This is a genomic window from Clostridium sp. 19966, from assembly GCF_032335695.1.
GTDB lineage: Bacteria > Bacillota > Clostridia > Clostridiales > Clostridiaceae > JACTOJ01.
Window position 1 is genome coordinate 1 of record NZ_JACTOJ010000031.1, and the last position, 50,703, is coordinate 50,703.

A 50,703-nucleotide genomic window follows, 5' to 3' on the forward strand; every position below is an offset into this window, starting at 1 on the left:
AGGCTGTAATATTTCCTTAGGTGATAGGTTATTTTTCTGTAGCCATAATCAGCAGCATCCCCATCAATTGACTCCATAATAAATTCTTTGATTTGCTCATCGCATATCTTCATTTTGCGGATTAGCTAAATGGAGTAATACGAATACTATTAAATAGCTTGACATTAAATGAATGTTCGTTTATTATATAATCACGTTACAATTTTATATGATTTAGGCGATGGTTATGAGAAAAAAGGATGACCTAAAACAAAAATGTATTAAAGAAGCAGTGGTGCAATTGATTTTGGAAGAGGGGCTTCAAGGTACTTCTATTTCAAAAATTGCAAAAGCAGCGGGAATATCTCCGGCAACAGTATATATTTATTATGAAAATAAAGATACGATGCTCAGAGAGATTTATACAGAATATGCTGAAGACATGTTCCAGTACGTACTTAGATGTATATCTCCTAGTATGGGGGGAAAAGAAATTATTGCAGAGATAATTCGACGATATTATAATTTTATTGTCGAAAACAAAGAAGTTTTTTATTTTATTGTGCAATATAGTTCCTGCCCTATATTAAACAGTAGATGCGGTGCGATGAAAGGACCAGAGGAGTTGAGCCAACTCCTTACAGATTTGAAGGATCGGCATATTTTTAATAATTATAACAATGATAATTTGTATGCAGTTTTGTTTTCCACGGTAGAAATGATTGCTATCAAATCTTGTGAATTAGAAACGAATGCGGCAGATAATTTAGAGGAACTGATTGCTATGATTCAAAAACTATGTTTGAAGGACCTGTAAATACTGCTTTATACCAAAGTTAATATAAGCGAGCCTGTTGCTCGTTTATATATTTCATTTATTTAGAATGAACAGTCATTTATTTTAGAAAGGAGAATATAGTATGATATTGTATATTGATGACCTTATTTTATTACCAGGGATGAATTATCAACTTATCATGAATCAGCTTAGCGACGAGGAGCTGACTGTAATCCGGTATAAAACGCAAGAAATAGCAGCTTTACCGTTAAAAAGGTATCGTGACAGAAATGCACTTAATGAAGAGGATTTTTACAAGACAGGGGTATTGCTGGACATACTGGAGGTAAATCATGAGGAAAATACATTTCGTCTTAATGTGAAAGTGTTAAGCCGTGCAGAAGTATCTGATATAAAAATTAGTGACGCTGTTATCACCGGTGAAATAATTACGGCTGCTGATACCATTGATCTGAATGAAAACGGACAGAATGAAATATCGGACTATATTCATGACATAGCACGCCAAATTGGTACAAATTTTAAAGATGCAGATGGAATTGTGAAGACCATTGAAAGTATTAAGGAACTGAATGTACTGATTGGATATGTCAGCCAGTTCGTGCCACTTACCCGTGAAGAAAAATATACTCTGATGGATATGGCATCTTTAAAAGAACGCTGTTTAACATTTATTGATTATTTATTGCGATATAAAGAGGGAATTCAGCTTCAGATTGAAATGAGAGAACGTTTTTCAGAAAAAGCAAATAAGAATTACAGGGAAGCTATTTTACGAGAACAGCTGAAAGCCATTCAGGAAGAGCTGAATAAGGAGAATTCAGGTTCCGCTAAAAATAAAAAGGATTATCGCGAACTCATTGACGATGCAAATATGCCAGAAGACATAAGAGCAGTTGCCCTTGAGGAGCTAAACAAGCTTGAAATGCAAGGTTCTGCTAGTGCGGATAAGCATGTGATTCAAAATTATTTGGATCTTCTGGTAAAACTTCCGTGGAAAATAAATGTAGAATCTTCAATTGACATTAGCAATGCACGAAAAATTTTAAATGAACAGCATTACGGATTGGAAAAAGTAAAAGATAGAATTTTACAACATCTTGCAGTCATGCAGCTAAAAAAAGACAAACAAGGTTCTATTCTTTTGCTTGTAGGTCCTCCGGGGACTGGAAAAACAAGTCTTGGTAAAAGTATTGCTGAGGCGATGAACCGACAATACATTCGAGTAAGCTTGGGTGGAATACGGGATGAAGCGGAAATCAGAGGGCATCGAAAAACATACATAGGTGCCATGCCAGGACGAATTATTGACAGTATCAAAAAGGCGGGAACAATGAATCCGGTTATGATATTGGATGAGGTGGATAAATTGATGACAGGTTACAATGGTGACCCGGCTAGCGCTTTACTTGAAGTACTTGACCCAGAACAAAACAATACCTTTACCGATCATTATCTGGATTTACCGTATGATTTATCCAATGTATTTTTTATCGCAACTGCAAATTCACTGGAAAGTATTCCGAGACCACTATTAGACCGAATGGAAGTCATTCGGCTTTCCAGTTATACTGCAAATGAAAAATTCTATATTGGTAAGAATCATTTGATTCATGAAGTGCTAAAGGAACATGGTTTGTCAGAGCAGGATGTTAAAATTAGTGAAGAAGTCTTAAAGAAAGTAATTACAGACTATACCATGGAGGCAGGAGTAAGAGGATTAAAAAATCAACTGTCCGCCATAGCAAGAAGTGCGGCAGAAAAAATAGTTACAAAAGCGGTAAAGAAGCCATATGTTGTCGAAGTAAGAAATTTAGAAGAAATTCTTGGAAGACAATTATCCAGGCACGATATTGCTCAGAAAATAAATGCACCCGGTGTTGTAACCGGTTTGGCTTGGACTCCGGTAGGAGGAGAAATCCTGTTTGTGGAAGCTACGGCAATGCCAGGCAATGAACAAGTGATATTGACAGGTCAGTTGGGCGATGTAATGAAGGAATCAGCAAGGATATCCTTAAGTCTTTTGAAATCACGACTTCCAGTGAATACTCTGGCATTTAAGGATAAGGACATCCATATCCACGTACCATCAGGAGCGGTGCAAAAAGACGGACCGTCTGCAGGAATTACACTTTTTACGGCATTAGCCTCATTAATAACCGGAATCAAAGTAAATCCAAAACTTGCAATGACGGGAGAAATTACACTTCGGGGTGCCGTTCTTCCAATCGGTGGATTAAAAGAGAAATTGCTTGCCGCCGAACGAGCTGGTATCACAAAAGCTTTAATTCCCAAAGAGAATGAATCAGATTTGAAGGAAGTATCCGAAGAAGTTAAAAACAAGATAGAGATTATAACAGTCGAAACGATAGAAGATGTGTTAAAAGAAACGCTTGAGGTTAGCTTACCGAAAGTAGAACAGATATTTGTAGAACCTGAGTTCTTTGTAAGGTTGAATCAGAAATAAGTGGGTAAATACCTATCACTGCAACCAATAAAATATAACAGCAGTGATAGGGTTTATTAATAGAATAAAAATGAAAAGGAGAAATTGATTATGAGTCTGATAACTGTAGATCAAGAAAAATGTGTAGCGTGTGGATTGTGTGTAGAGGAATGTCCCACAGGAGTATTAAAAATGGAAAGTACTGGCCCACAGGAAGTTTTACCGCAAGCCTGTCTTGCATGTGGACATTGTGTAGCCGTATGTCCACAGGAAGCAATTGATAATACGAAATCCCCTCTCGCCTCACAAAGCAAGAAAGAAGGAGTTCCTAATCTGAGTGCAGAAGAGGCAAAGAATTTTATGCGTTCAAGACGTTCTATTCGCTCTTATAAAGACAAACCAGTCGAAAGAGAAAAATTAATACAACTTGTTGATGTTGCTCATTTGGCTCCAACAGCCAGCAATGCACAAGGGATATCGTATCTAATCGTAGACGATAAAAAGATAATTGAGTCAGCGGTAGAGGAATGTGTAAACTGGTTTGAGAATGATCCAACTTGGAGTCAGAGACTGGGAGGTATGGTGAATGGATACAGAGAAAATAAAGTGGATCCTATTTTAAGAAATGCACCTAGTATTATTGTAACATTAGCGGATAAAGATTTTTATAATGGAAGGGAAAATTCAGTGCTCTCCTTGTCTTATCTGGAACTATATGCACCATGGCTTGAGCTTGGATCATGCTGGGCAGGAATATTTGAGATTTGCGCATGTAGTGAAAATTCACCTATGAATCAGATTTTTAATGTTCCTGATGATAAAAAAATAACAGGAGTTGTAATGGTGGGATATCCTAAGTATAGTTATAAAAGATTTACAGAAAGACAACCTTTATCTTTTTCGTTTTATAAAGAATAATAATATAATCAACCTGCTATATAGAATTGTATTTATGTAGCAGGTTAATCAGAATAGAGAAAAATCCAGTAAATTTAAATGGGCTTACAGTATTTAGAAATAAAATAGTGAATAATAAGGCATTTTCTTAGTAAATACCTTTGTTAAATAAAATCAGCACAAGTATTATGCTAAAAATTAAAAGAAAGAGGTGTGATTAATATTTAATGAAAGTAAAATACCAGAAGGTATTACAGATAAAAAAGGAGGGGTGTTTTGGTGAGAGGTTTGAAAGATCTTTTTCATAATAAAAAGGACTATGAAAATTTGAATTTTTTGGTAAGTGGATATGAACTATTAGTTTTTCTTATCAGTCATATATTAATGGAAGGTATTTTGTTATACTATCAATTACATTTTATGGCAGTATATAATATTTTTTCTATAATATTAATGATTATGTGCATTTATTTAAATCATATCGGATATCCTAAAATGGCAGTACTTTTAAATGTTATGGAAATATGTATATTTTCAACAATGGGATCTCTTTTTGCTGGATGGAACGTAGGATTTTATATTTTCTTTTTTCCGGCGGTTGCATTAGTTTTTTTTACAGAAACAATAAACCTTCGGACAAAGATGCTGATGACGATTGGAATTACTGTATTAGCAGGAATAGTTAAAATTAATTCACCTAATTTAGCTGTTGCAGCTGAAGATTCTGTTGTTACATTTTTCTATTGTCTTATATTTGTGGGTGTAATTTTAAATATTGGAGTTATATATTATTATTTTGACAATCAACGAATTAAGCTGGCTGAAGAAACTGCCAAATCGAAGCAGTCTATAAACAATATCGAGGAAATTCTGGAAAAGAATATGATGGTTTCAAGTGAAGTGAAACACATTGGAGAACAGTTTTCAAATAATTTTAATGGGAATCTTCGTTCACAAAATTCAATTAGCAGTTCAGCAGAAGTGGTCGCAAAAAACAGTAAAAGTAGCCTTGATAACAATAACATCATATCTGCAAGGGTTAGTGACCTTTCTGATATGTTAGAAAAATTAAAAGATTCTGTAATTCAAATACACAAGAATTCGAAGGAGGCACTTAACCTTAATAACAATGGAAATAAAAATATTTTAGATATAGAAGTTAAATTAGACAGTAATGTTGAGAGTACAAACAAGCTGGGAAATGCTATAGCTGAACTGGAAGTGAGAGCTGTTGAAATCGGTACGATTATTGATGTAATTAAGGCAATAACAAAACAAATTAATCTTTTATCATTAAATGCTTCAATAGAAGCAGCCAGAGCAGGTGAATACGGAAAAGGCTTTGTTGTTGTAGCGGATGAAATAAGAAAGCTTGCAGAGCAATCAAGTAGCGCTACTAATGAAATTGAAAATGTTATTAGTAGTGTTAAAATCAGCGTGGAGGGCTCTCGTAATAATATGAATGAAGTTTGGGACGCAGTAAATACACAGAAAAAATTAACGGATGAAACGAAAATTAAATTTAATCATATTAAGTATAAAATTGATTTAATGACTAATGAAATCGATTCTGTAAACGCTGATATACATAAAATAACAAATTTTAAAGAAGAAATCTTATCGCTTGTTCAGAAATCAGCAATAGAATCGGAAAGTGTTTATAATGAAACTGAGAAAATTGTTGTTTCGATTAAGGATCAAAGTAATTCCATGCAAAATTCAAATTCAATCATAGAAAAGTTATTATCTTTGTCGGGAAATTTAAATACTAATGAATTCAATGTGTAGTAAAATCGATTTGTAAAAGGGAAAGATTGCGTCATATTTTGGATATTGAGATGTTAAACTCAATGTTTGAAAATTTGATTCTTGACCGTTCGTTCTAGAAATGTTATTATATCCTATAAAGGAGGTGATCCAATGGGACGAAGTAAAGAATTTGAAGAAAATACAGTTTTGCAAAGAGCCATGGAAGTATTTTGGCAACAGGGATATGAAAAAACTTCTATGAGTGATCTTGTAGAGCAAATGGGAATTCATCGAAAAAGCTTATATGATACCTTTGGCGATAAGCATTCGTTATATCTAAAAGCTATGGATCGCTATGAAGAATACAATACAGCCAAACTAAAGTCTGAGACATTGAGGGCAAAAACGGCGTATCAGGCTATACAATATATTTTTGATTACATTATTGAAGGAAACGAGGATAAGCATTGTGGATGCCTTTTTGTGAATGCGGCAACTGAGATGGGGCCATGGGATCAAGAGGTATTGAAAAAGACAGAAGAAGCGTTCAGCCAAGCAGAAAAATTTATTGCCGATATTATAAAGAAAGGTCAGGAAAATGGTGAGTTTTCCTGTAAATATGATGATGAAGTATTAGGAGAAGTTTTGCACAATTCACTTTTAGGGCTGCGTGTACTTGTAAAAACATCGGCGAGTAAAGAAAAAATGCATAACATAGCTAATTTTTTCCTTAATTTAATAAGCGTATAATTTTTTGCAAAAAGTAGAACGATCATTCTAAATAAGGAACGATGTTTATAATTATTTGATGTTTGGAGGATAGTAATAAGTGAGCGACATACATATTAACTAATATGTACAAAGGGATTAGTTAGTATATAAAATGGGTAAAGTCCATACTTATCAATATGTCGGCTAAATCAAAAAATAGGAGGTTTATATTATGAAAGCAGCACAGATTGCAAAATATTCAAAAAGTATTACAGCAGAAGTAAACGACATTCCGATACCAGAAATCAATGATAATGAAGTTTTAGTTAAGGTTAAAGTGGCCGCAGTTAATCCGTTGGAAATGCTTATTATAACCGGTAGCGTAAAACTGATTCAGCATTATGAGTTCCCATTGACTCTGGGCAATGAGCTAACCGGTGTGATTGAAAAAATTGGAAGAAAGGTGCAGGGATTTAAAGTAGGAGATGCCATCTATTCACGTCTGCCTTTAACAAAAATCGGAGCTTTTGCCGAATATGCGGCAATTGATGCAGGTGCTATCGGTCATTTACCGGTCAATCTTGATTTTGTGACCGGAGCCGCTGCGCCATTAACGGGACTGACTGCTTATCAGGGGTTACACGAAGAATTGGAGGCGAAAGCCGGTGATACCGTATTTATTCCCGGTGGCTCAGGATCGTTTGGACAAATGGCCATTCCGATAGCCAAGGCAATGGGGCTTAAAGTGATTGTCAGCGGAAATCCCCAGGCACGTGATCGGACAATGGAGATAGGGGCAGACCAATACCTAGATTATACAACTGAGAATTATTGGGAACGGCTTAGTAACATTGATTATGTGATTGATGCCTTGGGATCTAATGAATTTGATCATGAACTTTCGATAATAAAACCGGGTGGAAGACTTCTTTCCTTAAAGACCGGACCTAACAAACGTTTTGCAGAAGAACATGGGTTTCCGGGTTGGAAGAAAAAACTCTTTGCTGTTGCCGGAGCGAAATATGATAATAAAGCAAAGAAAAAGAATATTCAGTATCGGTTTATTTTTGTTCGTAGTGACGGCGCACAATTAAAAGAGATTACGAAAATTATTGAAGATAATCGGATTGTACCTGCGGTGGATCCAACAGAATTTCGTATTGAAGACATTGATAAAGCACTGAATCTTGTAGCGACAGGTCATACAAAAGGAAAGGTTGTTATCAGATTTTAAGAAATGATGTGTTCAGCTTTAGATTACTATTGTGCTATAGTTCAATAAAATCATATGAGATAAGGAGGAACTGCCGTGAGCACAAAATTTTCATATATAAACCAGCCAAATTTAAGTATTAGGGCAGCTGATGGAACAGTATACGCTTATCGAGAATTAGGTGAGAAAAAAGGTATTCCAGTGATCTTTTTCACCCATCTATCGGCAAATCTTGACAATTGGGATCCACGTGTCGTGGATGGCATTGCCGAAAAGCATTGGGTGATTGCATTTGATAATAAGGGCATCGGACTTTCCAGCGGATCAGTACCGGATACCATTAAGCAAATGGCAAAAGACGCTTTGTCCTTTGTCCATACTTTAGGCTTTGACCAAATCGATATATTAGCTCTTTCTATGGGAGGCATGATTGCACAAGAACTATTAGCGATTGAACCGGAACTTGTACGAAAACTGATATTGTCTGGAACAGGTCCCCGTGGCGGTGAAGGCATTAAGAACGTTACGAAAATCACAAATTATGATATGGTACGCGCCATATTTACGCTGAAAGACATAAAAACTTATTTGTTTTTCACACGTACAGATAATGGCAAACAAAAAGCAAAGGAGTTTTTGTCTCGTATCAGGGAACGTAAAGTGGCGAGGGATAAGATGATTAGTATCAAGGGATTTCGTACACAGCTTAAGGCAATTCACAAATGGGGATTGGCAAAACCCGCTGACTTGTCAAAAATTAAGCAACCAACGCTTGTGGTGAATGGTGACAATGACAGAATGGTACCTACGCTGAATTCCTATGATTTGGCAAAACGTATTCCGGATAGCAAGTTGATTATTTATAAGGATTCTGGCCATGGTGGAGTTTTTCAAAATCATGATGAATTTGTGAAATCAGTATTAGAATTTTTAACATAATAATACTATGAAGTGAAGAAACTCCAAAGTAGGCAGTGGTATTTAAAATAGAAAATCCGTAGTTGATTTTATTATTAGCCATTGGCTTAATGTCTCAGGAAAGAATCAGATAATAAAACCTTCTGTGTGGAATGTGTCAAATAAACAGCAGGTGAATCATCTTTAATGTTTTTCTAAAGTTAGTGAGATATATGTAATATGTAATGAGAAGTTTAATGTGGTGCAGGTGTTAATAGTCTGCTATTTTTATGAATATAACAAAGTGAGGTAGAAAGAATGAAACTTAATATTCCAGTAGAAGAAACGATTAAAAAGAGAGTAAGTGTAAGAACCTACGAGCCGAAAAGCCTTTCAGAAAAGGACAAGGAAGAGTTAAAGAATGAAATAGGTAAGTTAACGAATCCATTTGGAGTTAAGGTTAACATTCATTTAATTGAAAAAAATACAGCATCAAATGGAGAAAAGCTAGGAACATATGGAGTCATTAAAGGTGCAAAGACATTCTTAGGTCTCTCCGTTGATAAAAGCGAATACGGACTCATTGCAGCCGGATATCAATTTGAGAATCTGATTTTATATGCTACCAATATGGGGCTTGGGACGGTCTGGCTGGCAGCTACATTTAGTAGAGAGCAATTTGAAACTGCCATGGATATTAAAAAAGATGAACTGTTTCCGGCAATTTCTCCAATTGGATATGCAGCGGGCAAAAAGAGCGTTACGGAAAGTTTGATGAGAAAAACATTGAAGTCAGATAAACGGAAACCGTGGGAGGAGATTTTCTTCAAGGATTCTTTTAAAAATCCACTTTCAAAAGAAGAAGCAAATGAGTATGTAATTCCTTTGGAAATGCTTCGATTGGCACCCTCTGCTACAAATGCACAACCATGGAGAGTAGTGAAAAAGCAAGGATCTTATCATTTCTTTGAGTCACACAAGAGAAATACAAAAGAAGAGGAAATTATGATTAAAAAGGTTGATCTTGGAATTGCTTTAAGTCATTTCCATCAGACAGCACTAGAGAATGGATTAACTGGAAATTTTGAAAGGCAATCAGAGTTGAAAATAGATATTCCAGACAATACGGATTACATTATTTCCTGGATTATGGATAAGAAATAAAAACGATGAAAAAATATCTAAGGGGTGATAAATACATGAAATGAGGGTGACAATCTCCCTATTGGCATTATTCTCTGTGCAGACAAAAGCGACTCGGTTGTAAAATATACATTACCAGAAGATAACAATCAAATATTTGCATCGAAGTATAAGTTATATATGCCTACAGAGGAAGAGCTTAAAAGAGAACTTGAGCAAGAGCAAGAATTATTGGAAACGGAAAAACATCTGCAAGAGGAGGAGTAAATTATATATTGCTGTTTTACAAATTGTCACTTCTGTAGAAGCTAATTGATTTAGCAGATTTGTAGATTTTAATAGATAAGCTTCCGCTTACAGAATTGCTATTTGGAGTTGTAGTTCCAATTCTAGCTGTAAATTAACCTCCCATTTGATATACTTTTGTAAAGTAATCAGATGGGAGGTTTTATTATGAGATCCACAATTGAAAATCTGTAACCGTCAAAAACTCTCCGAATATAAACATATGATAATTTTTGATAAAATAAATCCAGTAAAAATCAATTCCTTATCACCTAATCAATATGAGGCTAAGTATGAAAATCAATTGGTGAATTTATGTAAAAATGTTAGTTGATTGATTCTAAATATTTTATTGTTCCTCATATAGAACCGTAATAATAAAATTTCTTTCTTGATATTGCCTATGTGATGAATTATTAGTCAATACAATTGACTCTGACTGAGATATACTAATTACTTTTTTATCTTTTATAAAATCATTAACATTACTTTCTAATGACTCCAATGAAACATTTTTAAATATTTTTATTTTACTCATAAAAAACCCATCTCCTAAATACATTATATTAAAATACTTCTACAGGAGATATAAATTTCCTTTTAATATTCAAAATATTTAATAAATCTATATACATTAAGTTCAAATAAAAAGGAAAGCTTAGTCACAATAAGCTCATCCATTGTCATATGAACACTTCCAACTTTTATTACAATATTACTGTCAAATAAACACAATATTACGATTATGAATTAATCTAATCATAATTATAACATATTTAACACATATAGTAATCAAATAATAAAAATAGCCATGGCATTAAAACCATGGCTTCTGCCTAATATCTGCTATCAAAAGGGACCTACATTTTGCTGAATAAAAAGATTTAGCACTATTAATATACCCTTATGTATTTATAGTATACATATGCAATGATATAATTTTTATAACCTTGAAGTTTATAGAATAAAAATAAAGCTCCTTATCTAAGAAATTAGATGTAGGAGCTTTATTCTTTGATTGAAGGAAAGGAAATAATCATTAAAAATATTAATTTAAAGTGTGCTAACAATAATTCATTGAATCCATTAATAATATATGAATACAAAACCTACGTTGTGACATAGCGGGGAGCATGATATCAACATAGGTTTTAAAAAAGTTATTAAAGTACTATCTACTACATTAAATATTATATTTCAATAAATAAATTTTATACAAAAGGTAGTTATAATATTTTTATTTATGTATATAATAAAGAATGGTGATAGGTTAACATAAAGAAAGTTACTGATCTAAGCATGCAAGACTCAGGAGCTTTCTTTTTCGTTATGCTGCCATGTAAGCAATAAACTTACATAGTATTATGAAGAATTGAATCTATTGGAGTTGAGAAGCATACTATAACTAAAATCGAATACTCAAAAAAGTGTAGTACCACTAGTATTTTATGCACAAAATACGTATATTGTGATTAAGTTTTATAACTCTTTTTCACAATATAGGTATTTCGCTATACAGCTGTAAAAGGTTGAAGTGTAACATGAAAATTCAAGACATATAATTGTTAATATGGAGTTGATAATAGCATAAATGACTATGCGAAATTAGTATAGTAATATCCTATAATAATTTTATTTCTATTCAATTTATTATTGTTGTTCTGTTAAATAAGTATATTCAAATAATCTGTTTTAATTTATTTTTAGTTTTTTTTTCTCTAATCTAACACTAACTTCTTTACGTAGCAAAACATAAGCTATTGAAAATAAAGGAATAAATATTATCATCCCAGGAACCCCAAAGGTTTTACCTCCTAAAGTTATTGCAAATAGAACCCATATAGATGGCAAACCTATAGAATTTCCAACTATTCTCGGATAAATTAAATTATCTTCTAATTGTTTAATTGCTAGGAAAATAAATACGAAAATTCCTGCTTTTATAGGAAAAACCATTAAAATTAAGAATGCCCCTAAGCAAAATCCAATAACCGAGCCCAGTACAGGAATAATTGAAAAAAATCCAATTAGCATGCTAATTACAAGAGCATACGGCATCTTAAAAAGCATCAAAGTTACGAAAAACATAACTCCTAAAATTGAAGATACAGTGCATTGACCAGCTATAAAACTTGAGAAAGTGTCACTGGTAAGATTTAATACTTCTAGCATTGAATCTACTTTTTCCTTTTTTACAAATGCATATAGTAGCTTTTTAAATTGCGTACCTAATTTCTCTTTTTGTGCTAATATGTATATAGAAAAAATAAAGGCTAAAATGAATTCTACAGTAGCACTTGCAAAGGTGGTTGCCGCCTGTAATGTTGAAAGCATAGCTTCGCTGGCACTATTAAAAAAAGTGGATTTTATAATGTTAAAAATATTATTCCAATCTATACCAATGTTATTAACTAAGTTCATAGCATTATTAGATAACCATGTATTACTATCAAGCCATTTTTTGAATGCTGTTGCAGAACTATCAAATACAGCTGGAAGTAGCTTAATCGTGTCTATAATATTTGGTACAATGATTGACGATAGTAATGCTAGAACCCCTATTATAAGAAAACATGAAACCACTATACTGATGCCTCTGCTATGTTTACTAATTACTTTACCTAGACCCTTTCTTTTAAGTTTTAGCAATTTTTTAGATATATATGTAACTGGTATATTAATGGTAAATGCAATACATCCCCCTAAAATAAAAGGGAAAAATAATTCATATACATCATTTACAATTCCGGTTACATTATTCCAATGGTTAAATACTATGTATAGCACAATTTTATATTTTTGGGTATGTAAATTAAATTCACTTAGATATTTCTATACAGAAAGATTTCTTGTCATTTAAAATCTATATAGAAAGTAACAAAATAACAAATTCAAATCCAAAAAATTCCGAGATAAAAATCACTAAATAGCGGAATTATAAAAACATAATAATTCTAATTATAGAATGGTGAACGGAATGGAAAAAACATACGATAGAATAAACTAATATGCTGAGAAATCAGATTTTGAAGAGATTAATCAAGCACTAAAAAATAATTCAGATAAAAGAATGCATATAAGGTACACAGTTATTCTCAATTATCTTCAAGGATACAGGCTTAATGAAATTGCTTATATGAATAATATATCTTCTCAAACTGTAGGTGTTTATGTTAAAAAGTATAAATTGTTTGGGTTGAGTGGTCTTACTGTACGTAAAAGTCCAGGGGCTCCCCGTCATCCCACAAAGGAACAAGAAGCTGAACTGATTAAAATAGTGACAACTAAAACTCCTGATGAAAAAGGTTTTACCTCAAGGAAGAACTGGGATACCGCAATAATTAGACAACTGGTGATGAAACTTTATGGTATTTCATACTGCCAAAGAGGAATGCTTGAAGTACTGTATCGAAATAATTTAAGCTTTACACGTCCAACATATTTCTTAGAAAAAGCTGATGAATCAAAACAAAAGGAGTTCAAAGAGCAATTTGAGCTTTTAAAAAAATTTGATAGAGGGTTCTGTTAATCATATTTTTTTTGAGGACGAATCAATGATTAGAGATTATCAGGCTATTGCAAAAACATGGTTTATCAAAGGAAAACAACGAATTATCCCTACTACCGGAAAACATAGAGGAGTTAAACTACTAGGTGCACTAAACTACGAAACTGGACAAGTATATTGCAAGGAAGACGAAAAGTATGATGCTGAAGTATTTCTCAAATTTCTAAAAGAAATTGAACAGGAATATCCTGTTGGAAAGATTATAATGATTCTGGATAATTATCGTATTCATGATGCAAAGCTTATTCAACCATTCTTATTTCAATATAAAAATAAGAAAAATATACATTGACAATGTTTTCATTTCATGTTAATATTAATTTGTAGTCAAGAATACGTATTCTTTAGATATGAATTATATAGTAATAAGTAAAAAAATCTATATAATTGAGGATATTGGTATTAAGAAAATATGCATAAAATAGTGATTTTAATATATAAAACGAGAAATCGTATTCATAAAATATAAAGGATGATGTAAGATTGATTACAATGAAAGATGTAGCAAAAGCCGCAGGTGTATCTCAAGCTACTGTTTCCAGAGTTATTAGTGGTAACACTTCTGTGGACCCTGAAATTAAAGCTAAAGTAATGAAATGGATTCGCAAACTCGATTACCAGCCCAATATTATTGCTCAAAGCTTAGTCGGCAATAAAACCCTGCTTATAGGCGTAATAATTACTGATATATCAAACCCTTTTTTTTCAGACATAATAAAATCTGTAGAAAGAGAAGCTGCGAACTATGGATATAGCATTATGCTATTTAATACAGATGGAGATATAGAGAAAGAAAAAAAGTATATAAATATACTAAAAAGCTATAAAGTTGAAGGGATTTTGATAGTTCCTAGCGATGCAAAAAATAAATATTTTAAAACATTACAGAAGAGTTCAATACCTATTGTTATAATTACTCAGGATATAAAAAACTTCAATTGCGTTTCAATTTCACATTATATGGGTGGTAAGAAAGTTGCAAAGCATCTAGTGGATATGGGGTACTCGAAGTTCGTTTTCGTAGGCTATCAAGATGATGAAAAAGAGCTTGGATTCAAAGAAGAATTAGAAAACAGCGGTTTCGATCTCAATAATAAATATATGTTTATAGATAAAGGCAAAAATAATCATGTTGCTGTTGCTTTAAAAGAATTTATTATAAACAATTTGGATGATGAAGGTATAGGAATCTTTACACATAATGATATCGAAGCTTTGATGGTGTTGCATTTGTTGAAGGAATTAAAAATTAAGATACCTGAAAAGGCAGCTTTAGTAGGATTTGATAATACGTATATTACTAAAGAAGTTAGTCCAAGCATTAGCAGTGTGGCTCAACTTGTTGAAGAGATTGGAAGAAAAGCTGTCGAAATATTAATAGATAAAATAAATGAAAGAGAAAAAGCTGAGGAAAAGCACATTATATTAGAACCAAGACTGGTAGTGAGAGAATCTAGTGTGAAATTAGTTGAATATTAAAATAAAATTTGAAAAATAATAGCGCTATATAATATGCGCTAATTATTTTAAATATTGAGAATACGTATTCTCGCATTCTTGAAATAACGATTTTACAGAGGGGGAAAACTAATTGAATAATTTGAGTGTTGCTCAAAAAATAAAAAGAAATTATCAACTATATTTGTTAATATTACCAACTTTTATTTACTTCATAATTTTCAAATACGTGCCTATGTATGGAATTTTGATTGCATTTAAAGATTTTTCACCTGTTAAAGGTATATTGGGAAGCCCTTGGGTCGGACTCAAATACTTCAATCAATTTTTTAATTCATATCAGTTTGTAACGTTGATTAAAAATACAATTGGGTTAAGCATTATTCAATTGATAGTAACGTTTCCATTGCCAATTGTATTAGCATTGATGCTAAATCAATTAACTAGTGAAAAAGTAAAGAAATTTGCACAAACCATAGTTTATGCACCTTACTTTATTTCAACAGTAGTATTAGTAGGAATTATGTTTGTGTTTTTATCTCCGGATGGAGGCATAGTAAACGTTATAATAAGGGCTTTTGGAGGTTCTCCCGTATATTTCTTCTCTTCTTCTGGATGGTTTCGACCATTGTATGTATTATCAAGTGTATGGCAAGGTACAGGCTTTGCGGCTGTAATATATATAGCTGGGCTATCATCCATAGATCCACAGCTTCATGAAGCTGCCATAGTGGATGGTGCAAGCAAATTTAAAAGAATGTTAACTATTGATTTGCCAGGTATAGCACCAATTATAATAATTCAGCTGATTTTGGCAATTGGTGGAGTTATGAATGTTGGTTTCGAAAAAGCGTTTTTGATGCAGACTAGCTTAAATTTAGATGCATCTGAGATTATCCAGACATATGTATATAAAATAGGATTGCAGCAGGCACAATATGAATTTGCTACTGCAGTGGGATTGTTTCAGTCAGTAATTAATCTAGTGCTGCTGGTATCTGTAAACAAGATAGTTAAAAAATTTAGTGAGAGCAGTTTATGGTAAGGAGATGATAAAATGATTTTTGCAAAAAGAAAGACTAGGGAAGATATAATGTTTGACCTAATTAATTACATTATACTTGCAGTTACTGTATTAATTGTGTTGTATCCACTGTATTTTATAGTTATAGCTTCTTTAAGTGACCCCAATCTTGTACAATCAGGCCATGTGTTTCTTTTTCCCAAAGGATTTACACTAGAAGGATATAAAAGAATATTTAATGATAGTTCAATTTTAACAGGATATAAGAACTCGGTAATATATGCTGCTCTTGGAGCAATAGTAACTGTTACATTAACTATTACTGCAGCTTATCCTTTATCACGAAAAGATTTCTATGGAAGAAATTTTTTTATGGCAATGTTCATGGTTACTATGTTCTTTGGTGGTGGACTAATTCCGACATACTTGGTAGTAAAAAATCTCCATATGTTGGATACAGTTTGGGGAATGGTTATACCAAATGCCGTGGGAGTATTTAATTTAATTATAACAAAGACATTTTTTAGTATGAGCATACCTGAAGAAATAAGAGAAGCAGCAGCTATAGATGGATGTTCTGATATTAAGTGTTTTATAAAAATAATATTGCCATTATCAAAACCGATTATTGCAGTAATAGCATTGTTCACTATAGTTGGGCAATGGAATGGATACTTCGATGCATTGATTTACATCAATAAGGAAAAATTATATCCATTACAGCTTATTCTTAGAAATATATTGATACAATCTCAGCCGCAGCAGGGAATGGTGACAGATGTAGATACTTTATTGGCTAAGGAAAGAGTAAGGCAACTTATTCAGTACGGAGTAATTATTGTATCATCTCTCCCACTGCTTATTATATATCCTTTCTTGCAAAAATACTTTGTAAAAGGTGTAATGATTGGTTCAATAAAAGGATAATATCCTACTTTATGTGTTCATATACAGCATAATCCCAAAATTAATATTATTTTTACTTGGATGCTAAAAGTAGTATATAAGTTAGTAGTATAAAGGAGGGATGCAAGATTATTATTTCTATTAAAAACAGCTAACTAAACATATTTTGAGGGGGAAAAATTATGAAGAAAAAAGCTTTAGTATTAGTTTTGGCTACTTTAATAGTATGCTCAACAGCGTTAAGTGGATGTTCAAGTAATAATTCATCTTCTAGTGCTGGGAAAGATTCCAATGTAAATGCAACAGGATTACCAATCGTAAAAAATAAGATAACATTAAAAATGGTTTCACCTAAGGCTGCATTGGCTCCAGAATATAATCAAATGACAATATTCAAGAATTTAGAGAAGTCAACTAATGTGCATATCGATTGGAACAATATTCCTGACACCGATTATCAAACAAAGAAGAATCTATTGCTAGCTGGAGGAGATTTGCCTGATGCATTTTATGCCGCAGGTTTCTCAGATGCGGATCTTAATAAATACAGTAAAGATGGAACAATAATTGATTTAACTGATTTAATCGATAAATACATGCCAAATGTTAAAAAGCTTTTAGCCAACAATCCTGAATTAAAGAAATTTATAACATCACCTGACGGTAAAATATATTCATTACCAGTTGGTGAAGAAATGGGCAGTGGACAAGGCACCATAGGTTCTGATCCATATTTCTACTTCATTAATAAAAAATGGTTAGATAAGCTTGGCTTAAAAATACCAACTACCTTAGATGAATTGCATACAGATTTGTTGGCATTTAAGAATAATGATCCAAATGGTAATGGTAAGAATGATGAAGATCCTATGAAGTATATCGAAGATTGGTGGTGTGCTGATATCGGAAACTTCTTTGGTTCTTTTGGAATGCCTGACCCTAATGATCATCTAATAGTAAGAAACGAAAAGGTTATGTATACAGCTGCCCAGTCTGAATATAAGCAAGCTATTCAATATTTCAGCAAATGGGTTCAGGAAGGTTTGATAGATAAGACATCATTTACAGATACAAAAACTTCAGATTCATTGTTCGCAAAAGGTAAAACTCCTGATGAGACTTTAGGATCATTTGTATGGTGGGAAGAAAATGAAATAGTTGGTACTGATAGAGCTAAAGACTATGCTCTTGTAGGTCCGTTAAAAGGCCCTGATGGAAAACAAGATGTTGCCTGGGCAAATGGTTCGCAATGGGGGAGAGGTGCTTTTGTTATAACAAAAGATGATAAAAATTTAGAAGCTACTTCTAGATGGGTGGATCAATTGTATGCTCCATTAATGGCCGCACAGATTCACTGGGGACCAATCGGTGAAGTATATGACTTAAAAGATGGGAAGTTAGTAAACAAGGATTTGCCAGCAGGTGTTTCAGCTGGTGAATACAGACAGAAGGTTGCTCCAAGTGGAGTCGCAGTAGTAACTGCTGACGATTTTAAGAACATAGTCAGTATGGAACCAAGAGCTGTGGAAAGAATCAACAGAATTCAAAATACTTTTGTTCCATATATGGAAAAAGAACATCTTCCAACATTGTTCTATACAGCAGATGAAACTAGTAGGAGAACTCAGATTGAGACAGACCTTACTGCATATGTTAATAAAATGAAAGCTCAATGGCTAATGAATGGAGGACTTACTGATACTGCATGGGCTGACTATCAAAACAATTTAAAGAAAATAGGACTTGATGAATATCTGAAGATTACTCAGGCAGCCTATGATAGGTATAACAAGGAAAACAAATAATAGCAATAAAGGAATATGCTTATAATTGGCATATTCCTTTAAATAAGATACCTTAAGTAGCTAATGAATGGTGAAAGGAGTGCAAATAGTTATGAAGGACATCAATAAAAGAATTAAAAAAATAAAAATGGCTGCAGATGGTTATATAACTTATTTAGAGGAATTGCCGGTATATATACCTCAGGATGGAGTTATAGCAGGACCTAGAAAATTGTATAGTGATAATAACGAATTTCTTTGGAAGAAATTTAGTTCAGAAAAGCTTTTCTGTGGATTTGATAATTATCATTTTCCTATAAATACTAGTTTCCTAAATATTGGCTATAGTGGAATTGTTAAAAAAGCCAACAAACAAAAGGCTGAATATACCCCAGAGCAAAAAGAATTTTTAAAATCTATAAAACTTGTATATGAAGCTGCTATCAAATATATAGCTAGACATGTAACAGAGGCTGAAAACAAGTTGCAGTCTAGCAATGAAAATAGAGAAAATTTTAAAAACATTGCTGATAATTGCAGAGCATTATGTCATAGAGCTCCAGAAAACTTTTTAGAGGCAGTTCAGTTATTTTGGTTTACTTGGCGATTGAGAAGTCCCTTCACTTCATCAATTGGAAGATTAGATCAATATTTATATCCGTTTTATAAAAGAGATGTAGACCTTGGAGTTTTGACGAAAGAAAAGGCTATAAATATATTATGTGAATTATGGGAAGCTTTTAATGACGCGGGTACAGGTGATACACTTAAAAATCTTATGCTCGGTGGACTTGATAGTGAAGGTAACGATGCGACTAATGAGTTGAGCTATTTTATGCTTGAAGTATCAATGATAGTAAAAAAAGCCGAACCTCACATGAATGTGAGAATTCATTCTAATACATCGGATAAATTTATTAATAAAATTATTGAGCTTCAGCAACTAGGACAAGGACAGCCAACTATATATAACGATGAAGCACTTATTCCAGAATTGATAAAACAAGGGATACCTACAGCTTCTGCAAGAAATTATTCCAATGACGGATGCACTGAATTAGTTATTGATGGTGAAAGTGGGATATTTTTCTACCAGATGGAGGCTGTAAAGTCATTAGAATTAACAATGTTTAACGGAGAAGAAAACATTAGCATTCCTAAAAAGGTTACTATGAAAAAATGGACTAATCAAATGCCTGAAAATGAGGTTAAGACTGGTTTGAAATTAGGTTTTCAATCTGGAGATGTTACGGCTATGAATTCGTATGAAGAGGTTTATGAAGCATTTATGAGGCAATACCTATATCAGACAGATGCAAAACTTCAGACGATTTGTAAAGATATGATTGAATTTAAAGAGAAAGTAGTGAGTTCCCCCTTTCTTAGCGGAGCATTTCCAAGATGTTTAGAAAAAGCAGTGGATCCTTTGAGAGGAGGATTTAGCATAGAATGTTTTCAACTGCTTTCCGGTTCGATAACAACAGTCGCAGATGGTCTTGCTGCTATAAAGAAAGTAGTATTTGAAGATTACTATTGTAATATGAATGAATTAGTGGAGGCACTAAAAAATAACTTTGAAAATAATGAAATTCTGCGTCAAAGACTAATTAATGCCCCTAAATTTGGTAATGATGATGACTTTGTAGATTCGATTGCAGCGGATATTGCAAGGAGGTTTTGTGAATATGTGGTTAATTATAAAACTCCCAATGGAAAAGTGATTTGGCCAGGATTATATAATATAGATTTTAATACTTTTGCAAAAATTACTGGAGCTACGCCTGATGGAAGAAGATTAGGCGACCCAATAGCAGAACATTATTCTCCGACACCTGGAAGAGCACAAAACGGCCCTACATCTGTTATTAATTCTGCAGTAAAGGCTCCGCTTTATATGGGGTTCGCATCTTCACCTCTACATCTTACCTTGTCTAGAAACATTGTTACAAGAGACGATTTGGGAAACCTGATATTGAAGAGCTTAATGTCAGCAGCTCTTAAGTCTGGAATAGTGGTTCTAAATACAGCTATATATGATGTAGAAATATTGAGAAAAGCAAAGCTTAATCCAGAAAGATATGGCGATGTAATAGTAAGAGTTTGGGGATTTAATGCGAGGTTCATAGATTTAACAGAAGATTTGCAGGATCACATAATAGCTAGAATAATTAATGAATAAAAATCATAAAGGATGCTGATGGCTTTGAAAGGTATTGTATCTAATGTGCAGAGGTTTTCAACTCATGATGGTCCAGGTATAAGGACCACGGTATTTCTTAAAGGATGTAATCTGAGATGTTTCTGGTGTCATAATCCTGAATGCTTAAAAGAAAATATTGAATTACAGTTTTTTGAGAATAGATGCATTAAATGTATGGAGTGCTTAAAGCTTTGCAGTAGGTCAGCTATTGGATTCAATAAAAATAATATTTTTATTGATAGAGATAAATGTAATAGCTGCGGTGAATGTGTAAAGATATGTCCTTCACATGCACTGTTAATGTCTGCAAAATTTATGGAAGCAGAAGAACTTATTCAATTGATTGATAAAGATAGTAACTTTTATATCGCTTCAGGTGGCGGCGTTACATTTAGTGGTGGTGAACCACTGCTGCAAGTAGAATTTTTAAAAGGTGTACTGAATAAGTGCTCAGGGAAAGGCTATTTCACAGCTATAGAAACAGCTTTTAATGTTCCATGGAACAGCATAGAAAATCTTATTGAACTTATAGATCTATTTATTATTGACATTAAGACCATGGATAGAACTCAACATAAAGCTGTTACGGGGGTGGATAACACATTGATTTTGTCAAACATAGAGAAGCTTGCGAAGTTGAAAAAGAAGCTTTGGATACGAAGCCCTATAATAGCTGGAGTAAATGACGATATCAATTCAGTAAAAGCCATCGCAAAGTTTGTAAGAGATTTAGCCGGTGTAGAAAAAGTTGAGTTGATACCATTCCATAATCTTGGAAAAAGTAAATATGAAAGTTTAGCGTTACAATATGATGCTAATGGCTTGAAAGCACCGACACGTGAAAAAATGAAAATGTTAAATGATGCTTTAAACGGGATTTTATGATGATTATATAATATGAAAATGGGATTGGAGATGATAAACAATGGAAAAAGTTTTTTTTAGGCCTGAAAATGCATATGTAGGGGATTTTATTCCTTATTTTGAAGATGGCGAATTCAAACTTTTTTATCTTCATGGTTGGAGAGAAAACTATGATCCTTCTAAAGAAACAGGCTGGTTTCTACTTAGTACTAAAGATTTTATAGATTTTAAAGAGCATGGAGCCTGTAAAATAAATGGCGGTACTGGCAGTGTAATTAAAAAAGATGATTTGTATCACATGTTCTTTTGTGAATTTCCAGACAACAAGCAGCTTGTATGTCATGCTGTAAGCCGTGACTTTGTGAAATGGACAAAAGTTGAAGAGGATACTTTCGGACCTGATGAAAAGCTATATGAGCTAACTGATTGGAGAGATCCGCATGTATTTTGGAATGAAGAAAAAAAGGAATACTGGATGCTTGTGGCCGCTAGAGCTAAATGCGAAGGAAATAGAAAAGGCTGCGTGGCACTTTGCACTTCAAAAAATTTAAATAAATGGGACATAAAGCCTCCGATGTATTCACCCAACATTAATGTTGGCGCTCACGAATGCCCGGATATTTTTAAAATCGGTGACTGGTGGTACTTGGTTTATTCGGCTTATACTAATAGGTTTGGAACTTACTATAGGATGAGTAAATCTCCAGAAGGTCCGTGGATATCACCAAAAGTTGATACTTTTGACGGCAGAGCTTTCTATGCTGGCAAGACAGGATTCGATGGTCAGAATACTTATATATTTGGCTGGAATCCTACAAAAACAGATAATATATTTCATTGGAATCCAGAAGGCTATAAAGGTAATGATTACAATACTTGGGATTGGGGAGGAAATCTTGTTGTGCATCAGTTAGTACAAGAAGCTGATGGTGAGTTGTCTGTGAAAGTTCCAGATACTATTTATACAAAGTTTAATAGAATTATTCCACAAATGTTCAGCCCAGCAATAGGTAAATGGGATATAGAAGAAAATAAAGTTAAAACAAAATCAGAGTATAGTTTTTCATGTGCACTTGGAGGTGAAATGCCTAATGAATGCAGGATATCTGGGAAATTATCGTTTACGAATAACACAAAGGAATTGGGATTCTTACTTAGAGCAAATTCAAATGTAGACAAAGCTTATTATTTTCAGCTTGAACCAAATAGAAACCGAGTGATATTTGCTTCGCATATTATGCAGAGTGAAGAAGGTGGTAAAACACTTCCTTATGAGGTTGAGCTTGAACGACCTATTAATTTAGAACCAGATAAAGAGTACGAGGTTAAAATTATTGTTGATAACAGCATATGCGAATTTTATATAAATGATAAAGTAGCAATGAGTACTAGAATATATGATTTGAAAGATGGTAAGTGGGGAGTATTTGTGAGTGAAGGGGAAGCTCAGTTCAGGGAACTTATATTAGCAGTATATTAGGCAAGATAAGTAGTCATATTAATAAAAAATTATTCAAATAAATTTAAAGGAGAAGCATAATGAGCAGACTTTCTAATGCACGTGATTATATATCGAAAAATAAAGACAAGGTTAATGAAGAATATAGATTAAAATATCATGTAATGCCTGAGATAGGATGGATTAACGATCCTAATGGTTTCATTTATTATAATGGGGAGTATCATCTTTTTTTTCAATACTATCCATATGACAGCCAATGGGGACCTATGCACTGGGGGCATGTTAAAAGCAGTGACTTAATTAAGTGGAGACATTTACCTGTAGCATTGGCACCGGATATGTACTATGATGCCGGAGGATGTTTTTCTGGTACAGCCATTGAAAAAGATGGAAAACTATATTTAATGTATACAGGAAACACAAATCCTGATTTGGAAAAACCAGAAAATATTAGACAGTTACAAAATATTGCATTATCTGAAGATGGAATTGAATTTGAAAAAATATCTGCAAATCCAGTTATACAAACAAAGGATTTACCAACAAATGCTCTTCCTCAGGATTTTAGGGATCCTAAGATTTTAAAGAACGGAGATTACTTTTATTGCTTAGTAGGTTCGAGAAATCCAGATGAAAGTGGACAATTGCTTGTGTATAAATCAAAAAACATATCTGAATGGAGTTATGTGGGAACGCTTTTAAAAAGTGAAAATAAGTTAGGAAAAATGTGGGAGTGTCCAGATTTGTTTAAAGTCGAGGAAACAGATGTAATTATAATGTCCCCTCAATTTCTTGAAAGAGATGGAGATAAGTACTGCAATGTACATTCAAGTATCTATTTATTGGGTAAGTGTGATATTGAAAAATGTAGTTTTAATACTTCTGTAATAGATGAAATTGACGGAGGATTTGATTTTTATGCCCCTCAAACTTTAGTGGATGAAAAGGGCAGACGTATTATGATTGCTTGGATGCAGATGTGGGATATGAATATGCCATCAAATGAAAAAGGACATGGATGGGCTGGAGCTATGACTCTGCCAAGAGAATTAAAGATAAATAATAACAAGCTATATCAGCTACCAGTGGAAGAAATTAAGGAATATAGAGTTAATAATGTGGAATATAAGGAAGTAGCAGTGAAAAAATCGCTCACTTTAGACAAAGTAGAAGGGCAAAACATCGAATTAGAGTTAGAAATAGATGCTTTAAAGTCAAACATATTTGGAATCAAGGTATTAAAAGACGAAGAACATGAGACAGTTATGTATTACCAGAAGGATCAAGGTAAATTTATATTCGATCGTTCAAAAAATGGACAAGATATATCAGCAGCAGGAATAGAAGATGATATAAAATATGTGAGAAAAGTAGCTGTTAATTTAATAGACAATAAATTAAAATTAAGGATTTTTATTGATAGAACGTCTGTAGAGATATTTATTCAGGATGGAGAGAGAGTTATAACATCAACTGTATATCCTAAAGCTACTGCAAAATCGGTAGAATTTTTTAGTGATGATGAAGTAATAATTAATAAACTAGATAAATGGGATATTGAGTTATAAGGAGATTAATATGTTCAAATTAGATGAAAGAATTGTTTTTGAAGATAAAGAAAATGACCTTTTAACTGTAGGTGAAATGTTGGTTGACATGATATCAACTGAATATAGTGATGATTTTGAATGTGATAGCTATAAAAAACATTTCGGAGGTTCACCAGCTAATATAGCAATGAATGTGAAAAAGCTAGGTATAAGATCTATTATTGCTTCTGCTGTAGGTAAGGATGGACTTGGTAAATTTCTGATAAAACATTTAAAGGATGCTGAGTTAGATGCTTCTTATGTTCAAGAGATAGAGTGTTCTACTAGCATGGTATTAGTTACAAAGAGCAAAGAAAGTCCTGTGCCAATATTTTACAGAGCAGCTGATTATCATCTTATGTACACTACTGAATTTGAAAAAGCTATAGAGTCTTCAAAGATATTTCATTTCTCCTGCTGGCCTATATCTAAACAGCCTGTTAGAGCGACTATGGAAAGAGCTATTGAAAAAGCAAAAGAAAAGCACACGTTAGTATGCTTCGATCCAAATTTTCATCCTATGATATGGGAAAAAGGGGAGAATGGAATAGAATATGTAAAGTCTATATTGAAAAAAGTTGATATAGTGAAACCTTCAGAGGATGATGCGGAAAGGTTATTTGGAAAAGACAGCAATGAAAATCAGATTGAAAAATTCCTAAAGCTAGGTGCTAAACTTGTAATAATGACCTTAGGTAAGGAGGGTGCTATAGTATCAAATGGAGTAGAAACTGTTCGATTTGATACTATGGCCTCTGAAGTAATAGATACCACAGGTGCTGGAGATGCATTCTGGTCTGGGTTCTATACTGGAATCATTAAAGGGTATACAATTAGAAAAGCTTTGAACTTAGGGTTTGCGGTTAGTGCTTATAAGCTTAAGTACACAGGGGCAGTTGTTGCATTGCCGAGATTTGAAGAAATAGAAAGTATGTATAACTTGTAGCATAGATTACATTGCAAAAGGAGAGTGAATAGTATGCCCATAAAAAATCAAGTGCAGCTTATTACATATCCAGATTCGTTAGGTGGAAACTTGAAAATGCTTAATGGGGTTCTTACAACTTATTTTTCTGATATTTTTAAAGGTGGAGTGCATATACTCCCGCCTTTTCCTTCTTCTGGAGACAGGGGATTTGCTCCATTAACATATTCAGAAATAGATTCGAACTTTGGTAACTGGGAGGATATAAAAGCTATTGGAGATAAATTTGATATTTTAGTGGATTTGATGGTTAATCACATCTCACAGAAGTCTTTGTATTTTCAAGACTTTTTAAAAAATGGTAGAAAGTCTGAATATGCAGATTTTTTCATTACATTGGATAAATTATGGAAAGACGGAAAGCCTGTAAAAGAAGACATAAATAAGATTTTCCTTAGAAGAGAACGTCCATACTCGATCTTTACAATAGAAGAAAATGGTAAAGAAGAAATGGTATGGACGACATTTGGAAAATCTGATCCTTCTGAGCAAATTGATCTAGATATTAAATCAGATAAAGTTAAACAACTCATAGAAAGTTTCTTTATAAATTTTAGTAGAAATAATGTGAAGATAGTAAGACTAGATGCAGTTGGATATGTTATCAAAAAGCTTGGAACTAGTTGTTTTTTTGTTGAACCTGAAATATATGATTTTCTTGAATGGATTATGAAATTAGCTAATTCATATGGAGTTGAGCTGTTACCAGAAGTTCATTCTCATTATTCCATACAGAATAAACTGGCAGAACACGGATTTTGGATATATGATTTTATATTGCCATATGCAATATTAAATACATTAATAAATAAGTCAAGTGTTGAATTATGCAAATATCTTAAAGTAAGACCTAAAAAACAGTTTACAATGCTTGATTGTCATGATGGTGTACCAGTTAAGCCGGACTTGGATGGACTCATTAATACTAAAGAAGCTAAAAAATTAGTAGATATTTGCGTCAAAAGGGGTTCGAATTTGAGTTTGATTTTATCTAATGAGCATAAGTCTGAAGATGGATTTGATGTTCATCAGATTAGAGGAACATATTATTCTATGTTAGGCTGTGATGATGATGCATATTTAGCTGCTAGAGCAATTCAATTTTTTGCACCTGGAATTCCTCAAGTATATTATGTAGGATTGCTTGCTGGAGAAAATGATTATGATAGAGCTGTAAAGACAGGAGATGGAAGGGAGATTAATCGACATAATTATAGTATTGAGGATATAAAACAATCACTTAGTAAAGATGTGGTCAAGAGATTACTAAGACTTATTAGATTTAGAAATGAGTATCCTGCTTTTAACGGTGAATTTTTGGTTTTGGATTCTTCAAAATATGAAATACGTCTTCTGTGGGAAAAAGAAAATAAAAGATGTACTCTATATATAAATTTAGAAAGTAAGATTACAATTATAGATTATATTGATGATCATGGGGACTCAATCAGATATATAGTATAAGCGAGAGGAGAAAGTAATTTGGATAGTCATAACAAAATAACTTATTCTCAATTAATTAAAAGATTATATGATTTAAAGGCACTAGCGATAGCTCCTGTGGCTGAAGAGAAAACAGGTAATTTTTCTAGTTATGATAGAGCATCGGTATATATTGAAGAAACTGATAGTTATAAAAATTGGGGAGCTAATGATGATGGAACTGGATATATAAGAAAAGAAGGTAACAGCATAGTGGCGCTTGAAACAGATGGACCAGGGGTTATATGGCGTTTGTGGTCAGCATATCCTGACGAAGGACATATAAAAATATATATAGATAATGAGCTGGTATTAGATCAGCCTTTTAAGGATTACTTTGAAAAGTTTAACGGGGAAGGATGTCCTATGAACTTTCCCAATCTTACACCAACCTTATCTAGAGGACGTAATTCATATATTCCTATAGCATATCAAAAGAGTTGCAAGATTCTCTTAGAAGAAGGTTGGGGAGCATACTATCATATAACTTATTCCAAATTTCCAGATAATGTTGAGCTTCCATCATATAAAGGGAACTTTGATAAGAAATCTTCAATTGAGTTAGCTAAAGCAGACAGATTTCTTCAGCAAAGGGGAAAGTATCCGTATGAAGTAAAAGATGATAATTATTCTTTAGGAGGTTTTTTCACAATAAAAGCAGGTGGTAGAACTATTATATGTGATAAAAAAGGTAGGGGAGCTATTACTGCTATTAAAATAAAACCCAATATTAATAAAGAAACTGATATCGAAAAAGCAATTGAAAAGTTAACTATATCAATTAAATGGGATAGTGATACTAAAGCATCCGTGTGGGCTCCACTAGGAGAATTTCTTGGTAGTGCACCAGGAATAAATGCTTACAAGTCTCTGCCACTGGGTATGTCAGAAGAATTATTCTATTGTTATTGGTATATGCCTTTTGCGGAAGGAGCGCTGCTTGAGATAGAGAATCAAGGAAATATAGATGTGAGTTTATCAATCGAAGTTATATTTGAAACTTTAAATCAGCCTGATGATAATTTAATGCGTTTTCATGCAAAATGGCATAAGAATAGTTTTTTTTATCTCGATAAAAAAAGATATTTAGAAGATGGAGATAGATGGCCGGATTGGCCTTTACTTCTTGCAAAAGGTAGGGGGCGTTTTTGTGGAGTACATCTACATGTTTTAAACACATGGGAAAAGCCTGAACAAGAGCCAGAGTCCTGGTGGTACGGTCGTTGGGATAAGAAAACCATAGACTGGTGGTGGGGAGAAGGCGATGAAAAATTTTTTGTAGATGGTGAGAAGTTTCCATCAACCTTTGGTACAGGAAGTGAAGATTATATAGGATATGCTTGGGCTGCAGAACCACCATTTTCAATATTCGATAGTGCTTTTGCTTGTCAACCATATACGCCTATTGACGGAAATGGACACACTTCAGTGAGCAGATTCCATATTTGTGATAACATACCTTTTAATTCGTCCTTTGAAGGTTTTATTGAAAAGTATAAGAGCGATATTTGGGAAAATACAAATAAATGTTTATATGCAGCAACTTGTTATTGGTATCAGATGCCTGGAGAAGTTGATTTATATGACGAGATAGAAACAGGCATTTAGAACATAAATTTTATAATCAGATAAACGTAATTATATGAAGATAGGAGATAGATACTTGTATGGTAGGTAAAAAGGAAATAGATGTAGTATCACTTGGAGAACTACTTATAGATTTTACATTAAATGGAGTAACTGAACAAGGGAATCAGTTGTTTGAGGCAAATCCTGGAGGAGCTCCTTGCAATGTTTTATCTATACTTCAAAACTTAGGTAAGAAAACTTGCTTTATAGGTAAAGTAGGAAATGATCAATTTGGGCATCTTTTGAAGAATACTCTTGAAGAAATAGGAATAGGAACAGAAAATTTAGTTATGGATGAAGAAATAAATACAACTTTAGCCTTTGTCCATACAGCACCAGATGGAGATAGAAGCTTTTCTTTCTACAGAAAACCAGGTGCGGATATGATGCTGACCGAAGGAGAAATAAAAGAAGAAATCATAAAATCTGGGAGTATATTCCATTTTGGTTCATTATCTATGACAGATGAATGTGTGAGAAACGCTACTGAAAAGGCAATAAAAATTGCTAAAGATAACAAATTATTAATATCCTTTGATCCGAATCTGCGGCCACCACTTTGGAAATCTTTAGAGGAAGCTAAGACAAGAATACTATATGGATTCAGTCAGTGTGACATTCTGAAGATTGCTGACGAGGAACTACAATTTGTCACTGGGCATAATGATATCGAACAAGGTATAAAAGCTATAAAAAAGAATTATGATATTAAACTAATATTAGTAACGAGAGGTAAATTAGGTAGCAAAGCGTTTTACAAGGATATATCAATAGAGCAAAAAGGTTTTATTCAAAAAAATACTATTGATACAACAGGAGCAGGAGATACATTTTGTGGATGTATTTTAAATTATGTCTTGGAGCATGGATTTAATGATTATACAGAGGAATCGCTGATAGAAATGTTAACTTTTGCAAATGCAGCATCATCGATTGTTACTACCAGAAGAGGAGCTATTAGATCGATGCCTTCTAAAGAAGAAATTACTTCATTTATTTCAAAATTTAATTAATCATTGTACTAAAAGATAAATTTTTATTAATAAAATTCCTAAAGATAATAGATATAAGGGCTAATCAACTGCTATTTTCAACAGATTGGTAAATGAAAAGTTTCCTTATGTATTGTAAAGTGCTCACAATTTTATTTGACTACGTATAATTACAATGACTATAAGTTTTTGTAGTATTATATTTTATACAGTATATCAATTTAGTAAATAAAAATATTGTATCATCAAAGTAAATAAAGTTTTGGAAGGAAAAAGATATGGCTGTTATAGACTTGAAATTTGGATCGTATGAAAATAAGAATTTAGTAGCATTAGGTGGCTTAGACTTGAAGGATAGGTTTACCATTAACAATGGTGAAAAATTTCCAAATAGGCATCTAAAATTTAGTGATGATAATGCTTTTTTGTTTGATGGATATTCTACTTGGTTTAGCGGAAATGTTAATTCACTTTATTCTTTGAAGGATTTTACAATTTCTATTTTGCTTGCTCCTATGAGCTTTGAAACAGCAAAAAGTGGAATAATTTCAAAGTTTAATTATATAAAAAAGCTTGGATTCTATATAGCAGTAAGAAAACTTGGGTTCGTGAGTTTTGGCTTTGGAGATGGAAAAGAAATTTATGAATGTGAATCAATCAATTATCAAATTATTAATCGAAAATGGAATCTAATAACTGTAGTTTTTAATAGTTCTGCTGGATGGTGCGACTTATATGTCAACGGAAAAATGTCTAATAGAAAGCAGTTTCCAAGACATACAATCATTAAATATGGTGAAAATAAATGTTTTATTGGTAAGTATATAGATTATAATAAAAACTTTGAAGATAACAAAACAGGAGTTTTTAATGGATATATTGAAAGTATAAAAATTATTGACACCGCTTTATATAGTAATGAAGTATTAAAAGAATATAATTCGTATTCTTTAAACGGTGAGATTATAAGAGATTATTTAGATAGAGATGATTATGTTAATGATAATCAAAGACCAAAGTATCATTTGATTTCTCCTGAAAAATGGATGAATGAACCTCATGGACCTTTATATTATGATGGTTATTATCATATTTTTTACCAGGCTAACCCACATGCACCTTTATGGGACAATATTCAATGGGGACATATGATTAGTAAAGATATGGTTCATTGGGAAGCATTGAAATTAGCTTTAGAAACAGAAAATAATAATCTTGATCCAGATGGATGTTGGTCAGGAAGTAGCTGTATTGACAAGTCGGGATTACCAGCTATTTTCTATACTGCAGGTAACAATAACAAATTTCCAAATCAGGGAATTGCTATGGCTCGTGCTGATATTTCAGTAAGTGCTAAATTAGAGAAATGGAATAAGGAAGAAAAGCTTATTGTAGAACAAACTGAAAATGATGGATGGATAGGCGAATTTAGAGATCCTTTTGTATGGTTACAGGATAATGTTTATTATATGTTAGTAGGCACAGGTGATAATAATAATGGAGGGGGTAATGCTTTAGTATATAGTTCTCAAGATTTAACTCATTGGGTTAATCATGGTTTTCTGATGGACTACGACTATAAATTGAATGAAGAGGTAGGTCATGTATGGGAATTACCCGTGCTACTTCCTATAAAAAATGAAGAAGGTAAGACTATTCATCATATTTTGCTTATATGCGCTTGCCAAGTAGAAAATTCGAATGTTGAGACGTATTATTGGACAGGTAAGTGGGATTGTATTAATAAGAAATTTATAAGATATCATGAAAAAGCTAAACTGATTGATTTAGGCAACGGAACTTTTACTGGTCCAAGTGGTTTTGTAACACCAGATGGAAGAAGTGTAGTTTTTACAATCGCTCAAGGTAAGCGAAACTTTGAGGAAGAATTTAATTCGGGTTGGGCTCACAATGGTGGTTTGCCTATTGAATTATACTGTGAGAATAATGAGCTATGTATTAAACCAATCAAAGAAATTTATACATTAAAACAAAACAGGATACTTGACAAAAAGAATATATCAATCAAAGAGCTTAATGAATTATTAAAAGATATCACGAGCAATATGCTTTATGCTAAAATAACTACTAACTTAGATTATATAGGTTTATCAACCATGTATGGTGATGATAGTTTAGAAGTTTTTTATAATAGGAGGAATAGTATATTTGCAGCGAAGCGAGGCAGTGATTCTTCTATAATAAGCAAAATGAGAGGTAATATAGATAAAGTAGACATAAAATATAGCATTGTGGAAATTGAATATTTTTTGGATCATTCAATGATAGAAGTCTATCTAAATAGCCTTAAGTCAATTACATTAAGAAATTACACAAAAGATAATAACAGAAAGTTAAAACTAATTGGGAACGAAAATGATATTTTATTTAATATTGAACTATGGACATTAAAATCTGTTTATTGAGGGAAAAAATGTAGTACATTTATTATCAAAAAGGAGTTTATTGTTAGTTTTAGGAGTTATAGTTTCATTAAGAATAAGTTTCACTGTTAAAGCTGAGAATGCTGTAAATAAGGAAGTTGAGAATGGATCATTTGAAACGGGAAAGCTGTCTGGACAATTATCGAAGAAACAATGTTTTCAGAGTAAAATATTTCAAATGCAAGTACTTGGTGGAAAGAAGAAATTGTTTCAACTAATGTATACTATACCTATAATAGAAATTATTAGGAATATTATAGCACCGGATATATTCACTTTAAATAGAGTGGTTGAGATGGACATGTTAGAGAATTTCTTTATTTATGAGTTAACAGGAAATAAGCTAGATATTTATTTTTCTTCTGAATATGAAGAAAAGCTGTTAAGCAATGAAAAAATTAATCACTTAGCTTGGATAATTACCAATCCTCAGATATTTAAGATGTTTAATTCTATAGGCAAAAATCTTTGGCTCCTTATTTCCTGCAAGGTTATTCCAATAGAATAAATAGAACCTGCAATAAAGCTTTTAAGTGAAGCATGGTTTTAAGGCATCTTCAAAAAATAATAAGCCTATTTACCAGTATCTCAAAACTTAATTAGGCGGATACTTGTTTTAGGATAAGTCCAATTCTAAAAATAAATTAACCAGCTTTTCGTCCGATTTTAAAATTAGAATTAAAGTAAGATTCTAAATAGATGAGAGCAACTGCTTGCATCCAGTAATCCAGAGCTATTTGAGTAGATTTTGCTCAGAATGTAAGGTTATTTGGGGTGTGTTATAAGGATTGAAGATGGTGCATTTTTATTGACAAAGGAAAATCAATGGATTAAAATTAACTCATAGTTAATTAACTGTGAGTTAATTTTTTTAATTCAACATTAAATTTAACCAAAATTATTGGTTTACAGGCTTATGCTTTATGTCCGGATTTTTATGTATACCATATCCAATCATAATTAACTCTGTATCCCCTGCATTATAAAAGTTGTGTTGTGTTCCTGAATATATATATATACTGTCCCACTTGTCAAGAGTAAACGCATCTTCCCTTATGAAGGTGGTAACTGTTCCTTGAATGATGAAAATACTAAAATCGAAGTCTAATGAAATTAATTTTTCACACGACCATTTTCCCGGCATTAATGTGATATACATTCCGACGATACGGGAGTTATCATTTTCATCTGCAGAATAGGGTGTTATGAATTCATATTCGGTGAGAATCTCCGGCATAATAAATTTTTTTCTGTTGTTATGACGGATGATATCATACTTTTTATCAGCAGTATTCTCTACACAGATATTATTGGATTCATTTTCCGATAAAAGATCAAATACTGTAACATTAAGACAATTACTTATGCGCCTGAGCATATCAAGTGATGGCTGCTTGAGACCACGTTCCAACTGTGACAGGTAACTGGAAGTGCAGCCGATTATGCCGCTAAGGTCTGATAGTGTATAACCCTTAGATTTTCTGATTTGTTTCAGCTTTATAATATTCATGTTATTTCCTCCAAAAACGAACTTCCCCAAATTATTTATAATACTATCCGCTAAAGCAAATAAAGTCAATAGCTATGGATAAATCAAATGTGTAATTAAAAATAATATAAATTTATGAAAAGGAGATATCATTATGTCAGATTATGCATTAACAAATTGTCGGATTATCGATGGTATTAATTCTGGTTATAAGGAAAATATGACTATGTTGGTAGAGCACGGTACAATTAAGCAAATTGGGAAATCTTCTGAAGTGAAAGTACCCGCAGGTTATACAATTCTGGATATTACTGATAAATATGTTATGCCTGGATTGATTAATGCTCATGTGCATTTGTTCGGCAGTGGAAAGCCGATGAAAGCTCTAAGTGGAGGCAAATCACAAAAGAGAATTGCCCGCATGATAAACACAAAGATTGGTCGGAAAATACTTAACCAGATGGTGAAAAAGCATGCTCTAACTGCATTTAATTCAGGAGTAACAACCATCAGAGCCGTTGGTGACTTATTATATTCAGATATTAGACTTAGAGATCTGATCGATTCTGAAAAGATTCAGGGACCAAGACTCATTGTATCAGGACCTGCTATTTCTGTTACCGGTGGGCATGGTGCGGGAAGCTTTGCTCATATCTCAGATTCTCCGTGGGAGGCTAGAAAGTTTGTACGTAAGAATGTAAGTGAGCAGGTTGACTTTATAAAAATATGTGTTACTGGCGGAGTAATTGATAGTCGAATGGTAGGTCAAGCCGGTCGTCTGGAAATGACACTGGAGGAGGTTTCCGCTGTGTGTGAAGAAGCACATAAAATGGGTTTTCTAGTAGCTGCTCATGCCGAAAGCACCGAGGGCGTAAGGACAGCCCTGCTGGGAGGTGCGGATACCATTGAACATGGCAGTGTACTTGATCAGAAAATGATAGAACTTTTCTTAGACAATCCTAAGTCTCTTCGTGGATATTCCAGTTTGATACCAACACTATATCCAGCAGTTACGATATGCAAGCTTAAGCCTGAGGACACTCTTATGAATTCTGTCAACGTTGAAAATGCCAAGATTGTATTCGAGGGAATGGCTAAAGGATTAGTTCAGGCAACTGAGGCAGGTATCTTGACGGGACTTGGTACAGATTCTTCCTGTCCGTTTGTTACACAATACAATACATGGCGGGAGCTTGACTATACTGTGAAATATGCTGGAATGTCACCGGAGGCAGCCATACATAATGCCACCCGCCATAATGCCAAAATTCTTGGAATTGATCATTTGACTGGTACTCTGGAATTAGGGAAAGCTTCGGACATGATTGTTATAAAAAATAATCCATTAACTGATTTACGGGCTTTATCAGAAGTTGATATGGTAATGCGCGGTGAATTATTAATTGATAATCCCAAGATAGCAAAGTTATCTCAAGTGGATAAATTACTTAATGATATCTAAAACTAAGGAGGAACATATGTCAGCTGTATTATTAAAGTTAATATGCCGGATTAACTGGCTACTTCATAAGGAAAAGTTCAAATACTCTCATGAAACTGAGGGCAATGCAGAATTTATGAGCTTTGGTGAAAAGCTTTGGTGGGGGTATAAATATTTTTTCAATCCAATTGAAAAAGCAGAGAAAGGAAAGCGCATTGAAGAATATTTTAAAAATCAGGATTTAAAATTCTCTTTATTGAAGGGCTTTGAAGAAACCTCCAGGCTCACGTTTACTGCGGGGGGAGATATTCTGGCTTCTCATCATATACGGACAGATAACACTTCGAAATTATGGGATGAAGCTGAGGATTTTCTGTTTAATTCCGATATTTGCTGTGCTAACTTAGAAACACCGATAGTTCCTTCAATCTCAGCGAGCTTTGTTCCTAAGAATATACTTAAAGCTCCTGCTCTTAATAATACACCAGAGGCTTTTGACCTTTTTTATAGAGAAGGCAAAGGAATTAATTTCTTTTCAACGGCCAATAATCATTGTTTTGATATGGGTGAAGCAGGATTATTAGAAACACTTGAATTTCTGGATAAAAAGGGCTGTTCTCATGTGGGCACCGCAAGTACCAAGCAGCAGAGGGATGACTTTCAGCTTGTCACGAAAAACGAGATTCGTATTGCTTTTCTCTCGTATACATTTTCTACCAATGGGAAACCGGTGCCCGAGGATAAAGACTACCTTGTAAATTACATAAGACTTAATCGTCCGGATTGTGATATTTCATTGATAAAAAATCATGTGCATGCGGCAAAAACAGAGCGGCAGGCAGATATTGTTATTGCCTGTATTCATTGGAGTCTGGAATTTGAGTCATATCCAATCCAAAATGTAATTGATATGGGGCATAAACTGATTTCATTAGGGATAGATATCATTATAGGAAATCACCCACATGGCATTCAGCCAATGGAGAAGTATGCTTTTCTTGATCCATACTCCGGAATCACAAAACAGGGGCTAATTATTTATGCACTAGGTGATCTTATTTCCTGCCACGAACATATTCCTAATTCGCGTCTGAATAATATAGTCCGATTGAATATATCCAAGGGAAGAATAGACGGTAAAGAATTAACTGTAATATCCGATCTTAAAATCAGACCTATGTATATTTACTCCAAAATGGAAGGGGAACAATGTATTGATTTCAAACTTTTGAATTTTATCAGATTAATGAATGAAATAAATGAAGAAAATAATCACATGAATTTCGATGAAACAACCGTTAAGGAATTAAAGAGACTTGAAAGGTTAATGTATGAGCTTTTGCATAATGAAATCATGGACTAATATAGGTGGTAAGTAAATGAGGAGCTTAAAGCAGATGTGCGTGATATTAAATTTGTATATATGCACACTGATTACTTTATTAATTCTAAGGGAGGAATGAAATTGATTATTGAAGTTGATAAAATTATTACAGGGGATGGAGCAACAGTATTAAATAACACAGCGATTTTTATTGATGAGAAAGGCTTAATAGGTAAAATTGGTAGCGCAGAGCAACTTAAGAAATTATATCCACAGGAATGCGTACAGGAATATAAGGATGCCACATTGCTTCCAGGTCTTATAGACATGCATGTTCATATTGGTTATTGGTGGACAAAGCCGGACTATAGTGAATATAACGATTTTATGATTGCCTACATGGCTTTAAAGAACTCACAAAGCACCTTTAAGGCAGGTGTTACAACAATAAGAGACGTAGCTTCTCCAGAACATTTATGCATATCCATGAAAAAGGCAGCTTCAAGAGGTTTTATACAAATACCGCGTATAATTGATTCAGGTGCTGGAATATGCATGACTGGGGGACATGGCTGGCAGTTAAAGGGTGGTATAAAGGAAGTTAATGGTCCTTGGGAGATTAGAAAAACAGTACGTGAGCAGATAAAAAATGGAGCTCAATGGATTAAGATTCTATCAAGTCATAGATCTAATACACCAGAGTTCACTCAAGAAGAACTTAACGTTGCTGTTGATGAAGCTCATAGAGTAGGTGTAAAAATTGCTGTTCATTCTGGAACTCAGCCATCCATACAAATGTGTATTGATGCAGGATTTGATACAATCGAGCATGGTACATATTTAACAGTGGATCAGGCACAGCAAATGAAAGAGAAAAATATTGTATGGGTTCCGACAATAATTGCATATACAGGAATTTATGAATATCTAAAAGCTTATGCAGGTAAAGGCGCAACTGGAAATGTTATGGTTGATGGTGCAATAAAAGATTATGAATACTATAAAAGTGCAGCTGAAGCTTATAGGGATAACTTTGGAAAACTTATAAAAACAGGTGTTAAGACCATAGCAGGTACGGATTTGGTTGCTGATGGTGCACCTATTACTCCAGTGGCGTTAGAAATGAAATATATGGTGAATTATGGAATGGAACCGCTTGAGGCCATCAAGGCTGCTACCTCAGCTAGTGCTGAGGTACTTGGTATGTCGGATAAAATAGGCCTGATAAAAGAAGGACTAATTGCTGATCTTTTGATTGTTGAAGGAGATCCTCTTAAGGATATAGCAAGCATGTCTAACATTGCTGAAGTTTACTATGGAGGAAAATCTGTATATAAAAAATTATAAACCATTAATACAAGTTTAAGGTTCAGGCATTGAAATATTTTTAACGCCTTCAAGGCCATTTTATAACTCTAAAAAATTATGAATTTTATTACACGGATACAGAGTTGCATAATAAGTGCTTTATCTCAGGTATGGCTGATGTTTATTTATCAAGTGCCAATAAAGGTACGAATACTACAGATAAGATATATGAGAATGGCGCGTCTAAATTTATCGGAGAAGCTATAAAGTATTACGCTGAAAATAGTAAGTAATGAATTAAAAGGTGATGCTCATTGTGATGAACTTGAACTAACATGGTAACAAATAAGGAAGGCAATAGAAAATATTTTGATTGGTAATTTCTGTATTTTTTATTGCCGTTTCTGTTCCATTATTACAGATACCCTGTATAATATAATTTAACTCAATAACAAACAATCTTTTAGAAAAATTTTCATATATGGCTTGTTTTTTTCACTGGAATATGCTAAGAGGTCTTTTTTACACGAATCGTTGCCGTATCCCTATATGTAACCAAATTTTTTAATATTTAATGATTCTTAACGATATATCACTTTTTGTTGTACGGCAATTTCCCTTTTAATTTCTACAAGTGAATCAATAAAATCAATTGGAATATGCTTGATTTTTAAGCTTTCTATATATTTTTTGTTTCGTTGCTTCCAAGCAGTAATCATTATTATTTCCTCGAAATCATGAAGAATAAAAATAACAGGGAAAATCCATATAAATATAAATATAAATAATGGTTTCATAAAAAATACCTCCTTTTATAAATAAAATGTCTCACTTGTGTCACATGACAATTAATAGTATAATATTATTAAAAAAATAAGCAATAGTTTTAAAGTGCTACAAATAATATGAATTTGTGTCAATAAATGTGGGGAATAATCATGGAAAAGAAAAACAGAATTAATCCATTATCAATTCAGTCTAAAGAATGGTTAATGAATGCATTATTGGAGTTATTATCAGAGAAACATTATAACGAAATAACAATAACAGAAATAGCTTTACGTGCTCAATTAACGAGACGTACATTTTATCGTAATTTTGAGACTAAGGAAGACATCTTAAACATGTACATACAAAAATTATGCTGTGAGTATAAGGAATTGTTACAGGAAGAAATAATATTAAAAGTGCATAATGTTGCAAAAGTTTATTTTACTTTTTGGAATAAACATTTAGAGTTTTTAGCTATAATGGAGAAAAATAATTTGTTATTTATGATATTGCAAAAATATAATGAGTACTTACCTGTTCTTCATGGAGAGCTTATAGGTAATAATGAAGAACTTGAGAATAGTAATATGTTAGAATACATATTAACTTTTAGTGCTGGGGGCTTCTTTAATACTCTTGTGAAATGGATACATGATGGAGCCCAAAAATCACCTGAAGAAATTGCTAATATAGTTGATAAAATAATCTTGAAAGGTACACTATTAAATGATTAAAGAAATTGAAATGTGTAAAAGCATAAGAAAATATATAAATAAGCAAGTTGAAAATGAAAAAATAACTGAGTTACTTGAAAGCGCAAGACTTGCATCATCATGTAATAACACACAACCTTGACACTATATAATAGTAAAATCTGAAGATAGGTTTTGCGCATTTGTTTTTGTTGATGGAGAAAAAAACCTCTTTATTAAATACGAAAAATCCCTAATAAGAATTGACAAGACTAATTATATTAGTTATTATACTTATATAGTTAGTTTTGTTCGTTATTAAAGTGAAGGGAAGTGAAAATGTATGAGAATTGTAAATTACAAATCACTATATCAACTTACCATTATGCCGAATTTTTTTCCGGTCAATGTTTACGTAATTGAAGAAGAAAAAACACTAACACTCATCGATACTGGGTTGTCTATGATGGTACCAAAGATTCTTAGATTTTCAGATAGCTTAAGCAAACCTATCACAAGAATTTTGCTTACACATTGCCATACTGATCATATTGGAGGATTGTCAATGCTTAAAGAAGCACTTCCAAATGCTAAAGTAATTGTGCCCGAAAGAGAAAGTCGATTTATGAATGGCGATTTTTCACTTGATCCAGATGAACCAAATTTACCACTAAAAGGTGGTTACTCTAAAAAAGTAATTCCTATCTGTGATGAAACAATTGGACATGGAGATCAAATTGGTTCTTTGACAGCAATATGGACACCGGGACATACGCCAGGAACGACCTCTTATTGGAGTGCACAAGATAAAATTCTTATTGTAGGCGATGCATTGCAGACTAAGGGAGGTCTTGCAATTGCTGGTATGATCAATTGGAGCTTTCCTTTTCCAGCAATGGCAACTTGGTCTAAAGCATTAGCAATCAAAAGTGCTGAAAAAATACTTGAGATTGAACCAGAAGTAATTGCACCTGGCCATGGCAATTTACTTCATAAACCATTATTAGAACTTGAAAAAGCTATACGTAAAGTAAAAAAATAAATTGCTAGGAGGAAATATGTCACCAAGAGCTCAAATAAATTTAATAAAAATACTTGAGGTAGCTATTGATATTTGTAATGAAGAGGGGTATGAACAACTTACATTATCAGATGTTTCCAAAAGACTGGGCATAAAGACCCCATCACTTTACAACCACATTCAGGGATTATCGGATTTAAAACAAAAAATGGCTAATTACGGCATGCAGCTGTTATATGATTCTGTGATACATGCAGCTGTAGGATGTACAGGTGATGATGCAATCATATCAGTTTCAAAAGCGTATATAGAATTTGTGCATAAGCACCCTGGCTTATATCGTTCAATATCAAAAGCTCCGGACCCTTACGAGCCACAATTTGATTCATTAAGTAATCAACTAGTACAAATATTTATTAAGCTTTTGGGAGCTTATGATCTATCAAAGGAGGAAAGTATCCATGCAGTAAGAGGTTTACGAAGCATGCTGCATGGCTTTTCATCTATTGAGATGGACTTAGGTTTTAGAATTAACTATTCACAGGAGGATAGCCTTAACTTTGCTTTGACGGTATTTTTGAACGGATTAAGAAATCTAAAATCTATTGATGATATGGGACATAAATAGTAATATTTGCTAAAAAATTTTATTATAACATTAATCAAAAGGAGCTTGAACAAGAATGTATGTATATTTAATGAAAAACATAAAGCCTCTCAATGATGAGCTCATAAAGAGCCACGTTGAACATTTAAAACAATTGAAGAGACAAGGTAAACTTGTTCTTTGCGGGCCTTTCACGGATTATCCTGGAGGAATGGTAATTTTTTTAGCTGAGAGTTTTGCTGAAGCCACGAATATTGCAAAAGCTGATCCTTTTATTGCTTCGGGATGTAAGTCTTTTGAAATCAGAACGCTGGAACCAGCTAATGAAGAAAATAATTACCTATTAATCGAATAGAAGGGAATTTTTAAAACTTATGTAATCATACGTTTTTTTGACGAAATATACTTGCCTCCAAGGCCTCACCAGCTTCATGCAGCATTTTTTCAACATTTAAGGCGTGTGGAGACTTGCGTGTTGCTACAACGAAAAACTATATATTGTGAAAAATATCAAGGAAGCTGCTAGGAAGTGCAAAAATCAAAAGTAGCATAAAAACCCTCTTACTTTTTTATGTAAAAAGCAAGAGGGTTTTTATGCTTTAGTGTTCGGAAAACCAGCTGATAAGCGTGTGACTCTGACTGATCTTACTAGATTTATAAGATTTTTATTTTGAGTAATAACAAAAATATACTTATTTGTAAATTGGTAATTGACTTAGTATAATATTATTAAGTAGCATTTATAATTTAAGAAAAACTATTAAATTTCTATATAGGTCAAATAATTAATTTGGGAGGTATCTATGGAAAATATTAAAGGCATGATTAAAAAAATAATGTATACAGTGTATCAAAATTATGAATTGCTGGATAAAAATATAATTCAGCTTAAATCTGGCTGGGCAGGAAGTATTTATTCATTTTCAATATATGTTAAAAATAATATAAATAGAGAACAGAAAGATTATATTATAAAAATTTATTCAGGAAATAAAAAAGGAGCAGAAGATATTGAAAAAGAATGTCAGGCGCTTAAGTTTTTATCTAAAAGCGGCTATAACGTACCGGAATATATTGGACACGATACTTTGATGAATGAATTTAAATATCCCTTCATGGTTATGGAACGAATAAAAGGTAAGATGTTTTGGGATATATATCAGGAAGTGGAGATAGAACAGAAAAGGGAAATGGTTATTACATTTAGCAGATTACTATATGATTTACATAAAAAGGACATTGCAATTACAAAGATCGATAAAACGAAGGTGAAATCAGAAAAGCTTATTGATAACGAATTAGAGGAAATAAAGGAGATACTAGATATTTATAATATAGAAAAATTAAAACCAATATATTTGTGGTTGGAAAATAAGAAGCATACTGTGGTTGATTTAAGCCCGTCTATTCTTCATCGAGATTATCATCCATGGAATATTATTATAAACCAGAGAAATCAGCCTTATGTTATTGATTGGGTATGGGGAATCGGTGATTACAGATTTGATCTTGCATGGACAATCTGTCTGTTGGAAAGGGGAGGACTTGATTCTTTTGCAGAAGAAGTGCTGACTGCCTATAAGGAGATATTGGGAAAGGAAATAAATAATTTTGATTATTTTAAAGTGCTTTCAACACTGAGATGGCTGCTCAATGTCTCGGCTTCACTTATTTCTGGTGAAAATCTTAGAGAGGGACAGCGTCAAGCATTTAGTGAATTTTTAAAAACGCCGATCAGAAAAGCTTGCGAGACCTTTAATGAAATAGCTAATACAGAAATCAGATATACTCTGTAGAGGGTTAAGGAGCATTTGCGTCATGGTTTTGTAGAAAATAATAATATTTTATAGTTTAATTATACACTTAGATGTCATTTAAACTAAGCTTAGCAAAATAATCAGTTGCGAACTGACGAAATAATCGCGCTGCCTGTGGTAGATAGCGTTCTACATTATATGAGAGTGATATGGTTCTTTCACAAACAGGTTCTTCAATATGCAAAAGCTTCATAGAAGTTCCTGTAGATCCACCCCATGTAATTGAAGGTATAAATGCGATACCCTGCTCTGCTCTAATAAGACCACGAACAGTTGCTGGATCGTCGCTTTCAAATATAACATGAGGATTAAACCCAGCATACTTGCAAAACTTATCAGTGATTTCCCGAAGGCTCTGACCAGATTTTAGGCTTATGAAATCATCGCCTGCAACCTCGCTTAGATGAATACTTGTTCGGTTAGCAAGAGGATGTTCAACTGGAACCGCGAGAAAGATTTCTTCCTTTACAATAGGAATATTATTAGTACCTTCAAGCTTAATGTTGGATGAGGAAATGCATAAGTCAAAATCTGGTTTAGTTATTGAACCAGGGAAATGCTGTATAAGGCTGAAACTTATGTGCGGATATTCCTTGCGAAAGGAACTTAAGAGTTCTGGCAATAGATTAGAAGCAGCTAATACAGCCAACTTAACGTCTCCAAATGTCTTTCCAGCTAAATCATTAAGTTCATTTTTTCCGTCCTCTAGGGCATTCAATGCTTGTTCTACTCTTTTTAAAAAAGCTTTACCATATTGATTTAGATGTATATACTTTCCGCGGCGGTCAAACAATAAAACTCCGAGTTCTTTTTCTAAAAGAGAAATAGTTTTACTAAGTGCCGGTTGAGGGATATGAAGTTCTTCTGCTGCTCGTGTTACGTGCTCATAGCGAGCAACGGTTTGAAAATATTTAAGTTGTAATAGTTCCATAATTAATCCTTCCATACATATAAATGTATATATAATATATATAATTATATATTAGACGTTATATATATTTCAAGCTTATAATAAAAACAAGGAAGTAAATTGCAAGGTATTGAAAAAAATGAAATTAAATCCACATGGCTTAGTACGATTTGGAAATATTGATGATATAATCATAGATTCACCAAAGCCTGAATGTGTTATTGAATATATGATCAGGGGGCCATTCGTAGTGGTACGCGAGTTCCAACATTGGGGAGCGTGATTCCAGTGAGAATACGTTGAGGTAGTCTAAATCAGAGGTTAGTGGGAGCTATAGAATTGGATAATATAATTTTAAAATAAAAAATGGGAGTGATTATTATGACAACAAAAAGAATGATAGAACTTTTGCAAAATCCAGAAATTAAAGAAGCGATACAACAAAGGGATCACAAGAATTTTCTTGAATATAAGAAAGGTTTAATAAAGAAATATAAGATGCGTAATAAGCATATTAGAAAGAATCAGATCTTATTTGTTGGCTCTTCCTTAATGGAGCAATTTCCTATTGAAGAAATGCAATATACTTTAGAGTTAAACTGCGCAATCTATAATCGTGGAGTTGGCGGTATTACTACAAGCGAATTACTAACTATAATCGATGTATGTATTTTTGATTTAGAACCATCAAAAATATTTATAAATATTGGTTCAAATGATATTGGCGGTGGTCTGGATAACGGTAAAAAAGAAATATTTCTTGAAAACTATAATGAAATTTTGAATCAAATCAAAGAAAAGTTACCTAAATGTGAAGTATATGTAATGGCCTATTATCCAGTAAATGCAAAAGAAAGTTTTGGCTTAGATTTAGAAAGCAAGAAAGGCATGTTTGCTTCACGTAATAATGTGAATATTATGATAGTAAATGAGGAAGTAAAAGAATTAGCTTTAAAACTAGGGCTTAACTTTATAAATGTTAATGAAGGTTTGACAGACGAAGAAGGAAATTTGAAAGCAGAGTTTACTGTGGAAGGAGTCCATATGTGGCCAAACGCATATTCAGTCATTCTTGAGAATATGAAAAAGTATTTATAATAATCATAGATGAAGAATTGAAAAATGGTTAAATTTAATTAAACAATATTAGCAATTTTGAAAATATTGACCGTATACTCAGTTTTGATGACGAGCTTGTTTGTATCGTATGATTTTAGCAAGCTCTTTTTCTGTTTCTAATATAATTTAAACAAAGAATAACTGTTTTATTTAGCGAAATCAAATATATTTTGTTTATTGATTATTAATAAAAATTTAATGCAAATTAGTATGGAATACTGTAATAATCTTCTATAAATTTTATATAAAATCTTAATATTGTCATATGAAAATTTTAAGAAGCTAGTATTGTAAAAATATTTTGTTACGTAACACATTAATTATATTATATTAACATTTTGTGTAAAAACTTGTATAATTATAAAAACATACATATTTTTTTCAGGGGAGGTGACGCTGTATGGAAATCTACAAAGTATACACAATAGGAGAAAAATTAAGATTATTTAGAGAGAAGTATAGGTTGCGTCAAGAGCAGATTGTAGGGAATGATGTAACTAGAAATCTAATAAGTCAAATTGAAAATGGTAAAGCGGGGTTGACTAGGTCTACTGCTCAAATAATTCTATCTCATGCTAAAGAAATATTAGAAAGAGATAATATTCATTTGGATGTGGACATAGAATATTTATTAGAGGACGAAAAAACTCAAGCTAGAAAAATATTAGATAATTTTATTTATGAGCTAAAACAGCTTGCTAATACTAATGATAATGCCTTTGCTGATACTTTAAATGAAGCAGAAAAATTTATGCTTAAATGGGATTATACAGATAAAAAGATAGCCATATATGATATAGCTGGTGATTACTATTTTAAAAATAGGCTATGTTTTAAAAGGATGTTGATAAAGGCGTTTTTCGTCTAGCATGGTTTCTTTCAGAACCCATGTAAGAAACTCTAAGGGCCGCTTTGTTATAATTGGCTACCAATTTTATTGCGCCATCCATGGCGCTAAAATTGCTTTGCCCGTCCTGGGCAAAATTACGCCAATTATAAGTCGCAATCCCTAAGAGTTTCTAGAACTTAAACGATAATATCAACATTTTAAAACATAGCCTCCCGAACTGAAGGAAGTTTTAAATCAGTGTAAAAATCAACACTGATTTAAAACAGAGCCTAAAAATAAGGTGTTTTATAAATCATCACTTTATTTTGAGAATGTTAGGTGTCTTATAAATTTGGACATGAATATCGAAAATTTAATTATTATTTTAAAAAAGTTATCCAATGTATATTTCTATATGGGCAAATACCAAGATGGAGTTGATGTTTGTACATATGCAATAGATCATTTTCCACAAATTGATGAAGTAAATAAATCTATGCTGTTATTTAATAGTATACTGTACTATAATTATATGGAGAACTATACTAAAGCACTTGAAAAAATCAAGGCTCTGGAAAGTATCGTTAATGAAAACACTAAAGATAAATTCGGTGACTTATACAATAAAATTTTACTATTAAAAGCCTCCTGCCTATTTCATGTTAACAGATATAGCGAATCTTTAAATATTTACTCGCTTTTAATTAGCTACATGCCAAGAGAGAATTACGGAAACAGATTGATTTATGAAAATAATAAAGCTGAAATATTTATATTATCAAATAGGATTGATGAAGCTAAAAAATCATTAAACTATATTCTTGACAACATAAATAATGTACCTGATATGTTTCCTTTTATTCCACAGCTATATTTAGAAATTAGTAGAAGGTATTTACAACTTGCAGACGTAGATAGTGCTATTGCATATCTATATAAAGCTTTAAATTACGGGAAATCCTATAACTATTCTTTTGTAATTAGTGATATTTTAAAAGAGCTAATACATATCCCCAACAAAAAAATCGAAGTTGATATTGAAAATGAATTTATTGAATTAGTGAATTCAGTAAAGAGTGTTGATCCAACTTTAATGATTGAAATTTTGAGATACTTTACAACTTCAGGAAACGCGAAAGCTGTGCTAGAGATATGTGATTTTTGTCAAATGTATACTCAAAAAAATAAAAGGATGTGATTGAGGTGTTTTTTAAAGGAAAAAAAGTTTTTTCAGTAATAACTATACTTACATTAACAATATTGTTAACAAATATTGTTATCATTTATCACTTGGCAGATATCCCAGGATTACCAGTAGGTATGTAAATTAAAAATAGCTATTATATAATTAACTAGACATTTTGGAATTGCAAAGCTACAAATGATATGCTCCCTTTATGGTAGACAGTTAAAATAATAAAAGCTGTTTCTATGGAGGGAACATATTTTTTTATTTAGAAATACTTTTCTTCTATATTATCTTTATAAATCTGATATATGAAGTATAAATTAGGAAGCAAGAAATTGGTTGATAATTTGTGTGATATTTGGTATGATTTATGAAATAAAAACATATAGGGGGATAACAAAATGAGATCTCAGCTTTTAGAACGCAATGAATTAATATATTCTGCGCAAAGCCTGTAGAATGACAGAGGGTTACAGTTTGCACAGAGGTAATAAGTATACTAACCTTTAATAATTAAAGGTCATATATGCAGGCTTTGTCTCTTTAATTTGCAGTATTTATTTAAGGAGAGAAGCTTTATGAAGAGTGCAAAAATTGAAAGAATTTTGCCAGATAATTTAGTTAAAGAAATTCAAAAATATATTCAGGGTGAATATATTTATGTTCCATATCAATTGAAAGAGAGAAAAAAGTGGGGAGAAATTTCAGGAAGTCGAGCTAACATACAAGCTAGAAATGAAATAATACGCAAAAAGTATGAAAGTGGATATAAAATTAAGGATTTAGCTGAAGAGTTTTTTCTCTCTATAGACAGCATAAAGAAAATTGTATATGTAAGAAATAAATGATTTGAAGCCACCACTCTTACCACATGATATGCTCTCTGTAAAGTAAATAGAGGGCAGTTCAGCAGTAATGGGTGGTAGTTTTTTATGTAAAGAATAATATAAAAATGTTTTTTAGCTTTAGCTTTTTGTAGAGAAACATTAAAATTAGTCTATAGCAAAATCATTATATGTGATGCTAAATATGTACTATAAAAAGGTGAAAAAATGGAATGCAAGATAAAAAATATATCAATAAATTATGAGATAATTGGTGAAGGAAGGCCAATTGTTATGATACATGGATATTATCCAGACCATAGGTTAATGACTGGATGTATGGAGCCAATATTTCAAGATAAAGAGGGTTATAAAAGGATATATATCGACTTGCCAGGTATGGGTAAATCAGAGAGTGCAGAATGGATTAGTAACTCAGATACTATGCTTGACATTGTAATTGATTTTATAGAAAAAATTATTCCTAATGAAAATTTTTTGATTGCAGGTCAATCATATGGCGGTTATCTGTCAAGAGGAGTAGTGTACAAGATGCAAGATAGGGTTGATGGGGTTGTATTAATTTGTCCGGTTATAATACCCGAGTATAAAAAACGAAATGTCCCTGAGCATGTTATTTTAGTAAGAGACAGTATTTTGTTATCTAAACTAACTGCAGAGGAAGCTGAAGATTTTGATTCATCAATGGTAGTTCAAAGTGAAAGAATCTATGAAAGAAATCAAAATGAAATAATGGCTGGTGTTAATATAGCCAATAGCAGCTTCCTGCAAAGCCTTCAGCAAAATGGATATGCTTTCTCATTCGATGTAGATAAGCTAAGTAGTAAATTCGATAAGCCTGCACTTATATTGTTAGGGAAACAAGACAATTGTGTTGGTTATAAGGATGCTTGGAATATATTAGAAAACTTTACAAGAGCAACTTTTGCTGTACTGGACAGAGCAGGACATAATCTTCATATAGAGCAGGAAGGACTATTTAACAGCATAGTGAATGAATGGCTTGCAAGGGTATAATATTCATATAGTAAGGGTCAAGAAAAATTTCTTGACCTATTTCTTATGTGAATTTTTATAGATGCATAAAAATAAATATCATATGTTCACAAAACAAACTTGCGGATTTTATTCTTATTGAGAGCGTTATTACAGTGAAGTTTATTTTTGCATTTATGAAAAAGATTATGATAAGTATAAGAAATTATAATGAATGGATAATGCTTTTATTGAGTCAACAACAGACATATTATCTTAATGAACTAACTTAACTATTGTTATTTTAATAAGAGTAAAATGGATTTAAGATGAATAATTTTGACTAAATAATATTTGAAGATTAAACTATGTCAAAAAATGATGCTCATACTGAAATTGAAGCAATATCTAATAATTACGATTTAAAGTAATTTATATCGAGCCAATCACTTGAATAGCATAAGTAAAGTGAATTTTGATACATTAGAATTAGCAACACGATAATATACAGAATATACCAATAATTTAAAAATTCTTATTAGTTTTTTATATAAAAAATAATCATTTATTATTGTAAATTTCAATTTTGAAGAATTTAAAAACTTAATAAATACATGCCTCATAGAACTCAAAAATAGCCCGTCTATGAATCAGGTTCATATGTAAAGAATTTAGATAAATACAGATAGTAAATTTACGAAGGTCTTCAAAAATCCTTTTAGCAGAACTCTATTTTACGAAGGAAACTAATAAATATATTGAATCACAAGACAAAATCTGCTTTTTCATTTTCAATAACCACAGCAAAATTCAGTTTTGCATGAAGAGAAGTTAGAAGTTCAACATGTTCAAAAATTTTGAAATCTTTAAAATCATCTTCACTGTTGCTTTCTACGATTTGACTTATTATATCATTTGGCTACTCATAGAAATAAAATGTGGCAATTATGGAGGAACGTGGTGAAAAGAATAAAGTAAGAGATTATGAATTAGAATAGCATTCAAGCCAAAAATCAAATTTTTCCATTACCTTATGCAAAAACAAAACATTTATCACCATGATTATCGTACAGATTAATATAGAAACTAATGAAGCTGAAGAATTATAGTTCAGTAACATAGTAGTCTTGTATATTATAAAACAAGAAATAGGAATAAAAATTATGCTGGTTATTATTGATGGTACATATTTTTTAAAAAATAAAAACTGAAATAAATGAATAAACAAATGAATAGTAAAAGCAATAAAAAATCCATACCAAACAATGTAATTGCTAATTAAAGATGAAACTAATGTAATTATTGAAATTATAAGAAATTCTTCAGCTACTGCAATTGAAAACGCTGCAGTTGAAGCATTAAAATCAATTGGAATATGCCTGATTTTTAAACTCTCTATATATTTTTTGTTTCGTTGCTTCCAAGCAGTAATCATTATTATTTCCTCGAAATCATGAAGAATAAAAATAACAGGGAAAATCCATATAAATATAAATAATGGTTTCATAAAAAATACCTCCTTTTATAAATAAAATGTCTCACTTGTGTCACATGACAATTAATAGTATAATATTATTAAAAAAATAAGCAATAGTTTTAAAATAAGTGCTACAAATAATATGAATTTGTGTCAATAAATGTGGGGAATAATCGGATTAACCCCTTGGTTTTGGACAAAACCCAATAAATTCTCTAAATTTCTTAGAATTACACCCTTATTTGAATATTAGTTAGATTTTCTCCAAAATGAAGGTTATAAAATTCATTTGGTGACATAAACTTCAAACTTGAATGAATTCTTCTTTTGTTATAAAATTCCATGAATTCGTTTACCGCTTCGTATGCTTGTACATAGCTTTT

45 protein-coding genes and 2 pseudogenes are annotated in these 50,703 nt (G+C 32.4%); 40 read left to right on the forward strand and 7 right to left on the reverse strand.

What is annotated here, in order from left to right:
• Positions 1 to 226 precede the first annotated feature (226 nt).
• The 9 genes and pseudogenes from IAI10_RS21375 to IAI10_RS21415 all read left to right on the forward strand — a co-directional run.
• The gene (locus IAI10_RS21375; protein ID WP_315675347.1) at positions 227 to 796 is read left to right on the forward strand and encodes a TetR/AcrR family transcriptional regulator; all 570 of its coding nucleotides are present in this window, start codon (positions 227 to 229) and stop codon (positions 794 to 796) included.
• Between the two features lie 103 nt (positions 797 to 899).
• Complete coding sequence (lon, locus tag IAI10_RS21380) at positions 900 to 3,245, forward strand: endopeptidase La (RefSeq protein WP_315675348.1); 2,346 nt, start codon at positions 900 to 902, stop codon at positions 3,243 to 3,245.
• 90 nt (positions 3,246 to 3,335) lie between these two features.
• Positions 3,336 to 4,142: a nitroreductase family protein gene (locus IAI10_RS21385; RefSeq protein WP_315675349.1), complete on the forward strand. Its 807-nt coding sequence runs from the start codon at positions 3,336 to 3,338 to the stop codon at positions 4,140 to 4,142.
• Between the two features lie 258 nt (positions 4,143 to 4,400).
• Positions 4,401 to 5,909 (forward strand): methyl-accepting chemotaxis protein, encoded by a 1,509-nt coding sequence (locus IAI10_RS21390; protein ID WP_315675350.1) that lies wholly within the window; start codon positions 4,401 to 4,403, stop codon positions 5,907 to 5,909.
• Positions 5,910 to 6,041: 132 nt separating this feature from the next.
• Positions 6,042 to 6,620, forward strand: coding sequence for a TetR/AcrR family transcriptional regulator (locus tag IAI10_RS21395; RefSeq protein ID WP_315675351.1), 579 nt, complete (start codon positions 6,042 to 6,044; stop codon positions 6,618 to 6,620).
• Positions 6,621 to 6,813: 193 nt separating this feature from the next.
• The gene (locus IAI10_RS21400) at positions 6,814 to 7,815 is read left to right on the forward strand and encodes an NADP-dependent oxidoreductase (RefSeq protein WP_315675352.1); all 1,002 of its coding nucleotides are present in this window, start codon (positions 6,814 to 6,816) and stop codon (positions 7,813 to 7,815) included.
• Between the two features lie 75 nt (positions 7,816 to 7,890).
• The gene (locus IAI10_RS21405) at positions 7,891 to 8,733 is read left to right on the forward strand and encodes an alpha/beta hydrolase (protein WP_315675353.1); all 843 of its coding nucleotides are present in this window, start codon (positions 7,891 to 7,893) and stop codon (positions 8,731 to 8,733) included.
• A 276-nt stretch (positions 8,734 to 9,009) separates the two neighbouring features.
• Positions 9,010 to 9,855, forward strand: a complete 846-nt coding sequence (locus IAI10_RS21410; protein ID WP_315675354.1) for a nitroreductase family protein — start codon at positions 9,010 to 9,012, stop codon at positions 9,853 to 9,855.
• 54 nt (positions 9,856 to 9,909) lie between these two features.
• A pseudogene (locus tag IAI10_RS21415) lies at positions 9,910 to 10,101 on the forward strand (PDDEXK nuclease domain-containing protein); the annotation flags it as partial.
• Positions 10,102 to 10,468: 367 nt separating this feature from the next.
• Here IAI10_RS21415 and IAI10_RS21420 read toward each other — a convergent pair.
• Entirely contained in the window at positions 10,469 to 10,657 is a 189-nt protein-coding gene (locus tag IAI10_RS21420; RefSeq protein WP_315675355.1) for a hypothetical protein, read from the reverse strand.
• 1,154 nt (positions 10,658 to 11,811) lie between these two features.
• Entirely contained in the window at positions 11,812 to 12,906 is a 1,095-nt protein-coding gene (locus IAI10_RS21425) for an AI-2E family transporter (protein WP_315675356.1), read from the reverse strand.
• 283 nt (positions 12,907 to 13,189) lie between these two features.
• On the opposite strand from IAI10_RS21425, the gene IAI10_RS21430 reads away from it, so the two are divergent.
• The 16 genes from IAI10_RS21430 to IAI10_RS21505 all read left to right on the forward strand — a co-directional run bounded on the left by IAI10_RS21430 (position 13,190) and on the right by IAI10_RS21505 (position 33,014).
• Positions 13,190 to 13,648 carry a winged helix-turn-helix domain-containing protein gene (locus tag IAI10_RS21430; protein WP_315675357.1) on the forward strand — a complete coding sequence of 153 codons (459 nt, stop codon included), beginning with the start codon at positions 13,190 to 13,192 and terminating at the stop codon, positions 13,646 to 13,648.
• Positions 13,629 to 13,979 carry a transposase gene (locus IAI10_RS21435; RefSeq protein ID WP_315675358.1) on the forward strand — a complete coding sequence of 117 codons (351 nt, stop codon included), beginning with the start codon at positions 13,629 to 13,631 and terminating at the stop codon, positions 13,977 to 13,979. The genes IAI10_RS21430 and IAI10_RS21435 overlap by 20 nt, the downstream gene beginning before the upstream one ends.
• A gap of 200 nt (positions 13,980 to 14,179) precedes the next feature.
• Positions 14,180 to 15,166, forward strand: coding sequence for a LacI family DNA-binding transcriptional regulator (locus IAI10_RS21440; protein ID WP_315675390.1), 987 nt, complete (start codon positions 14,180 to 14,182; stop codon positions 15,164 to 15,166).
• Positions 15,167 to 15,278: 112 nt separating this feature from the next.
• Positions 15,279 to 16,190: an ABC transporter permease subunit gene (locus IAI10_RS21445; protein ID WP_315675359.1), complete on the forward strand. Its 912-nt coding sequence runs from the start codon at positions 15,279 to 15,281 to the stop codon at positions 16,188 to 16,190.
• Between the two features lie 12 nt (positions 16,191 to 16,202).
• Positions 16,203 to 17,096 carry a carbohydrate ABC transporter permease gene (locus tag IAI10_RS21450; protein ID WP_315675360.1) on the forward strand — a complete coding sequence of 298 codons (894 nt, stop codon included), beginning with the start codon at positions 16,203 to 16,205 and terminating at the stop codon, positions 17,094 to 17,096.
• Positions 17,097 to 17,257: 161 nt separating this feature from the next.
• Complete coding sequence (locus IAI10_RS21455) at positions 17,258 to 18,880, forward strand: extracellular solute-binding protein (RefSeq protein ID WP_315675361.1); 1,623 nt, start codon at positions 17,258 to 17,260, stop codon at positions 18,878 to 18,880.
• Positions 18,881 to 18,971: 91 nt separating this feature from the next.
• Positions 18,972 to 21,038: a pyruvate formate lyase family protein gene (locus IAI10_RS21460; RefSeq protein ID WP_315675362.1), complete on the forward strand. Its 2,067-nt coding sequence runs from the start codon at positions 18,972 to 18,974 to the stop codon at positions 21,036 to 21,038.
• A 24-nt stretch (positions 21,039 to 21,062) separates the two neighbouring features.
• A complete protein-coding gene (locus IAI10_RS21465) occupies positions 21,063 to 21,944 on the forward strand; it encodes a glycyl-radical enzyme activating protein (RefSeq protein WP_315675363.1) in 882 nt (293 codons plus the stop codon).
• A gap of 40 nt (positions 21,945 to 21,984) precedes the next feature.
• Positions 21,985 to 23,403 (forward strand): glycoside hydrolase family 32 protein, encoded by a 1,419-nt coding sequence (locus IAI10_RS21470; protein WP_315675364.1) that lies wholly within the window; start codon positions 21,985 to 21,987, stop codon positions 23,401 to 23,403.
• A gap of 59 nt (positions 23,404 to 23,462) precedes the next feature.
• The gene (locus IAI10_RS21475) at positions 23,463 to 24,953 is read left to right on the forward strand and encodes a glycoside hydrolase family 32 protein (RefSeq protein WP_315675365.1); all 1,491 of its coding nucleotides are present in this window, start codon (positions 23,463 to 23,465) and stop codon (positions 24,951 to 24,953) included.
• 10 nt (positions 24,954 to 24,963) lie between these two features.
• Complete coding sequence (locus IAI10_RS21480; protein WP_315675366.1) at positions 24,964 to 25,920, forward strand: sugar kinase; 957 nt, start codon at positions 24,964 to 24,966, stop codon at positions 25,918 to 25,920.
• 33 nt (positions 25,921 to 25,953) lie between these two features.
• Positions 25,954 to 27,423: a sucrose phosphorylase gene (gene gtfA / locus IAI10_RS21485; protein WP_315675367.1), complete on the forward strand. Its 1,470-nt coding sequence runs from the start codon at positions 25,954 to 25,956 to the stop codon at positions 27,421 to 27,423.
• Between the two features lie 18 nt (positions 27,424 to 27,441).
• On the forward strand, positions 27,442 to 29,049 hold the full coding sequence (locus IAI10_RS21490; RefSeq protein WP_315675368.1) for a glycoside hydrolase family 172 protein: 1,608 nt from the start codon (positions 27,442 to 27,444) through the stop codon (positions 29,047 to 29,049).
• A gap of 59 nt (positions 29,050 to 29,108) precedes the next feature.
• Positions 29,109 to 30,083: a PfkB family carbohydrate kinase gene (locus IAI10_RS21495; protein ID WP_315675369.1), complete on the forward strand. Its 975-nt coding sequence runs from the start codon at positions 29,109 to 29,111 to the stop codon at positions 30,081 to 30,083.
• 257 nt (positions 30,084 to 30,340) lie between these two features.
• Positions 30,341 to 32,488 (forward strand): LamG-like jellyroll fold domain-containing protein, encoded by a 2,148-nt coding sequence (locus IAI10_RS21500; protein WP_315675370.1) that lies wholly within the window; start codon positions 30,341 to 30,343, stop codon positions 32,486 to 32,488.
• Between the two features lie 40 nt (positions 32,489 to 32,528).
• A complete protein-coding gene (locus IAI10_RS21505) occupies positions 32,529 to 33,014 on the forward strand; it encodes a hypothetical protein (RefSeq protein ID WP_315675371.1) in 486 nt (161 codons plus the stop codon).
• 390 nt (positions 33,015 to 33,404) lie between these two features.
• Here IAI10_RS21505 and IAI10_RS21510 read toward each other — a convergent pair whose 3' ends face one another.
• A complete protein-coding gene (locus tag IAI10_RS21510; protein ID WP_315675372.1) occupies positions 33,405 to 34,046 on the reverse strand; it encodes a helix-turn-helix domain-containing protein in 642 nt (213 codons plus the stop codon).
• A 103-nt stretch (positions 34,047 to 34,149) separates the two neighbouring features.
• Here IAI10_RS21510 and IAI10_RS21515 point away from each other — a divergent pair, with 103 nt between their 5' ends.
• The 4 genes from IAI10_RS21515 (at position 34,150) to IAI10_RS21530 (ending at position 38,361) form a co-directional block, all read left to right on the forward strand.
• Positions 34,150 to 35,457: an amidohydrolase family protein gene (locus IAI10_RS21515; RefSeq protein ID WP_315675373.1), complete on the forward strand. Its 1,308-nt coding sequence runs from the start codon at positions 34,150 to 34,152 to the stop codon at positions 35,455 to 35,457.
• A gap of 16 nt (positions 35,458 to 35,473) precedes the next feature.
• Positions 35,474 to 36,799: a CapA family protein gene (locus tag IAI10_RS21520; protein WP_315675374.1), complete on the forward strand. Its 1,326-nt coding sequence runs from the start codon at positions 35,474 to 35,476 to the stop codon at positions 36,797 to 36,799.
• A gap of 102 nt (positions 36,800 to 36,901) precedes the next feature.
• A complete protein-coding gene (locus IAI10_RS21525; RefSeq protein WP_315675375.1) occupies positions 36,902 to 38,107 on the forward strand; it encodes an amidohydrolase family protein in 1,206 nt (401 codons plus the stop codon).
• A gap of 131 nt (positions 38,108 to 38,238) precedes the next feature.
• A complete protein-coding gene (locus IAI10_RS21530) occupies positions 38,239 to 38,361 on the forward strand; it encodes a hypothetical protein (RefSeq protein WP_315675376.1) in 123 nt (40 codons plus the stop codon).
• 288 nt (positions 38,362 to 38,649) lie between these two features.
• Here IAI10_RS21530 and IAI10_RS21535 read toward each other — a convergent pair whose 3' ends face one another.
• Positions 38,650 to 38,865 carry an HXXEE domain-containing protein gene (locus IAI10_RS21535; RefSeq protein ID WP_315675377.1) on the reverse strand — a complete coding sequence of 72 codons (216 nt, stop codon included), beginning with the start codon at positions 38,863 to 38,865 and terminating at the stop codon, positions 38,650 to 38,652.
• A 141-nt stretch (positions 38,866 to 39,006) separates the two neighbouring features.
• On the opposite strand from IAI10_RS21535, the gene IAI10_RS21540 reads away from it, so the two are divergent.
• From IAI10_RS21540 to IAI10_RS21565, 6 genes and pseudogenes are all read left to right on the forward strand, one after another.
• Positions 39,007 to 39,573, forward strand: coding sequence for a TetR/AcrR family transcriptional regulator (locus tag IAI10_RS21540; protein WP_315675378.1), 567 nt, complete (start codon positions 39,007 to 39,009; stop codon positions 39,571 to 39,573).
• Positions 39,566 to 39,691, forward strand: a pseudogene (locus tag IAI10_RS21545) (nitroreductase); the annotation flags it as partial. The gene IAI10_RS21540 and the pseudogene IAI10_RS21545, both read left to right, overlap by 8 nt.
• A gap of 183 nt (positions 39,692 to 39,874) precedes the next feature.
• Complete coding sequence (locus IAI10_RS21550; protein WP_315675379.1) at positions 39,875 to 40,573, forward strand: MBL fold metallo-hydrolase; 699 nt, start codon at positions 39,875 to 39,877, stop codon at positions 40,571 to 40,573.
• Between the two features lie 16 nt (positions 40,574 to 40,589).
• Complete coding sequence (locus IAI10_RS21555; protein ID WP_315675380.1) at positions 40,590 to 41,180, forward strand: TetR/AcrR family transcriptional regulator; 591 nt, start codon at positions 40,590 to 40,592, stop codon at positions 41,178 to 41,180.
• A 55-nt stretch (positions 41,181 to 41,235) separates the two neighbouring features.
• The gene (locus IAI10_RS21560) at positions 41,236 to 41,514 is read left to right on the forward strand and encodes a YciI family protein (RefSeq protein WP_315675381.1); all 279 of its coding nucleotides are present in this window, start codon (positions 41,236 to 41,238) and stop codon (positions 41,512 to 41,514) included.
• A 448-nt stretch (positions 41,515 to 41,962) separates the two neighbouring features.
• Positions 41,963 to 42,955: an aminoglycoside phosphotransferase family protein gene (locus IAI10_RS21565; protein WP_315675382.1), complete on the forward strand. Its 993-nt coding sequence runs from the start codon at positions 41,963 to 41,965 to the stop codon at positions 42,953 to 42,955.
• Positions 42,956 to 43,022: 67 nt separating this feature from the next.
• On the opposite strand, the gene IAI10_RS21570 is transcribed toward IAI10_RS21565, so the two are convergent.
• Complete coding sequence (locus IAI10_RS21570) at positions 43,023 to 43,907, reverse strand: LysR family transcriptional regulator (RefSeq protein WP_315675383.1); 885 nt, start codon at positions 43,905 to 43,907, stop codon at positions 43,023 to 43,025.
• Positions 43,908 to 44,267: 360 nt separating this feature from the next.
• On the opposite strand from IAI10_RS21570, the gene IAI10_RS21575 reads away from it, so the two are divergent.
• The 5 genes from IAI10_RS21575 (at position 44,268) to IAI10_RS21595 (ending at position 48,885) form a co-directional block, all read left to right on the forward strand.
• Positions 44,268 to 44,984, forward strand: a complete 717-nt coding sequence (locus IAI10_RS21575) for a GDSL-type esterase/lipase family protein (RefSeq protein WP_315675384.1) — start codon at positions 44,268 to 44,270, stop codon at positions 44,982 to 44,984.
• Positions 44,985 to 45,405: 421 nt separating this feature from the next.
• A complete protein-coding gene (locus IAI10_RS21580; RefSeq protein WP_315675385.1) occupies positions 45,406 to 45,873 on the forward strand; it encodes a helix-turn-helix transcriptional regulator in 468 nt (155 codons plus the stop codon).
• A 313-nt stretch (positions 45,874 to 46,186) separates the two neighbouring features.
• Positions 46,187 to 47,032: a hypothetical protein gene (locus IAI10_RS21585; RefSeq protein WP_315675386.1), complete on the forward strand. Its 846-nt coding sequence runs from the start codon at positions 46,187 to 46,189 to the stop codon at positions 47,030 to 47,032.
• 569 nt (positions 47,033 to 47,601) lie between these two features.
• Positions 47,602 to 47,871, forward strand: coding sequence for a CD3324 family protein (locus IAI10_RS21590; protein WP_315675387.1), 270 nt, complete (start codon positions 47,602 to 47,604; stop codon positions 47,869 to 47,871).
• 204 nt (positions 47,872 to 48,075) lie between these two features.
• A complete protein-coding gene (locus IAI10_RS21595; RefSeq protein ID WP_315675388.1) occupies positions 48,076 to 48,885 on the forward strand; it encodes an alpha/beta hydrolase in 810 nt (269 codons plus the stop codon).
• 940 nt (positions 48,886 to 49,825) lie between these two features.
• Here IAI10_RS21595 and IAI10_RS21600 read toward each other — a convergent pair.
• Both IAI10_RS21600 and IAI10_RS24715 read right to left on the reverse strand, forming a co-directional pair.
• Positions 49,826 to 50,350 carry an HXXEE domain-containing protein gene (locus IAI10_RS21600; protein WP_315675389.1) on the reverse strand — a complete coding sequence of 175 codons (525 nt, stop codon included), beginning with the start codon at positions 50,348 to 50,350 and terminating at the stop codon, positions 49,826 to 49,828.
• 200 nt (positions 50,351 to 50,550) lie between these two features.
• Positions 50,551 to 50,703: IS3 family transposase (locus IAI10_RS24715; protein WP_396334415.1), on the reverse strand; the 153-nt coding region annotated here is incomplete at its 5' end.

Coding starts and splice junctions, on each gene's coding strand:
- lon (WP_315675348.1), top strand. CDS start 900: ATGATATTGTATATTGATGACCTTATTTTATTACCAGGGATGAATTAT.
- IAI10_RS21410 (WP_315675354.1), top strand. CDS start 9,010: ATGAAACTTAATATTCCAGTAGAAGAAACGATTAAAAAGAGAGTAAGT.
- IAI10_RS21565 (WP_315675382.1), top strand. CDS start 41,963: ATGGAAAATATTAAAGGCATGATTAAAAAAATAATGTATACAGTGTAT.
- IAI10_RS21555 (WP_315675380.1), top strand. CDS start 40,590: ATGTCACCAAGAGCTCAAATAAATTTAATAAAAATACTTGAGGTAGCT.
- IAI10_RS21500 (WP_315675370.1), top strand. CDS start 30,341: ATGGCTGTTATAGACTTGAAATTTGGATCGTATGAAAATAAGAATTTA.
- IAI10_RS21580 (WP_315675385.1), top strand. CDS start 45,406: ATGGAAATCTACAAAGTATACACAATAGGAGAAAAATTAAGATTATTT.
- IAI10_RS21460 (WP_315675362.1), top strand. CDS start 18,972: ATGAAGGACATCAATAAAAGAATTAAAAAAATAAAAATGGCTGCAGAT.
- IAI10_RS21420 (WP_315675355.1), bottom strand. CDS start 10,657: ATGAGTAAAATAAAAATATTTAAAAATGTTTCATTGGAGTCATTAGAA.
- IAI10_RS21385 (WP_315675349.1), top strand. CDS start 3,336: ATGAGTCTGATAACTGTAGATCAAGAAAAATGTGTAGCGTGTGGATTG.
- IAI10_RS21480 (WP_315675366.1), top strand. CDS start 24,964: ATGTTCAAATTAGATGAAAGAATTGTTTTTGAAGATAAAGAAAATGAC.
- IAI10_RS21395 (WP_315675351.1), top strand. CDS start 6,042: ATGGGACGAAGTAAAGAATTTGAAGAAAATACAGTTTTGCAAAGAGCC.
- IAI10_RS21450 (WP_315675360.1), top strand. CDS start 16,203: ATGATTTTTGCAAAAAGAAAGACTAGGGAAGATATAATGTTTGACCTA.
- IAI10_RS21600 (WP_315675389.1), bottom strand. CDS start 50,350: ATGAAACCATTATTTATATTTATATGGATTTTCCCTGTTATTTTTATT.
- IAI10_RS21540 (WP_315675378.1), top strand. CDS start 39,007: ATGGAAAAGAAAAACAGAATTAATCCATTATCAATTCAGTCTAAAGAA.
- IAI10_RS21530 (WP_315675376.1), top strand. CDS start 38,239: ATGGCTGATGTTTATTTATCAAGTGCCAATAAAGGTACGAATACTACA.
- IAI10_RS21515 (WP_315675373.1), top strand. CDS start 34,150: ATGTCAGATTATGCATTAACAAATTGTCGGATTATCGATGGTATTAAT.
- IAI10_RS21560 (WP_315675381.1), top strand. CDS start 41,236: ATGTATGTATATTTAATGAAAAACATAAAGCCTCTCAATGATGAGCTC.
- IAI10_RS21470 (WP_315675364.1), top strand. CDS start 21,985: ATGGAAAAAGTTTTTTTTAGGCCTGAAAATGCATATGTAGGGGATTTT.
- IAI10_RS21400 (WP_315675352.1), top strand. CDS start 6,814: ATGAAAGCAGCACAGATTGCAAAATATTCAAAAAGTATTACAGCAGAA.
- IAI10_RS21475 (WP_315675365.1), top strand. CDS start 23,463: ATGAGCAGACTTTCTAATGCACGTGATTATATATCGAAAAATAAAGAC.
- IAI10_RS21570 (WP_315675383.1), bottom strand. CDS start 43,907: ATGGAACTATTACAACTTAAATATTTTCAAACCGTTGCTCGCTATGAG.
- IAI10_RS21575 (WP_315675384.1), top strand. CDS start 44,268: ATGACAACAAAAAGAATGATAGAACTTTTGCAAAATCCAGAAATTAAA.
- gtfA (WP_315675367.1), top strand. CDS start 25,954: ATGCCCATAAAAAATCAAGTGCAGCTTATTACATATCCAGATTCGTTA.
- IAI10_RS21495 (WP_315675369.1), top strand. CDS start 29,109: ATGGTAGGTAAAAAGGAAATAGATGTAGTATCACTTGGAGAACTACTT.
- IAI10_RS21430 (WP_315675357.1), top strand. CDS start 13,190: ATGCATATAAGGTACACAGTTATTCTCAATTATCTTCAAGGATACAGG.
- IAI10_RS21455 (WP_315675361.1), top strand. CDS start 17,258: ATGAAGAAAAAAGCTTTAGTATTAGTTTTGGCTACTTTAATAGTATGC.
- IAI10_RS21590 (WP_315675387.1), top strand. CDS start 47,602: ATGAAGAGTGCAAAAATTGAAAGAATTTTGCCAGATAATTTAGTTAAA.
- IAI10_RS21520 (WP_315675374.1), top strand. CDS start 35,474: ATGTCAGCTGTATTATTAAAGTTAATATGCCGGATTAACTGGCTACTT.
- IAI10_RS21535 (WP_315675377.1), bottom strand. CDS start 38,865: ATGAAACCATTATTTATATTTATATTTATATGGATTTTCCCTGTTATT.
- IAI10_RS21550 (WP_315675379.1), top strand. CDS start 39,875: ATGAGAATTGTAAATTACAAATCACTATATCAACTTACCATTATGCCG.
- IAI10_RS21375 (WP_315675347.1), top strand. CDS start 227: ATGAGAAAAAAGGATGACCTAAAACAAAAATGTATTAAAGAAGCAGTG.
- IAI10_RS21440 (WP_315675390.1), top strand. CDS start 14,180: ATGAAAGATGTAGCAAAAGCCGCAGGTGTATCTCAAGCTACTGTTTCC.
- IAI10_RS21595 (WP_315675388.1), top strand. CDS start 48,076: ATGGAATGCAAGATAAAAAATATATCAATAAATTATGAGATAATTGGT.